55 protein-coding genes, 2 tRNA genes and 2 pseudogenes (1 of these 59 cut by a window edge) are annotated in these 55,575 nt (G+C 66.2%); 31 read left to right on the top strand and 28 right to left on the bottom strand.

From position 1 onward, the window contains the following. Window positions 1-37: 37 nt before the first annotated feature. On the bottom strand, window positions 38-580 hold the full coding sequence (locus FE263_RS16905; protein WP_138327190.1) for a metallophosphoesterase family protein: 543 nt from the start codon (window positions 578-580) through the stop codon (window positions 38-40). Window positions 581-669: 89 nt separating this feature from the next. Here FE263_RS16905 and FE263_RS16900 point away from each other — a divergent pair, with 89 nt between their 5' ends. The 3 genes and pseudogenes from FE263_RS16900 to FE263_RS16890 all read left to right on the top strand — a co-directional run bounded on the left by FE263_RS16900 (window position 670) and on the right by FE263_RS16890 (window position 3,029). After that, a complete protein-coding gene (locus FE263_RS16900) occupies window positions 670-918 on the top strand; it encodes a helix-turn-helix domain-containing protein (RefSeq protein WP_138327189.1) in 249 nt (82 codons plus the stop codon). Between the two features lie 10 nt (window positions 919-928). Beyond that, window positions 929-1,054 (top strand): annotated as a pseudogene (locus tag FE263_RS16895) (transposase); the annotation flags it as partial. 1,417 nt (window positions 1,055-2,471) lie between these two features. Then, the gene (locus FE263_RS16890; RefSeq protein ID WP_138327187.1) at window positions 2,472-3,029 is read left to right on the top strand and encodes a hypothetical protein; all 558 of its coding nucleotides are present in this window, start codon (window positions 2,472-2,474) and stop codon (window positions 3,027-3,029) included. Window positions 3,030-3,158: 129 nt separating this feature from the next. On the opposite strand, the gene FE263_RS16885 is transcribed toward FE263_RS16890, so the two are convergent. Beyond that, a complete protein-coding gene (locus tag FE263_RS16885) occupies window positions 3,159-3,515 on the bottom strand; it encodes a hypothetical protein (protein ID WP_138327186.1) in 357 nt (118 codons plus the stop codon). Window positions 3,516-3,624: 109 nt separating this feature from the next. Continuing rightward, window positions 3,625-4,173, bottom strand: coding sequence for a tetratricopeptide repeat protein (locus tag FE263_RS22960; RefSeq protein ID WP_138327185.1), 549 nt, complete (start codon window positions 4,171-4,173; stop codon window positions 3,625-3,627). A gap of 192 nt (window positions 4,174-4,365) precedes the next feature. On the opposite strand from FE263_RS22960, the gene FE263_RS16875 reads away from it, so the two are divergent. After that, window positions 4,366-5,061 (top strand): recombinase family protein, encoded by a 696-nt coding sequence (locus FE263_RS16875; RefSeq protein WP_338086738.1) that lies wholly within the window; start codon window positions 4,366-4,368, stop codon window positions 5,059-5,061. Between the two features lie 16 nt (window positions 5,062-5,077). Here FE263_RS16875 and FE263_RS16870 read toward each other — a convergent pair whose 3' ends face one another. Then, window positions 5,078-5,656 (bottom strand): hypothetical protein, encoded by a 579-nt coding sequence (locus tag FE263_RS16870; RefSeq protein WP_138327184.1) that lies wholly within the window; start codon window positions 5,654-5,656, stop codon window positions 5,078-5,080. 420 nt (window positions 5,657-6,076) lie between these two features. Between FE263_RS16870 and FE263_RS22605 the strand changes: the two genes are divergently transcribed. From FE263_RS22605 to FE263_RS22955, 4 genes and pseudogenes are all read left to right on the top strand, one after another. Continuing rightward, entirely contained in the window at window positions 6,077-6,343 is a 267-nt protein-coding gene (locus tag FE263_RS22605) for a helix-turn-helix domain-containing protein (protein ID WP_240759818.1), read from the top strand. A 57-nt stretch (window positions 6,344-6,400) separates the two neighbouring features. Next, window positions 6,401-7,294: an AbiTii domain-containing protein gene (locus FE263_RS16860; protein WP_138327183.1), complete on the top strand. Its 894-nt coding sequence runs from the start codon at window positions 6,401-6,403 to the stop codon at window positions 7,292-7,294. Window positions 7,295-7,434: 140 nt separating this feature from the next. Next, entirely contained in the window at window positions 7,435-7,911 is a 477-nt protein-coding gene (locus FE263_RS16855; protein WP_171034157.1) for a GNAT family N-acetyltransferase, read from the top strand. 284 nt (window positions 7,912-8,195) lie between these two features. Next, a pseudogene (locus FE263_RS22955) lies at window positions 8,196-8,603 on the top strand (TniQ family protein); the annotation flags it as partial. A 105-nt stretch (window positions 8,604-8,708) separates the two neighbouring features. On the opposite strand, the gene FE263_RS22600 reads toward FE263_RS22955, so the two are convergent. From FE263_RS22600 to FE263_RS16840, 3 genes are all read right to left on the bottom strand, one after another. Further along, the gene (locus FE263_RS22600) at window positions 8,709-8,954 is read right to left on the bottom strand and encodes a hypothetical protein (RefSeq protein ID WP_240759816.1); all 246 of its coding nucleotides are present in this window, start codon (window positions 8,952-8,954) and stop codon (window positions 8,709-8,711) included. Window positions 8,955-9,293: 339 nt separating this feature from the next. After that, window positions 9,294-10,268, bottom strand: a complete 975-nt coding sequence (locus FE263_RS16845; protein WP_138327180.1) for a quinone oxidoreductase family protein — start codon at window positions 10,266-10,268, stop codon at window positions 9,294-9,296. Next, on the bottom strand, window positions 10,268-10,711 hold the full coding sequence (locus FE263_RS16840; RefSeq protein WP_171034156.1) for a methylated-DNA--[protein]-cysteine S-methyltransferase: 444 nt from the start codon (window positions 10,709-10,711) through the stop codon (window positions 10,268-10,270). The genes FE263_RS16845 and FE263_RS16840 overlap by 1 nt, the downstream gene beginning before the upstream one ends. Window positions 10,712-10,825: 114 nt before the next feature. Between FE263_RS16840 and mnmE the strand changes: the two genes are divergently transcribed. The 6 genes from mnmE (at window position 10,826) to FE263_RS16810 (ending at window position 16,565) form a co-directional block, all read left to right on the top strand. Next, complete coding sequence (gene mnmE, locus FE263_RS16835) at window positions 10,826-12,121, top strand: tRNA uridine-5-carboxymethylaminomethyl(34) synthesis GTPase MnmE (RefSeq protein ID WP_138327178.1); 1,296 nt, start codon at window positions 10,826-10,828, stop codon at window positions 12,119-12,121. 18 nt (window positions 12,122-12,139) lie between these two features. After that, a complete protein-coding gene (mnmG, locus tag FE263_RS16830) occupies window positions 12,140-14,014 on the top strand; it encodes a tRNA uridine-5-carboxymethylaminomethyl(34) synthesis enzyme MnmG (protein ID WP_138327252.1) in 1,875 nt (624 codons plus the stop codon). Between the two features lie 18 nt (window positions 14,015-14,032). Continuing rightward, window positions 14,033-14,650: a 16S rRNA (guanine(527)-N(7))-methyltransferase RsmG gene (gene rsmG, locus FE263_RS16825; RefSeq protein ID WP_276611218.1), complete on the top strand. Its 618-nt coding sequence runs from the start codon at window positions 14,033-14,035 to the stop codon at window positions 14,648-14,650. Between the two features lie 13 nt (window positions 14,651-14,663). Next, the gene (locus FE263_RS16820) at window positions 14,664-15,464 is read left to right on the top strand and encodes a ParA family protein (RefSeq protein ID WP_138327177.1); all 801 of its coding nucleotides are present in this window, start codon (window positions 14,664-14,666) and stop codon (window positions 15,462-15,464) included. Then, the gene (locus FE263_RS16815) at window positions 15,461-16,357 is read left to right on the top strand and encodes a ParB/RepB/Spo0J family partition protein (protein WP_138327176.1); all 897 of its coding nucleotides are present in this window, start codon (window positions 15,461-15,463) and stop codon (window positions 16,355-16,357) included. Before FE263_RS16820 ends, FE263_RS16815 begins: the two co-directional genes overlap by 4 nt. Before the next feature lie 132 nt (window positions 16,358-16,489). Beyond that, window positions 16,490-16,565: transfer RNA gene (locus tag FE263_RS16810), tRNA-Lys, on the top strand. 40 nt (window positions 16,566-16,605) lie between these two features. Here FE263_RS16810 and hemJ read toward each other — a convergent pair. From hemJ to hemE, 3 genes are read right to left on the bottom strand one after another with little or no spacing between them, the layout of a single operon-like run. Then, window positions 16,606-17,055: a protoporphyrinogen oxidase HemJ gene (gene hemJ, locus FE263_RS16805; protein ID WP_138327175.1), complete on the bottom strand. Its 450-nt coding sequence runs from the start codon at window positions 17,053-17,055 to the stop codon at window positions 16,606-16,608. Then, window positions 17,052-17,753 (bottom strand): HAD family hydrolase, encoded by a 702-nt coding sequence (locus FE263_RS16800; RefSeq protein WP_240759808.1) that lies wholly within the window; start codon window positions 17,751-17,753, stop codon window positions 17,052-17,054. Before FE263_RS16800 ends, hemJ begins: the two co-directional genes overlap by 4 nt. Beyond that, window positions 17,746-18,801 carry a uroporphyrinogen decarboxylase gene (gene hemE, locus FE263_RS16795; RefSeq protein WP_138327173.1) on the bottom strand — a complete coding sequence of 352 codons (1,056 nt, stop codon included), beginning with the start codon at window positions 18,799-18,801 and terminating at the stop codon, window positions 17,746-17,748. The genes FE263_RS16800 and hemE overlap by 8 nt, the downstream gene beginning before the upstream one ends. A gap of 312 nt (window positions 18,802-19,113) precedes the next feature. Here hemE and FE263_RS16790 point away from each other — a divergent pair, with 312 nt between their 5' ends. From FE263_RS16790 to FE263_RS16770, 5 genes are all read left to right on the top strand, one after another. Next, window positions 19,114-19,764 (top strand): Maf family protein, encoded by a 651-nt coding sequence (locus tag FE263_RS16790; RefSeq protein ID WP_138327172.1) that lies wholly within the window; start codon window positions 19,114-19,116, stop codon window positions 19,762-19,764. Between the two features lie 81 nt (window positions 19,765-19,845). Beyond that, window positions 19,846-19,921: transfer RNA gene (locus tag FE263_RS16785), tRNA-Ala, on the top strand. Between the two features lie 121 nt (window positions 19,922-20,042). Beyond that, window positions 20,043-21,077 carry a hypothetical protein gene (locus tag FE263_RS16780; protein WP_138327171.1) on the top strand — a complete coding sequence of 345 codons (1,035 nt, stop codon included), beginning with the start codon at window positions 20,043-20,045 and terminating at the stop codon, window positions 21,075-21,077. Window positions 21,078-21,163: 86 nt separating this feature from the next. Continuing rightward, window positions 21,164-21,475 (top strand): putative quinol monooxygenase, encoded by a 312-nt coding sequence (locus FE263_RS16775; protein WP_240759806.1) that lies wholly within the window; start codon window positions 21,164-21,166, stop codon window positions 21,473-21,475. 15 nt (window positions 21,476-21,490) lie between these two features. Beyond that, window positions 21,491-21,832: a (2Fe-2S) ferredoxin domain-containing protein gene (locus FE263_RS16770; protein ID WP_138327170.1), complete on the top strand. Its 342-nt coding sequence runs from the start codon at window positions 21,491-21,493 to the stop codon at window positions 21,830-21,832. Here FE263_RS16770 and FE263_RS16765 read toward each other — a convergent pair. Beyond that, a complete protein-coding gene (locus tag FE263_RS16765) occupies window positions 21,810-23,771 on the bottom strand; it encodes a S9 family peptidase (RefSeq protein WP_138327169.1) in 1,962 nt (653 codons plus the stop codon). The genes FE263_RS16770 and FE263_RS16765 overlap by 23 nt on opposite strands. Window positions 23,772-23,887: 116 nt before the next feature. Between FE263_RS16765 and FE263_RS16760 the strand changes: the two genes are divergently transcribed. Together FE263_RS16760 and FE263_RS16755 are read left to right on the top strand one after the other, a co-directional pair. Further along, window positions 23,888-24,523: a DedA family protein gene (locus FE263_RS16760; protein ID WP_171034155.1), complete on the top strand. Its 636-nt coding sequence runs from the start codon at window positions 23,888-23,890 to the stop codon at window positions 24,521-24,523. 1 nt (window position 24,524) lies between these two features. Then, window positions 24,525-25,283, top strand: a complete 759-nt coding sequence (locus FE263_RS16755; protein WP_138327168.1) for a class I SAM-dependent methyltransferase — start codon at window positions 24,525-24,527, stop codon at window positions 25,281-25,283. Here FE263_RS16755 and FE263_RS16750 read toward each other — a convergent pair. From FE263_RS16750 to FE263_RS16735, 4 genes are all read right to left on the bottom strand, one after another. After that, the gene (locus tag FE263_RS16750; protein ID WP_138327167.1) at window positions 25,280-25,741 is read right to left on the bottom strand and encodes a hypothetical protein; all 462 of its coding nucleotides are present in this window, start codon (window positions 25,739-25,741) and stop codon (window positions 25,280-25,282) included. The two genes, FE263_RS16755 and FE263_RS16750, sit on opposite strands and share 4 nt — an antisense overlap. 108 nt (window positions 25,742-25,849) lie before the next feature. Then, window positions 25,850-26,791 carry an FAD-binding protein gene (locus FE263_RS16745; RefSeq protein WP_138327166.1) on the bottom strand — a complete coding sequence of 314 codons (942 nt, stop codon included), beginning with the start codon at window positions 26,789-26,791 and terminating at the stop codon, window positions 25,850-25,852. Between the two features lie 2 nt (window positions 26,792-26,793). Then, on the bottom strand, window positions 26,794-27,543 hold the full coding sequence (locus FE263_RS16740; protein ID WP_138327165.1) for an electron transfer flavoprotein subunit beta/FixA family protein: 750 nt from the start codon (window positions 27,541-27,543) through the stop codon (window positions 26,794-26,796). 26 nt (window positions 27,544-27,569) lie between these two features. Continuing rightward, window positions 27,570-29,198 (bottom strand): electron transfer flavoprotein-ubiquinone oxidoreductase, encoded by a 1,629-nt coding sequence (locus FE263_RS16735; protein WP_138327248.1) that lies wholly within the window; start codon window positions 29,196-29,198, stop codon window positions 27,570-27,572. A gap of 175 nt (window positions 29,199-29,373) precedes the next feature. Here FE263_RS16735 and FE263_RS16730 point away from each other — a divergent pair, with 175 nt between their 5' ends. Next, the gene (locus tag FE263_RS16730; protein ID WP_138327164.1) at window positions 29,374-29,697 is read left to right on the top strand and encodes a hypothetical protein; all 324 of its coding nucleotides are present in this window, start codon (window positions 29,374-29,376) and stop codon (window positions 29,695-29,697) included. 95 nt (window positions 29,698-29,792) lie between these two features. Here FE263_RS16730 and FE263_RS16725 read toward each other — a convergent pair whose 3' ends face one another. Further along, window positions 29,793-30,290, bottom strand: coding sequence for a nucleoside deaminase (locus FE263_RS16725; protein WP_138327163.1), 498 nt, complete (start codon window positions 30,288-30,290; stop codon window positions 29,793-29,795). A gap of 103 nt (window positions 30,291-30,393) precedes the next feature. Between FE263_RS16725 and FE263_RS16720 the strand changes: the two genes are divergently transcribed. After that, on the top strand, window positions 30,394-31,353 hold the full coding sequence (locus FE263_RS16720; RefSeq protein ID WP_338086737.1) for an oxidoreductase: 960 nt from the start codon (window positions 30,394-30,396) through the stop codon (window positions 31,351-31,353). Here FE263_RS16720 and FE263_RS16715 read toward each other — a convergent pair. The 8 genes from FE263_RS16715 to FE263_RS16680 form a co-directional block, all read right to left on the bottom strand. Next, the gene (locus FE263_RS16715; protein ID WP_138327162.1) at window positions 31,322-33,184 is read right to left on the bottom strand and encodes a cation:proton antiporter domain-containing protein; all 1,863 of its coding nucleotides are present in this window, start codon (window positions 33,182-33,184) and stop codon (window positions 31,322-31,324) included. The genes FE263_RS16720 and FE263_RS16715 overlap by 32 nt on opposite strands. A gap of 25 nt (window positions 33,185-33,209) precedes the next feature. Then, entirely contained in the window at window positions 33,210-33,935 is a 726-nt protein-coding gene (trmB, locus tag FE263_RS16710; RefSeq protein ID WP_138327161.1) for a tRNA (guanine(46)-N(7))-methyltransferase TrmB, read from the bottom strand. After that, window positions 33,932-35,116 (bottom strand): methionine adenosyltransferase, encoded by a 1,185-nt coding sequence (gene metK / locus FE263_RS16705; protein WP_138327160.1) that lies wholly within the window; start codon window positions 35,114-35,116, stop codon window positions 33,932-33,934. The genes trmB and metK overlap by 4 nt, the downstream gene beginning before the upstream one ends. A gap of 109 nt (window positions 35,117-35,225) precedes the next feature. Next, the gene (gene dapB, locus FE263_RS16700) at window positions 35,226-35,999 is read right to left on the bottom strand and encodes a 4-hydroxy-tetrahydrodipicolinate reductase (RefSeq protein ID WP_138327246.1); all 774 of its coding nucleotides are present in this window, start codon (window positions 35,997-35,999) and stop codon (window positions 35,226-35,228) included. A 239-nt stretch (window positions 36,000-36,238) separates the two neighbouring features. Next, complete coding sequence (dnaJ, locus tag FE263_RS16695; RefSeq protein WP_138327159.1) at window positions 36,239-37,375, bottom strand: molecular chaperone DnaJ; 1,137 nt, start codon at window positions 37,373-37,375, stop codon at window positions 36,239-36,241. A 155-nt stretch (window positions 37,376-37,530) separates the two neighbouring features. Further along, the gene (gene dnaK / locus FE263_RS16690; protein ID WP_138327158.1) at window positions 37,531-39,474 is read right to left on the bottom strand and encodes a molecular chaperone DnaK; all 1,944 of its coding nucleotides are present in this window, start codon (window positions 39,472-39,474) and stop codon (window positions 37,531-37,533) included. A gap of 153 nt (window positions 39,475-39,627) precedes the next feature. Continuing rightward, window positions 39,628-40,317: a nucleotide exchange factor GrpE gene (locus FE263_RS16685; protein ID WP_138327157.1), complete on the bottom strand. Its 690-nt coding sequence runs from the start codon at window positions 40,315-40,317 to the stop codon at window positions 39,628-39,630. Window positions 40,318-40,420: 103 nt separating this feature from the next. Continuing rightward, window positions 40,421-41,122, bottom strand: coding sequence for a HugZ family pyridoxamine 5'-phosphate oxidase (locus FE263_RS16680; protein WP_138327156.1), 702 nt, complete (start codon window positions 41,120-41,122; stop codon window positions 40,421-40,423). Window positions 41,123-41,209: 87 nt separating this feature from the next. Between FE263_RS16680 and FE263_RS16675 the strand changes: the two genes are divergently transcribed. The 5 genes from FE263_RS16675 to FE263_RS16655 all read left to right on the top strand — a co-directional run bounded on the left by FE263_RS16675 (window position 41,210) and on the right by FE263_RS16655 (window position 48,055). Next, window positions 41,210-41,911: a response regulator transcription factor gene (locus tag FE263_RS16675; protein WP_171034154.1), complete on the top strand. Its 702-nt coding sequence runs from the start codon at window positions 41,210-41,212 to the stop codon at window positions 41,909-41,911. Between the two features lie 4 nt (window positions 41,912-41,915). Further along, window positions 41,916-43,775, top strand: coding sequence for an ATP-binding protein (locus FE263_RS16670; protein ID WP_138327154.1), 1,860 nt, complete (start codon window positions 41,916-41,918; stop codon window positions 43,773-43,775). A gap of 184 nt (window positions 43,776-43,959) precedes the next feature. Then, window positions 43,960-45,141: an AI-2E family transporter gene (locus FE263_RS16665; RefSeq protein ID WP_138327245.1), complete on the top strand. Its 1,182-nt coding sequence runs from the start codon at window positions 43,960-43,962 to the stop codon at window positions 45,139-45,141. Continuing rightward, window positions 45,117-46,898, top strand: a complete 1,782-nt coding sequence (locus tag FE263_RS16660) for a hypothetical protein (RefSeq protein ID WP_138327153.1) — start codon at window positions 45,117-45,119, stop codon at window positions 46,896-46,898. Before FE263_RS16665 ends, FE263_RS16660 begins: the two co-directional genes overlap by 25 nt. Window positions 46,899-46,930: 32 nt before the next feature. Then, complete coding sequence (locus FE263_RS16655; protein ID WP_138327152.1) at window positions 46,931-48,055, top strand: Gfo/Idh/MocA family protein; 1,125 nt, start codon at window positions 46,931-46,933, stop codon at window positions 48,053-48,055. Window position 48,056: 1 nt separating this feature from the next. Here FE263_RS16655 and FE263_RS16650 read toward each other — a convergent pair whose 3' ends face one another. Beyond that, complete coding sequence (locus tag FE263_RS16650) at window positions 48,057-49,316, bottom strand: aminopeptidase (protein WP_138327151.1); 1,260 nt, start codon at window positions 49,314-49,316, stop codon at window positions 48,057-48,059. Window positions 49,317-49,452: 136 nt separating this feature from the next. Between FE263_RS16650 and FE263_RS16645 the strand changes: the two genes are divergently transcribed. Together FE263_RS16645 and FE263_RS16640 are read left to right on the top strand one after the other, a co-directional pair. After that, window positions 49,453-50,709: a pyridoxal-phosphate-dependent aminotransferase family protein gene (locus FE263_RS16645; protein ID WP_205880418.1), complete on the top strand. Its 1,257-nt coding sequence runs from the start codon at window positions 49,453-49,455 to the stop codon at window positions 50,707-50,709. Window positions 50,710-50,900: 191 nt separating this feature from the next. After that, window positions 50,901-51,158 carry a GlsB/YeaQ/YmgE family stress response membrane protein gene (locus FE263_RS16640; protein WP_138327150.1) on the top strand — a complete coding sequence of 86 codons (258 nt, stop codon included), beginning with the start codon at window positions 50,901-50,903 and terminating at the stop codon, window positions 51,156-51,158. 286 nt (window positions 51,159-51,444) lie between these two features. Here FE263_RS16640 and wrbA read toward each other — a convergent pair whose 3' ends face one another. Both wrbA and FE263_RS16630 read right to left on the bottom strand, forming a co-directional pair. Continuing rightward, a complete protein-coding gene (wrbA, locus tag FE263_RS16635; protein WP_138327149.1) occupies window positions 51,445-52,044 on the bottom strand; it encodes an NAD(P)H:quinone oxidoreductase in 600 nt (199 codons plus the stop codon). 96 nt (window positions 52,045-52,140) lie between these two features. Beyond that, window positions 52,141-53,118 (bottom strand): LysR family transcriptional regulator, encoded by a 978-nt coding sequence (locus tag FE263_RS16630; protein WP_205880417.1) that lies wholly within the window; start codon window positions 53,116-53,118, stop codon window positions 52,141-52,143. A gap of 29 nt (window positions 53,119-53,147) precedes the next feature. Here FE263_RS16630 and FE263_RS16625 point away from each other — a divergent pair, with 29 nt between their 5' ends. Next, on the top strand, window positions 53,148-53,402 hold the full coding sequence (locus FE263_RS16625; RefSeq protein ID WP_138327148.1) for a hypothetical protein: 255 nt from the start codon (window positions 53,148-53,150) through the stop codon (window positions 53,400-53,402). 52 nt (window positions 53,403-53,454) lie between these two features. Here the strand turns inward: FE263_RS16625 and FE263_RS16620 are convergent, their stop codons facing one another. Continuing rightward, window positions 53,455-55,575, bottom strand: the 3' portion of a protein-coding gene (locus FE263_RS16620; protein ID WP_171034153.1) for a putative bifunctional diguanylate cyclase/phosphodiesterase. It continues 294 nt past the right edge of the window; 2,121 of the gene's 2,415 nt are visible here — the last part of the coding sequence; its start codon lies off the right edge, out of view; its stop codon occupies window positions 53,455-53,457.

The following is a 55,575-nucleotide window of genomic DNA, read 5'->3' as shown; positions in this document are numbered from 1 at the left end:
GCAAGTACAACCTTCTGCAAGTAGTGAGCCGCAACGCCTACTGAAAAGCAGGCTGGTGGTGGTCGACGGACCCGCGGACTGGCAGCGTTTCGAGATACTGCTTGATCTGCGTGAGCTGCACCGGGCGCATCCCCCAGACATCGACCCCGACGTCGCAGCTTTGGCTGTCGCCAGGCAACGAACCGTGGCTGTGACCGTACAGGTGGATTGAGCCGTGGTGGGATTTCGGCCAGACGCGCATCCCGTAGTGCAGAAGCACGAGCCGGTAGCCCTCTACCGCAATCTCCGCCATAGGCTGGCTGCTCGCCCAGCCGCTCCAAGACCGGACCGTCTGGCTGTCGTGGTTACCGTGGATCAGGTGGATCCTGCCGCGTAGCTTCCGGGCGTAAGACTTGAAGTCACCGCGACACTTGTAAGCGAAGTCTCCAAGATGCCAGACGTCGTCATCCGGCTGCACGACTGCATTCCACTGTGCAACCAGGTCAGCATCCATCTCGTCGACGTCAGCATAGGGGCGCTGGCATAGGGACACGATCCGGCCATGCCCAAAATGCGTGTCGGCGGTGAACCAGGTCGTCATGTCGAACACACCAAGCGGTCAGTTTTCGGGTGCGGAGCACCCTGTAGACCCTATAATATAACCGTACGGTGTGTTTTGGGGAGGCTTAAATGGCTGGAATCGCGTCCGCAGCCGCGTTTGGTCCCCAGATCAGAGCCGCACGGAAGGCATACGGTCTCACGCAGGCTGAGGTGGCCATGACGACAAACTGCAGCGTCAAGTTCCTGATAGACCTCGAACGGGGCAAAGCTACGGCGCCCCTCAACAAGGTGCTGGCTGTCATCCATGCCCTCGGCGGCCGGGTAGAGATCAGGTTTCCGGATCCACCTAATGAGGACGGCAAGATCGACTGGGCTTAGGTTTAGCCACCGCAACGTGATCGAGCGCATGTTTTGTCGGCTGAAGGACTACCGCGGGATCGCCACCCGCTACGACAAGCTCGCCGCCAACTCCGCCAGCGCCGTCTACCTCACCGCTACCATCAGCTTCTGGTTATGTGTCCGAGCCCTGGGAGCCGTGTTCCAGCACAGGGCCATATTCCTGGCTGTTGACCCGTAGCCAATCATCAACATGCAGGAGGGCAGGCAGCACAGCCAGCCTATGGAGATAATCGCCGAAGAAGAGATCAGATAACCAGTTTGTCCGTTGGGGCACACTTGGCTCTGCTGGAACAGCAGCCGAAGAGGTTAGCTGGAGCCGTAACTCAGTCGCCGGGGAGGTTAGCTGGAGCCTTAATTGCATCATAGCTGCGTAGAATCGCAAGGCCGTGCAGGGCGGTCTGAAGCAGGACAGGGCAAGCTGATCGATGTAGAGGCGAAGAGTGGCAAGGCAAACAATTGTCTTGTCGGCGTCGGTGATCGGCATTGCGCAGATTGCTCGCCACCCGTCCTGAAGGGCCAGATAGTGGCTCAGGCGGCCAGCAGCCACGTAGTGGCTCAGGCGGCTGCCAGCATTTGAGTGTCTCATCGGGAGCAAGGTCATCGCGGCTGAGATTATCACCGGGGGCGGCTGATGATGACTGTACCGGCTCCTGTGCTAGCGCGCTAGCGCGAGCATGCTGGCGAATGACGATCGCCGCCTGAAGCGGAAGCTTCTTCTGAAGCCAGTTCCGGAACACGTCGTTCAGCGCTGTGTCAGCTCCCATAGCGCCAGTCCATCCCACGCGGCTTCATGCATACAGCCTGAATTTCCATCAACCTCTTTATGGTCGCTAGCAAGCTGGATGAAGGGGGATAGCAAGTTCTCTTCGACCGGCTTATCCAGAAACGCATGCTCAAGAACCTACACGGTTTGGCTTAGCGGAGAGCCGCGGATTGGGTAAGGGCCTGTAGGTGAGGACGCCGCTAGCCTGAGGGTTCATGACCAGAAGCACTTCTTCGTTCCGGCTCCAGGTAAGACTTGAAAAGAATGCTGCGAGACCCCGGTCATCAAGGTGGTTACAAGCTACACCGTAGGCTTCGATCTCTGGGGCTTTGTGTCCCCCAAAGTAGTCGTTCAGTCGCCTAAGTTCGCCGTGCTCATGATCTGAAAGCCACTTCTGGATCGCGTCCACGTTCTCCTGACTGGAGGGGCAGAAAAGCACGACCGTGGTAACGACGCTAATGAAACTCTCCATTTCGCCCGCGATGGCCTGAATGCCTGCTCTAGTCGATAGTGCTGATCAATTCGATACTAAGCGGCTGCATCACCACCCCCTAAGGGGGAGAGCCTTCTGTAGGCAACCGTCTGCAATACGCCGCGGTTGCCTTCGATCTGGAACCTTTTGCGACCGAGTGGAGGGCGTTCGATAGACTCGTTCACGGTGCAAAATCCAACAACGAGGTATATTACGGGAGAGGACCACTGTAATACCCCTGCCTTGGTAGCAGCAGGTTGAGATTTCATCATCTAGAGAGGCGCAGAGGAGCAAAACATGGCGCGGGCGTATATTGTGCATCTTGCAGCCATCCTGACCCTCTTCCCGAGTTCAGCGAGCCTCGCCGGAGAAGTCAGACGTTTAACGGGTTGGCAGAACATGCAGTTCGGCATGTCTGCAGAAGAGGTCCGAGCCGCGACCAAGCTGCCGCTCAAATGCGTAGCACCCCTACACCATCACCTTCATGAAGCAGTCATGCTCTACTCGGTTGCCACGACTATCGACGGTTACCCGGTTGAGCTTCAACTCAATTTCAGCAGCCTGACCAGGACGATACAGGGGTGTACAGGGGGGACGCTTTCGATAATACATATGAATTCTGGAGCCATTCGTGAGCCTTGCCTAATGATGAACGAGCTACGTCGCTACCTAAGCCAGACGTATGGGCAGCTTAATGTCATCGATAGCGGACAGAGTTCAAACGGAACCGGAACGTTTCCCACGGCATTCGGCAGATATTTCGGCAACTCTGCTAGGCTTTTCGTCGAAGCTATGGATAAAGAAGACGGGTGCAACTTCGAGATTACCTTCTCTGCCCCCAGCACCAATTACTAGCTACTCCCTCCACTTTGATGGCACCTCAGGACATAGGGCGGGTGATAGGCAGTGCTTCAGCAATGACCGTTCCACAGACGACCGTTTTCGTAACGCTTTCGGCAACTCTATAACCGATGCGATTAGCTCTCAATCGAACGTGTCAGGCTTGATGGCGCAGAACGCCTGGATCATCACCGTCATACGGCCGATACTCGCCAAGTATCTGATTCGCCCACGGTTGTCGCACCATTCACCGAGAGGCACACCGCTACAGGACTGACGGGCGGATGCCTCAAGCGCTTCATTCTGTGCCGCTGAAAGTCCATGTGCCGACATTTCCAGAGGCTGTTCATAGGCACCCATCGTGGCGTGCTGCCAGCGTTGTTCGGGACACCGCTGTGATAACGCTTGGTCAAGAGTAACCTCTGGCGTCTTGGCCATCGTCGCAGCACTGCCCAACGGCGTTGCCAGTAGAAAAGACAGGAAGGCTAGTCGCAGCTTCATCGTGCTCTGCTTCAAGATGACGTTGTGAAAAGATAATGCTGACCGCTTTGCGTTAGACCCTGCGTAGGCTGCTTATTCTTAAACCTGGGTAAATTAAGTTACCCTTGGGCTACTGGGGTGCAGCCTGCGTCTTCGACCTATGAAGCAGTCTACGAAAACCAAAGACACAGAGTAGGAACGCTGTCATGACTGCAACGACGAACGGTAGAATGATCATCAGCAGGATCATTCGTCGAACAGTCAGTGGAAGAGCTCGCATCCCGTTATAGATGCGGCTGTGGTAAAGCCAGGTCATAATCTTCGCTGCAAAGTCACCCTGACTGGCTGCTTTCTCCCATAGCTGCAACCCACTGGCCTCGTCCTTGGGCAACCCATCCCTGCCGTTCATATACATTATCGCTACGCGATCTTCGGCTGGCGTAAACCCCTGGTCCGAAGACCTTAAGTACCAGTGTAGAGCAGCTGGGTAGCTTTGTTGCAGACCTCGGCCTAGTCGATATCGCTGACCAAGTTGATACTCGGCGGCTGCATCACCACGTTGCGCAAAAGTAATTAGCTCCGGGACGGGTGTACTCGCGTTAGCATCGGCGAGGGCTGTCGTACTGGCGGAAGAGACCTCGAAGACGACTAGAACTACAACGAAAAGTCGTCGTCTCATAATTCAGACACTCTTTAGTCCGCAGCATTCACGACCCTATAAAGCCGTTACGGTACAGCACCATGACTGGCAAGTAATTTGAGGTCCGAAGATCTCACTATGGCACTCGCCCGTTCCAGAAACCTCCGTTTGCGGTACGATTCTCATAGCCAGGGTTTCCGGGGCCTGTAGCGTCCCGAAAACCCGTCCCGAATGAGAGTGCCTCCGATGCCCCGCAAACGCCTACCCACCAAGACCTTTAAGCCCGTCGTCCCGGCCGGGGCACCAGCACCCACCGATCCGCCGATGACATGGGGATACGCCCGCGTCAGCACGCTCGAACAGACCACCGCACCACAGGTCGATGCACTTGGATCCGCCGGAGTGCCCGCGGCGCATGTCATATCCGAGCAGATCTCCGGCGCCATACCAGGGGCGGCTCGACCGGGTCTGGCGGGGCTGCTGTCAGTGCTACGCCGTGGCGACACGCTAGCGGCTGCACGCCTTGATCGGCTGGGTCGGGATCCAGCCGACGTCCTCAGCCTGACCCGTAACCTGGATCGGGGTGGCATACGGCTCCGGCTGCTCGACCTCGGCGCTGACACCGGCACTCCTTCTGGCCGGGTGCTCCTGGCTGTTCTCGCCGCCGTGGCCGGTTGGGAGCGTGAGATCCTGATCGAGCGAACTCGGGACGGCCTGTCAGCGGCCAGGTCACGGGGCCAGGCTCTCGGGCGGCGCAGGTCGCTCTCGGCGCCTCAACGCCGACATGCGGTCGAGCTGGCTACCGCAGGACATAGCATCCGCGAGATCGGGCGGCGCCTCGGGTGCAGCGCCAGCATAGCGCATCGTGCGATCATGGAGGGACGAGGCGGAGTTCCGGGTGCCGTGTCAGAAGTCGTTCCGAGCTGAACACCGAAGCATCGCCCTATGGCAGGAGCTGCCGGTTCTGGCCTGCAGCCTGCTTGTACTGAGCGTGGAACTCGTCCAGATCAGCCTTGAGCTCCGGAAGGCTGGTAATCCACGCACGCTCCACACAAGGAAATGGAGGCGCGTAGCGTCTGCCGGGAGCCAGGCTATTGGTGGACTTCAACCGCGTCTGGAGGGACGAGGGCTGTCTTACAGTCGCCACTAGGAATGCGCCGCCGCTACCGCGCATATCGCTGGGTTCGATATCGAAGCTCTCGATGGTAGCCCAAGGAACGACACCCAGCTCCGGATATGAAAAGAAGGTCACGCCATCCCTGCTGGCAATATTCAGCATCGGACCATCCCCGCGCTTGAACCTAAGCAAGAACAGGATGACAAGAAGCAGGCTACCGCCAAACAGCACAAGGTAGACCGCGGTGGCCGGGGATTGCGCCTGCAGGGCGTGCAGGCTCTCAATTAGCATCCCAAGCGCAATAATAACAAAGACTACAAGTCCGCGGAGATTAGCTGCAAGTGTCACCCGGCGGCATATTCGGGAAATTCCAGCGCTATCCCGCTCCACCGTGATGTTGCTCATGCTCTAAGTCTCTTAGATCGCCGGAATCATGCGCGATGGTCGTCGTACCACCATTACGGTAACGATACCGAATGCTGACAATCTATTGCAAGGTATAGCGGCTGACAGCTAGCAGCGGTCGCTTTCGCCTAACAGGCAGTACCGAAGATAGCCCCGAGAACCCGACCAGCCGCTAGCCGACTGAGGGCTGTTCGGCTTAGGTCTAGACGTCCAAGCATAACCGTCCGGCAAGCAAGAAAGCGACCCTATTTAAACGGGTTCAGCATCTTCCGGCATGTGTCCGGCAAGGGACTACCCTATCCGGGCGCATCCAGCAGTCGTTCTAGTGGCCAGGCTGGCGTAGTGCATAGGTGCTCGCATCGGGGCAAATCGTTGAGTAGGTTTTCGACCGACTGTTGAAGTGATGACAATACCCGGGGAGTGAGGCCATATGTCGACGGACGGCATGCGGCCGAGGACGATGCCGTTCCAGCCGACGACCAGTGGTATCCGGAGCCTGGCAGCCTGCGTCGCCAGCTGGGCTTGAGCCAACCCGCCATGGCCGAGCTGCTGCATGTCCCGGTGGCCACGTGGCGCAACTGGGAGCAATCCCGTGTCAGGCTCGATCCGGCGGTCAAGACGCTGCTACGGGTCGTGCTGCGTGAGCCCGACGCCGTGCGTCGGGCGCTGGCGGGTCAGGCAGCCTGATCGCCGGGAACAAGGGGAATCACCCCGTCAAGTGAACGTTCGAGGGTCTACTTGTTCATGTCTGGAATTGTTGACGAAATCCAACGCGGCGCGCTGGACAGTTCGACCCCTCTTTCTGACCTCCTCCGCAAGGCAAAAGTCGTTGCATCGAAACTAGGCCAGCAGCAACCCTTAGACTGGGTTGAGTGTGAGTTGAACGGTTACGAGGGAGACGTCCCGGACTATCGGATCCTCCGCGGACTAGCGAAAGTCCGGAACCCCTACCATGGATGGCAGCCCTTCCTGATTGGAGACCTCAAGCTTCAGGAGCGGGTCTGCGGGCGGCATATGCTGAACCCGATCCGCGAACTCGAGCATCTCGTTTCCTCCAGGGGAGACATTCTTGTGCCCTTGCCCGACAGGCTTGCCGCAGATCTATGCGAGCTTGCTGGTACGTCGGCGCTTCCAATAGGCGTCTTTATCCCCAAGAACGGCGTGATCAAGGTTCTCGACATCGTTCGGACCAAGATCCTCGATTGGTCGTTGACCCTTCAGAACGCCGGAATTGAGGGGGAGGGCCTCTCGTTTTCCCCGGAGGAAAAGGCAGTGGCAAACAACCCGAACGTCACCTACCACATCGGCAGCATTGGAAGCTTTGCCGGGAACCTTGGAGGAACGGTTGGCCGCGATGTTCATGCGTCCTCCTCCCAGAAGGTAGCAGGCGAGCTTGAGAGGGTAGCCAAGCTCGTTCAAGAGATCCGTTCTTTGGACGGCAGGCTTGGACTGACCCCCTCCTCGGAACGGGAGATGAAGGCACACGTCTCAGCTCTCGAGGAAGAACTTGCGAAGCCAGCCCCGGCGACTGGCAAAATTTCAGGTATCATCAGGGCTATTGGCGCCATCGCGCAGAGCGTGGCCGGGACGGTTGTCAGCAACGGCATTCTTAGTTTGATAGATGGCGTCAGTCTGTAGCTGCGCAGAAATGCAGGCGACCATCGCAACGACGCGATAGCCGCTTGTGGTGGAAAGCGGAGCCCGAGCACGAGCTGTCAGCCATCCCCTGATAGCTGCGGGCGCTTATCGTGACGGCTACCCCTAGAAAGCTAGGTCGAGTGCAACCTTTGATTACTATCGAACGCGAAACACCGGATCAGCCGGAAGTGGCCTCTTTTCTAGAGGCGGCAGACAAACGCGCAGACACTCTCTACGCTTTGCAAAGCCGGTATGGCTCAGGCTTGCCAGCGCTGTTGTTGGCGGGTGTGCGCTACTTCGTAGCGCGCGAATGCGGTCAGGCCTTAGGCGGTGGTGGCTACGTGCGACTAGCCGAAGATAAAGCGGAGATGAAGCGCCTCTTCGTTGATCCCAATGCGCGCGGAAGAGGGATCGGAGGCTCCATTGTACACGCCATCGAGCGAGCTGCCGTGAAAGAAGGTGTGCAAACCCTATTTCTGGAGACCGGAATCAAATCAGCTGAGGCGCTGGCGCTGCACCGTAAGCTTGGTTTTCAGGAACGTCCCTCCTTCGGCAACTATGAGCACGATCCCCTAAGTGTCTTCATGATGAAGCAGCTTACGTTACCAAAAGGGTAGGATAACTCCGATATTGCCACTTAGCGGAGGTTTGCTTTGTGTCGAGAAGGGCGGCGAAGACGTCGCCCGCTGCCTAAAGTCGTAGGTGGTGGAAAGCCATGCTACAAGCGCCTCTTTGACAGGCTAGCAACGCCAGATGCCCGATTTCGTGGGCATAGGCTCGAATGGCGATGAGGCTTTGGGAGAGCGATCGTTGCGTTGAGACGGTGCTGGTGCTTGCACTTAAGTTTGTGCCGACCTAAAGCATATTCGCGATTCCTTGGCAGACCGCGACGCGAAAATAGATGCAGTACGAGGAATCAAGACCTCTCCGTCTTCCCTTGCGTTGCGCCCCGGAGACCGACGAAAGCCTGACTGGGTACATCCTTCGCCTCGCGCTTAGGAACCACCAGCTGAAATCAGCTTCCTTCGCCGCCGCTGCTGGAGTCCGCCAACTGCCGATTCTGTACCCCACCGCCGAACAGATCGATAGGCTTGCCGTTATGGCCGACGTCCCGGGGGACGTTTTGAGTAGCATGGGCGCCGAGCGAATACGAAGCTCGACAAGGAAAAAAGATGCCCGCCTACGAGGCTTTGCTATTCCCCGCGACTGGCTGTCTATACAGCGACGGGCTTGCCCTATCTGCCTCGAGGAATCCCCCTACCACCGGACTGTCTGGGATATCGCCCACGTCCGCGTCTGCGCCCGCCATTCCTGCAAGCTGATCGCCTCCTGTCCGGACTGTGGTCAGCGGTTTGGCTGGGGGAATTCTGACCTGCGACGATGCTCCTGCGGTACCGACATATCCCGGTGGAAGTCACCGTCTGGTGACCCTGCGGCAGCCCGCTGGATCGGCGGCGCCTTCTTTCGAAATGGATCGCCGCCTCCGAAACTTCTCGATGGAGTGCAGCTCGTCCCGGCCGTCACCGCCGTAGCGCTGCTTGAGGCCGCGTTTCGGAGCAGACTCGTGCGGGATCTGGCCGATCCTCTTGGTCTTCAGGACGATATAGGGCAGGCGTTCGCCTACCGGGCATTCGACAGCGATACGCGGCGGTTCCACCAAGCGTTGATGCATGTTGAGGACAAACCCTCCGGCAAACCGTTCCGCATCGCGAGAAACGGCCTAATACGGTTGTCCATTTTGTGCGCCAGGACCTCAGGGCTGGAGGGCGTCAGAAGCGTGGTCGATGCACATCTGAAGATACCCGTGCCGGGGCGGGGGATATCGGAGTAGGGCACAATCGTCTGTTTTAACGGGTCGCTCCAAAAAGCCGATGGTATTTATGAGTCGTGGTCGACCGCTTTTATCTGTCACGACCTTGATCAAGCCATTGTTTTGGATCGCAACTCTCCGACATGCTTATCTGTCGCGTGACAGGGAGTTGCCGCCTCCACGACGGGTTCAGCCCGGGATCAGCACCGTGCTGCCGGTGGTTGCACGGGATTCCATCGCGCGATGAGCCTCTGCTGCTTCCTGCAGGGCGAATTGCTGGCCGACCGTGATCTTGACCGCGCCGGTGCGCACCATCTCGAACAGCTCGGCGGCGGATGATTCCAGCGCCTGTCGCGTGGCGATGAAGCTCATCAGCGTAGGCCGGGTGACATAGAGGCTACCGCGCGACGAGAGCTGGCTCAGATTGACGCCGGTCACTTCACCCGACGCGTTGCCGAAGCTCACCATCAGCCCGCGGGGGGCAAGGCAATCCAGGCTGGCGATGAAGCTGTCCTTGCCGACGCTGTCATAGACGACCGGCACCATGGCGCCATCGGTGATGTGCTTCACCTGCGCTGCGAGATCGTGCAGCCCGACGATGGCAGCGACGGCGCCATTAGCGCGTGCGACCTCCGCCTTCTCCGGCGTCGACACCACGCCGATCACCCGGGCGCCAAGATGCGACGCCCACTGGCACATCAGCAGCCCGATACCACCCGCCGCCGCATGCACGAGGATGGTATCGCCCGCCTGCAACGGCCTGACCTGACGCAGCAGCGCCTGTACGGTGAGGCCGCGCAGCATCATCCCGGCTGCGGTCGTGAAGTCGATGCTGTCGGGCAGCTTCACGAGGCGGTCCACCGCGACCACGCGCCGTGTCGCATAGCTGCCGAAGCTCGAAGAGTAGGCAACACGGTCGCCCGGCGCGAGGCTGGTCACCCCCGGGCCGACCGCCTCGACAACACCGGCACCCTCCATGCCGAGCACTGCCGGAAAGCCCGGGACCTTGTAGACGCCGGTGCGGTAATAGATGTCGATATAGTTGAGGCCGACCGCGTGCTGCAGGATGAGCGCCTCGCCGGGACCTGGTTCCGGGGCCGGGACATCCTCCCATTGCAGGACCTCGGGACCACCATATTCGTGAATGCGGATAGCCTTGGACATTATGGGTTCCTCTCGAGGTCGATCAGGAAACGCGCGGTGTCGGCAGTGCCCTCGGGAATGAAGGCTCGAGGCCGTCGGGGCCCGACAAGGCGGTGGCTCGGGATCAGGATAGGCAGCGGGTTCAGCGAACGCGCCCTGCCAAGCGCCCGCGGGTCGATGCCGCAGCGTGATCCGAGCTCGAGGCAGGTGCAGGTCGATCCAAATGCAACGGATCCGAAGGCTCGCCACGCCGCGCGCTGGAACGCGCTGCCCTGTGGCGCGAGCGGAAGGTCGAATTCGCGCAACTCGCGATCGAAATAGGCGTGCAGCTGCTCCCTGGCACGGCGAAGGAGATCCGTCTGTTGTTGATCGCCACCCCAACCCCAATCGAGCGCCACCAAGCCTTCATCTTCCTCCGACACGGTCAGGCTACCAAAAGGCCCATGCAGTGAAAGTTGCGGCAAAAATCGTATCCCGGTGCTTGCTCTCGCTTATAGCGCATCGTGATCGGGGCAGGCGTCCGATCAGGGCAGACACGATATCGCCATGACGATCGCGCTTCACCTGGAACAGAACCGATGACGCACCAGCGCACCGTCTTCGCCCTGTCGACCGGGTCCGGGCGTGCCGCCATCGCGATCATGCGCCTGACCGGTCCAGACTGTGGGCGACTTCTTGACGTGCTGTGTCGCGGGCGGCGGCCGGCGCCAAGGCAGGCTTCGCTGCGCAACCTGGGTGCCGGCGAGCTTCTGGATCGCAGCCTGGTGCTGTGGTTCCCGGCCCCGAACAGCTACACCGGCGAGGACTGCGCCGAGCTGCATCTGCATGCCGGGCCGGCCGTGGTGGAAGCGGTGGCCGACAGCCTGATCGGCCTCGGCGCGAGCCCGGCGGAGCCCGGCGAGTTCACCCGGCGTGCCTTCGCGAATGGCCGACTCGATCTGCTGGAAGCCGAGGGCATCGCCGATCTCGTCGAGGCGGAGACACAGGCCCAGCGGCGGCAGGCCCTGCGCCAGAGTGGCGGGGCCCTGAGCGAACTATACGACGGCTGGGCACGGAGACTACGGCAGTTGCTGGCGCAGCAGGAGGCGCTGATCGATTTCCCGGACGAGGATTTGCCGCAGGAGGTCGAGGAAGCGCTGATAAATGGGGTGGTCGGCCTGCGGATCGAAATGCAGACGCATCTCGCCAGCGGCGATGCCGGCGAACGACTGCGCAGCGGGCTCGTTTTCGCGATCGTCGGCGCGCCCAATGTCGGCAAGTCGAGTCTGCTCAACCTCCTGGCGCGGCGGGAGGCCGCCATCGTGTCCGCCATTGCCGGCACCACCCGCGATGCGCTCGAGGTACGCGTGGTGCTTGGCAGTGTTCCGGTCACGCTGGTCGATACCGCAGGGCTGCGCGAGACCATCGATCCGGTGGAAGCCGAAGGGGTGCGCCGCGCACGACATCATGCCGGCCGGGCCGATGTCGTGGTGCATGTGGTCGAGGCGGGGACTGCGGAGCCCGTGCTACCGGCGACCGGTGAGGCTCGGGTCATCACGGTCTACAACAAGACCGACCGTTATCCCGCGCCCGAGGGGCGGATCGGGGTGAGCGCGACAACCGGGGACGGCATGGAGGCGCTGCAGAACACGCTTGTTGCCGCCGCCGCCGAGTTGACGAGCCTTACCGCCGGTGTTCCGCTCACACGCGCGCGGCACCGGGCCGGTATCACCGAGGCGGTGGCGCATCTGGAAGGCGCCGGGAGCGCCATCTGGCCGGAGCTACGTGGCGAGGAATTGAGACTTGCCATGCGCGCACTGGGACGTCTGACCGGAGCCGTCCATGTCGAGGATCTGCTAGACAGCATCTTCGGACAATTCTGCATCGGCAAGTAGGACCACGTTGTGAGCGATCTGGACCGGAAGTACGACGTGATCGTCGTGGGCGGCGGGCATGCCGGCTGCGAGGCAGCCGCTGCAGCGGCTCGGGCCGGAGCGCGGACGTTGCTGCTGACCCACCGCCTCGACACGGTCGGGACAATGTCATGCAACCCGGCAATCGGTGGTATCGGCAAGGGCCATCTGGTGCGCGAGATCGATGCGCTCGACGGCCTGATGGGACGGGCGGCGGACGCAGCCGGGATCCATTTCAAGTTGCTGAACCGCTCGAAGGGTCCTGCGGTGCAGGGACCGCGCGCGCAGGCCGATCGCTCGATCTACCGTAATGCGATCCAGTGCCTGCTGGTCGAGACCCCGGGCCTGGAGATGCGGCAGGGCGCGGTCGACGATCTGCGCTTCGACGCAGGTGGGCGGCTGTGCGGCGTGGTGTGTGCGGATGGTCGAGAGGTGCTGGCCGGAGCGGTGGTGCTGACAGCGGGCACCTTCCTGCGCGGCATGGTGCATTTCGGCCTGACCGCCAGTCCGGCGGGACGGATCGGCGAGGCGCCGGCCGCGAAGCTGGGTGCCAGGCTAGAGGAACTTGCATTGCCGATGGGGCGGCTCAAGACCGGCACGCCGCCGCGGCTCGCGCGTGACAGCATTGCCTGGGAGCGGCTGGCGGAGGATCCGGGCGATGTTCATCCCGAGCCGTTCAGTCGGATGACCGCCGCAATCACCGGGCCGCAGTTGAACTGCGGCGTCACCGCAACCAACCAGGCGACACACGACGTGATACGCGAGAACCTGCATCGTTCGGCGGTCTATGGAGGTGCGCTGGCCGGGCGTGGGCCGCGCTACTGCCCATCCATCGAGGACAAGGTGGTGCGCTTCAGCGAGCGCGCCAGCCACCAGATCTTCCTCGAGCCGGAAGCGCTTCCGGGCAATCCGGGATGCGATCTGGTGTATCCGAACGGCATCTCGACCAGCCTGCCGCTCGATGTGCAGGAGCGGCTGGTCGCCACCATAGCGGGTCTGGAGCAAGCCCGCATCGTCCAGGCCGGCTATGCGGTCGAGTATGACTTTGTCGACCCGCGGGCATTGTTGCCGAGCCTGGAGCTGAAGGCGATCCGCGGGTTGTTCCTGGCCGGACAGATCAACGGCACCACCGGATATGAGGAGGCCGCGGCGCAGGGACTTGTGGCCGGGATGAACGCGGCGCGCTTCGCCTCAGGCTTGGACGGAGTAACCATCGATCGCGGTTCGGCCTATATCGGCGTCATGATCGACGACCTCACGACGCAGGGGGTCAGTGAGCCGTACCGGATGTTCACCTCGCGGGCCGAGTATCGGCTGACGCTGCGGGCAGATAATGCGGACCTCCGGCTGACCGGGCCTGGAGTGGACTGGGGTGTCGTAGGCTCGGCCCGCGCCGCCCGATTTGCGGCAGACGAGTACCAGATTACCCAGGCGATGGAACGCGCTTCGAGTGAGACATACGACACCCGCGCATTGCGTGAAGCAGGGCTTGCGGCACCTGCCGACGGCAGGCGGAAGCGGTTGATCGAGTTGCTGGCGACAAGCGGGATCGATGAGGCCTCCGTAGCGTCGCTTGCACCGTGGTTTGTCGACATGCCCCAGCGTGTCCGTCGCCATGTCGAAGTCGAGGCGCGTTATAGCGGCTACCTCGGCCGCCAGTCGCGCGAGATCAGGCAGCTTGCGATGGAGACCGCGATCGGCCTGTCTCCGGATCTCGACTACAACGCAATCGGCGGGCTCAGCACGGAGATGCGCGAACGTCTCGCTTCAGCGAAGCCGGCCAGCTTCAGCGCCGCACAGCGCGTCCCGGGCGTCACACCCTCCGCCCTTGTGGCACTGCTTGGACATATCCAGCAGGCAGAACGTGTTTCCTGAGCCTGTGGATAGTTTCACGTGAAACAGCAGACTTCCCGGGATCCCGACAGCATTCCCGACGACATCAAGGTCAGGTTGAAGGCGTTCCAGGAGATCCTGATGCGTTGGAACAGCCGGATCAACCTGGTCGCGGCCCGGGATACCGCGCAAATCTGGGACCGGCATGTCCTGGACAGCCTGCAGCTCCATAGCCTCCTCTCCAGTCGGGAGACCATCATCGATCTTGGCAGCGGCGGCGGGTTTCCGGGCCTCATCCTGGCGATCTGCGGGAGCGAGGACGTCACGCTCGTGGAGTCCGACAGCCGCAAATGCAGCTTCTTGCGAGAGGCTGCGCGTGCTGCGGAGACGACGGTCAGGATCGTCAACGCCCGTATCGAAGACGTACGCCTTGCCCCTGCAGATGTCGTTACTGCCCGGGCCCTTGCGGCGCTCCCGCAACTGCTGGACTGGGCAGAGCCGTTGCTGCTGCCGCACGGGCGGTGCCTGTTCCTGAAAGGCCGGAAGGCCGACGAGGAATTGACCGCGGCGCGATCGCGGTGGCACATGATGATTACGCGGACACCGAGTCGCACCGATCCGGATGGCGTGATCCTGGGCCTGAGCCAGATCAAGCGCGTGTCGCCATTGAACTGCTAGCGGCGAGGCTCCCATTCCCCACATCATCGCGATTGCCAACCAGAAGGGCGGCGTCGGCAAGACCACCACGGCCATCAACCTGGCCACCTCTCTCGCCGCAACCGGGTTGCGCGTGCTCCTGATCGACCTCGACCCGCAAGGCAATGCATCCACCGGCTTAGGGCTTGAGCATGGCGCCCGCAGGACAGGCAGCTATGCCATGCTGGCAGACCATCAGCCTCTGCTGAGCCTGGTGCGCGAGACGATGGTGGAGCGGCTGTCCCTGCTGCCGGCGGACACCGAGCTGGCGGGTGCCGAGATCGAACTGGTCACCTACGACCGCCGCGAGTTCCTGTTGCGCGAGGCCCTCTCCGGCGACAAGTCCGATGGCCTGCCATACGACTTCATCCTGATCGATTGCCCGCCCAGCCTCGGCCTGCTCACCCTGAATGCCCTGGTAGCCGCCGACGCGGTGCTGGTGCCGCTCCAATGCGAGTTCTTCGCACTCGAAGGCGTCAGTCATCTGGTCCGCACCATCGAGCGCGTGCGCCGCGCCTTCAACCCGCAACTTCATCTCCAGGGGCTGGTGCTGACCATGTTCGACCGGCGCAACAATCTTTCCGAGCTGGTGGCGGAAGATGCACGCGGCTTCTTCGGCGCGCAGGTGTTCGAGACTCTGATCCCGCGCAACATCCGCATCTCCGAGGCGCAGAGCCACGGCAAACCGGCGTCGCTCTACGACCCCAAATCTGCAGGCTCCCTGGCCTACGCAAAGCTCGCCGACGAACTGGTGGGCCGGCTGCGTCCCGCGACAGGCAAGGGGACTGCTCAATGAGCCGGCGCAAGGAACCACCGCCGTCACGCCTTGGCCGCGGTCTCGCGGCACTGCTGGGCGATGCGCCGCCGGCGCTCAGCCAGGCTGCTACGGCTGAGTCGTCGATCCACCGTCTGCCGATCGAGGCGCTGCAGGCAGGACCTTTTCAGCCACGGCAATCCATGGCGCCGGAAGCGCTCGCCGAACTGGCGGACTCGATCCGCTCGCGTGGCATCCTGCAGCCGATCCTCGCACGTCCAGATCCGGCCCATGAGGGTGTCTACCAGATCATCGCCGGTGAGCGCCGTTGGCGGGCCGCCCAGTTGGCCGGGTTGCACGACGTGCCGGTTCACATCCGCGCGCTTGACGATAGCGATGCGATGGCAGCGGCCCTGGTCGAGAACCTGCAAAGACAGGACCTCAACCCGATCGAGGAGGCCGACGGGCTGCAGCGCCTGATCGGTGAATTCGGCCTGTCGCATGACGAGTTGGCCGGTGCCATCGGCAAGTCGCGCAGCCATGTCGCCAACACGGTGCGCCTGCTGCAACTGCCGCAGACGGTGCGCCGGGAAGTCGAGAATGGGGCGCTCTCCGCAGGCCATGCACGTGCCCTGCTTGGGCATCCGGATCCCGCCAGGGCCGCCCTGAAGGTCATCGCGCAGCGCCTCACCGTGCGGCAGACCGAAGCGCTGGCGCAGGGGGAGCACAACGCCCAGCGCTTTGCGCCGGGTCGTTCGACCGAGGCCGATGCGGCCCCGCGCAAGGACCCTGAGATCGCAGCGCTGGAACGCAGCCTGCGCGACAAGCTCGGGCTTCGCGTGCAGATCAGTTTCGACGGCAAGGGCGGCCAGCTGCGGATCAACTACGAGAATCTCGATCAACTGGACGGTGTGCTCGCCTTGCTGAACCAGTAGCGGTTTCACACCCCTGTATGGGTCGAGTGCCCCCACCGACCACGCGCATTACGCTCTTGCGCCGGACGCGACACTGCCCTACTTCCCCTGCCACCGGCGCGCTGCTAGAAGCACGCCTCCCGCCGGCATCGTGGGCGCATAGCTCAGTTGGTAGAGCAGCTGACTCTTAATCAGCGGGTCGTAGGTTCGAATCCTACTGCGCCCACCACGATGCAACCAAAAACTACAGGTTGATGGATTTGGCGCGCCTAGAATGGCTGCACGATCGCCATGATGACGATCACCAGCATCAGGATCGTCGGGACCTCATTCGCCACCCTGAAGAATTTCTCCGGCCTTGCGTTCCGATCGAGCGCGAAGTCTCGCCGCCATCCTGCGCAGGCGCCGTGGAAGCCTGCCATCAGCAAGGCGCTGATCAGCTTCACCCACCACCAGCCGGCATGCCAATCGACCGCCCCCGGCGTGAGCACCAGCAGGATCCCGAACCCGAAGGACGCGATCATCGCCGGGTTCATGATACCCCGCAGCAGGCGCCGCTCCATGGTCTTGAACAGCTCGCTCTGAGGCGATCCCGCCGGTGCCTGGCAGTGATAGACGAACAGCCGCGGCAGGTAGAACAGGCCTGCCATCCAGGCGATCACCGACACCACGTGCAGCGACTTCTCCCAGAGCAGGTATGGTCCAAGCGCCTCGATCATGCCGCATCCACCGCCATCGCCCGCATCAGCAACGGCTCCAGCTCATCCAGATGCACGATACGGCGAATTGCCGGCCCCGCGCCCGGCGCCGGTATCACCAATTCGCCATCCCGCCGGAGCACGACGCAGGCCATCCCGGCGGCGCTGGCTGCGGCGACACCGGTATCGGAATCCTCCACCACCAGACAGCTCGCCGGTTCGACGCCCTCGGCCGCCGCCGCCGCCAGGAACAGGTCCGGCGACGGCTTCGGCCGGCCGACATCATTGGCACTGTGCAGTCGACCCGCCAGGCGCTCGTAGAGGCCGGTGCGGCGGAACTTGATCGCCATCTCCTCATGCGACGAGTTCGACGCCACCCGCAGGAGCAGCCCTAGCCGCACCACCGCATCGAGCATCGCCCGTGCTCCCGGGATCAGGCTCGCCTCCCGCTCGAGCATGGCGAGCAGGGAGCGTTTCATCTGCTGCGGCCAGTCCTCAGGCAGCACGATCTTCTCCGTCTCGGTAACTTCGCGCGCAATCATGAACAGCGCCTTGCCGGCGTATCGATGCTGCACCGCCTGGTCGGAAAGGGTCGATCCCCTTGCCCTCAGATCCGCCGCGACCAGCCGGTTCGAAGGCGGTTCGCTGTCGATCAGAACCCCGTCGCAATCGAAGATGACCAGGCGCAACGGCGCGGCAGTCAGCCGGCCATCAGTCACGCCGCACCGCTTCCACCAGGGCTGCAACATGCTCGGGCGGTGTCTGCGGCAGCACCCCATGGCCAAGATTGAAGACATGCGGCCGGCCGCGGACGGCCGTACGGATCGACTGCACCGCGTCCGCCAGCGCCTCGCCGCCTGCCAGCAGCGCCAGCGGATCGAGGTTGCCCTGCGTTGTGAATGATGCAGGCAGCAGCCCTCTCGCCACATCCAGATCCACACCGGTATCGAGACCGATCCCCTGGATGCCGGTGAGGGACGCATAGCGGCCGATCGAGACGCCACCGAGGCGCGGGAAACCGACGATGGGCACCCCCGGGTGCCGGGCGCGCACCGAAGCCACGATCGCCCGCGCCGGCTCGATCACGTGACGGGCGAATTGTCCCGGCGGCAGCAGGCCGGACCAGCTGTCGAAAAGCATGACGGCCTCGGCGCCGGCCTCGATCTGTGCGCACAGCATGTCGGCGGTGGTTTCGGTCAACAACGCCATCAGGCGGTCGAACAGAAGTGGCGTGTCGTAGGCCATAAGCCGGGTATGCGCGAACTCGCGTGAGCCGCCGCCGTCGACCATGTAGCAGGCCACCGTGAAGGGTGCGCCGGCGAAACCGATGAGCGTGGTGGCGCCACCGGGGAAGCCAGCGATCCCGGCCGGGTCATCGAGCGCCGCCCGCAATCGCCGCAACGTCTCCATCACCGGCGCAGTCCGCTCGGGGATACGAGCCCGGTCGAGACGATCGAGGTCCGCTTCGGTGCGGATCGGCTCGAGCACCGGGCCGGCGCCGTCGACGAATTGCAAGCTCTGGCCCATTGCCCAGGGCAGGATCAGGATGTCGCTGAACAGGATGGCGCCATCCATGCCGAAGCGACGGATCGGCTGCAAGGTCAGTTCGGTGGCGATATCAGGCGTCATGCAGCGGGTGATGAAATCCGCCTGCGCTCGCATGGCGCGGAACTCCGGCAGGTAGCGTCCGGCCTGTCGCATCAGCCAGACCGGCGGCGGCCAGACGGCTTCACCGCCGAGCGCACGCAGCAATCGCTTGGTGGTCATAATCCGTCACTCGCCCCCACAACCATGTCTCTCCTCTAAACAGGAAAGAAGAAGAAAGAAATGGAGTGGTAGGTGTAGATCCCTGTGGAAGACGGGGTACCCGTGTTTCGTAAAACGTACCCCGTCTTTCCCACAGGGTGTACAGTTCGGCGACCCTTGCAGGGTCAGCAAAATCGCAGAGTATCCGGAAACTGTCGACAGCAGGCTGTGTACAACCCCCCGTACCGCCCCGACACCGTTTCATGAACACGACTCGGTACTAACGGTGGCGCGCTGCTTTTCATCCCCAAGTACCCCGATATGCTCGACTGCATGACGCAGCTCGATTCTTCGCCAGTACTTGCCGCCGACTCCCTGCAGAACGCTAGCCGGGGCCTGGTGCTGGCCAGCGGATCGGCGACACGTGCGGCGCTGTTGGAGCATGCCGGTATTGTCGCCGAGATCTTGGTGCCGGAGGTCGACGAGGCCAGCATCAAGCGAAGGTGCCGCGCCGACGGCTGCGCGCCTGAGGCGACCGCCCTCGCCCTCGCCAGCGCCAAGGCGATCGGCGTCGCGCCGCTGCGACCTGGCGCGCTGATCATCGGCGCCGACCAGATCATGATCTGTGGCGACCGCTGGTTCGACAAGCCGACCAATCGGGGCGATGCCCGCGCGCACCTGCAGGCGCTACGCGGGCGCGCCCATGTCCTGCACAGCGCCGTCTGCCTCGTCAGGGACGGCAAGCAGGTCTGGCAGCACGTGGTGCAGCCGGTGATGACGATGCGGAACTTCTCGGACCAGTTCCTCGAGGCCTACCTTGCCCTGGAGGGCGATCGGCTGCTGTCCAGCGTGGGCGCCTATCGCCTGGAAGGCCTCGGGATCAACCTGTTCGAGCGCATCGAGGGCGAGCACGAAGCCATCCTGGGCATGCCGATGCTCGCCCTGCTGGAATGCCTGCGCAGCCTCGGGCTGATGCTGTCCTGATGGGACTTGCCACCCGGCGAGGCGCGGACTATATCGCGCCACCCAGCCAACTTCCCCTGCGGAAGGCTGACCGGCACGATCGGGGCCATAGCTCAGCTGGGAGAGCGCCTGAATGGCATTCAGGAGGTCGGCGGTTCGATCCCGCCTGGCTCCACCATCGGCAAGCCGGCTGAGGTGCGCGGAAAACAGAGGCGATCGCGATCCCGTCATTCCGTGACACTTCCGTGATCTGCCGCTAAGATCGATGCGGCGGTGAAACGGGCCGGCCAGCGTGGGGAGTGATCGTCATCAAGGCGAACGGGGCTGCTCCAGCTGCATCGGTTGCGGCAGAGACGATGCTTCGGCGCTTCCGGCAGCGTCACCAGAGCAATGACCCATTGGCTGACTGGCAGCGCGCGGATCCCGCCGCACGACCGGCGGCGGCCTTTCTCGCAATCGCGCTTGGTCCCGCCGTGCTGGACATGCTCGACGTCAAGGCCGCCTTCGAAATGGCCAACGGTGCGGAGGCATACGGGTTGAAGCTGCAGGAGACCATTCCCGGCCGGGAGCAGTCCCCGGTCGGTGCAGCGATCTCGGTCGTACTTGCAACGCTGACCGACTGGTACATCAAGAACAAATCCCCCGCGGTCAGCTCCGAGCTGGGAGGCGCCCGCTCCACTGCGCCGGTTGTGGTAGCGGACATCTTTCGCGACAAGTGGAGCCGGGTGCGCGGCGGCTTTCCGCAATTCGATCCGGTCAGCGCGGCGCTCTGCATGCAATCCGTCAGCGATCTGGGAAAGGCCGGGTTGGAGCGTAGCGACGAGCCCGAGCTGCTGCTGGTCGGGGCATGCCGCTTCGTTGCCTGGAGCGTCTCGGCTCGCAAGATGACGATCAAGCCGGCTCCGCCGGAGCAGTCGGCACGGACGCTCATGCTGGCGCAGGACTGGTGGTGGCAGCGGCATCTGCTGGCGTTCGATGTCGGCTATACCGGCCCGCTTGGCGCGCCCTGGGCGCAGGCGCTGAGCGTCGCGCAGGATGCCGCCGCCTGCAGTCGCGTAGCGCTGGCACAACTCGATGCACGCACCCGGGACGGTATCGAACTCTGGGAACACGCCGCCATGCGGCACGCCTACGCCGCCGTTTCGCTGCGGCCGGATGCGCTCTCCGAACTGAGCGTCGATCTGGCCCGGGAAATCGCCCGACGCGTTATCACCTTTGCACTGGCTACTGAAACCGGTGCGGTCTGGGCCGTTCTGCCGCGGCTACCTCCGGGACTCGGCGAGAATCAGCCTCGTATGGTTGCCGCCGGCATGCAGCGCCTCGCACGAGCCTGAACCCGGGATGGGCAGGGTGGCCGGCCTCTCTGCCCTGCTGTAGAGGTCCCATCCTTGGAAAGAGCGATCTGGATGAAGGGTCCGTCATGAGCGGTAAGGGTCAGTCGTTTGTCGTAATCGCGATGCTCGAAGTGGCAGTCGAGCACAAAGCCGAGTTTCTCGAGATGTGCCGCCTCGACAGCGTCGGCTCAACCACCAGTGAGCCAGGCTGCCGCCAGTTCGACCTGCTGACGTCGGACGAAGCACCGGACGAAGTCGTCCTGTTCGAAGTCTATGACGACAAGTCGGCCTTCGATCATCACCTCACCACGCCGCACTACAAGACGTTCGCGGCGGCTGTGGAGAGGCTCGGGGTCAAGGAGCGCCGGGTTCGGTTCCTGAACCGCCACAACCTGTGAAGCCTGCCTGACCAGATGGCAAAGCACCGCGCGGCCGAAGCGGCGGAAATCATCACGCGGCCTTCACCCTGGCTCGACATGGTGGTGATCTGTCGCAAATGCAGCCGCAAGCTGAAGGGCGGCTATGGTGACAAGGGGCGTGACGAACTACGTCACGCATTGCAGGATGGGCTGCGTGCCGTCGGGCGTCGCCGTCAGACGCGGATCGTCGAGACCGGCTGCTTCGGGATCTGTCCAAAGGGAGCAGTCGTGGCGATCCGTGGTTCGGAGCCGCAGCGCATCCTGATCGTGCCGAAGCGCCAGCCGACCGAAGCGCTGCTGATGGCCCTCGGCTTCACGCAGTCGAAGCCGGGGTGAAGCCGAACAACTCGCCATAGAAGGCGAACTCGAGCGCAAGCAGGCGGCGCATGCTGTCGGCACGCCGAAAGCCGTGACCTTCACCCTCGAACTCGTGCAGGGCATGTGGAATACCACGTTCCCGCATCGCCTGGGCCATCATCCGGGCCTGGGCGATCGGCACCACCCTGTCCTCGGTGCCGTGGAAGAAGATCACCGGGCAGCCGAGCCGGTCCAGATGGTTGATCGGCGATCGGGCCTCGTAGGTCGCGGCTGCCTCCGGCAGTGGGCCGACGAGCCGGTCGAGATAGTGCGCCTCGAACTTGTGGGTGTCCCGGGCAAGGCTCGCAAGGTCGCCGATGCCGTAGATACAGGTGCCAGCGCCGAACCGCCGTGACTGCGTGAGGGCTGCCAGAACGGTGAAGCCGCCGGCACTGCTGCCGCGTATCGCGATACGCTCGGCATCGACGCGGCCGGCCGTCACCAATGCGTCGCAGGCGGCGACGCAGTCATCGACATCGGCCACCCCCCAGGCGCCATCCAGTGCCTCGCGATAGGCCCGACCGAACCCCGTCGAGCCGCAGTAGTTGACGTCGAGCACGGCGATGCCGCGGCTGGTCCACCATTGCACCCGCAACGAGAGCGCATCGCTGGTCATGCCGGTGGGGCCGCCATGGACGATCACCATCAGAGGCGGCCGCTCGTCATCCGGAACCCGGAAGCGGCTGTTCGCGGGCGGATAGAAGAAGGCGTGACCCGTCCCACCGCCTGCCCCCGGGTAATGCAGCACCTCCGCCACGGAGACATCGGCTTCGTCGACCGCCAGCTCATGGGCCTGCGCCAGGCTGTGTCCCGGCCCCACCATCGGGCCGCGCATCACCGCTGCCGGATCGGTCGCACCGGCACCGACCCAGCCTAGTGCGATGGCGCCGGATCCGGCGACCAGCACTGTCGGACACTCGACGACAGCCCCGATCGGCAGGGCGTCCGCAGTCCCGCCAGCCAGCCGGAACGCTCCACAGCGTCCATCCTCGATCACGGCGGCAATAAGGCTGCCGTCCGGCAGGAACCCGTAGGACCGCTGCCCGAAGATCCATGGTGGAACCCCGATCTCGCGTCGCATCGGACACACCGCGACCAGACCTTCGGCCTCGGCGCGGTAGATGTTCCACCAGCCAGTCCGGTCCGAGCAGGCATGCAGCACGCCGTCCGGAGAGAACAGCGGCTGCAGCAGCGCCTCGGCCCGGTCGGCACCGGCGACACAGTGCCGTTCGACCAGCGTCCTGACACCCGCGTCCCGGGCAAGCACCGCCGTTCGCAGTCGCGTCCGCTCCCAGGGCATGAAGGGGTGGTCCCACTCGATCCAGGCCAGACGCTGTCCATCCGGGGACAGGCGCGGGCTGGAGAGGAAATCCGGCCCCTCGACCAGGATTTCGCCCTCGGGCGCGGGGCAGCCGGCACGGTCGAGCGATAGCAGCACGATGGTGGCGAGCGGATGTCCGTCGCCGCCGCGATGATCCTCCCGAACGGCAACCAGGTCGTGCCCGTCCGGGGTGAATTGCAGGTCGGCGTAGCGCAGGCCGCTGGCCGCCACCAGGCATCGGGGTGGCTGGTCGGGCTCCAGCAGCCAGACCGCGCCATCGGTCCGCCGGCTGAAGGCAATCCGGCCGTCCTGCACGGCATAGGCGCCGCCGCCATACTCGTGCACCCTCGACCCGATGTCGAATTCGTCCGGCGTCACGTCCTGCGCCGCGACCTCGCCTGCCTCGCAACGGCACAGGACGGTGCGACCCTGGTCCGGACGGCTTTCCAGCCAGTACAGGGTGCTTTCATCGGCGCGCAGCGACGACAGGCCACGTAACGTTCCGGCGACGGTCTCGAGCCTGAACGGCGACGTCCAGCTTCCGCACGCCGCCGGCTGCCGGAGACCGGCCGTTGCGTCGATACCGGAATTGCTCATCGATCGTCTCCAGCCGCACCGGCGGCATCGGTCGCCACGCCGTGCTTGACATGCCGCCGCGCAGGCGTTTCCTGCAACAGCGCGACGGGTTGGCTGTCGTTCGTCGGGCGGGATCGATGTTTCTTCTCCACCATCTCGATCACCTGCTGCAGCATTACGGCTACGGCATCATCGGCCTGATCGTCATGCTGGAAAGCATGGGTGCGCCACTGCCGGGCGAAAGCCTGATCATCGGCACCGCGATCTACTGCGCCACCACGCACCGGCTGGACATCGTGTGGGTCGTCGTCACCGCGATTGTCGGCGCCATCATGGGCGATAATTTCGGCTACCTGATCGGGCACTCGCTGGGCTTCCGGGCGCTGGCCCGTTTCGGCAGGCATGTCGGCCTGACCGACCAGCGGCTGAAGCTCGGGCGCTACCTGTTCCGCGTCCATGGCGGCAAGGTGGTGTTCTTCGGCCGCTTCATCGCCATCCTGCGGACCTTCGCGGCCCTGCTCGCCGGCGCCAACCGGATGCCCTGGCACAGCTTCCTGATCTGGAACGCCCTCGGCGGCATCGGCTGGGCTGGCGGCTACGGCTTTGCCGCCTACTTCCTCGGCAAGGAGGCGGAACGCATCTCCGGACCTCTCGGCATCGCCGTGGGCGTCGTGGCCGCGATCGTCGTCGTCGGTGCGCTGGTCTTCCTCAAGCGCAACGAAGCCCGCCTGACCCATGATGCCGAGCAGGCGGCGAACGCCCAGGAAGCCTGACATGCAGCCGGAGGCCGGACGGCGCCCGCTGAGCGGCGCCGCCCTGCGCGAGGCAAATCTGCAGTTCTACGAAATCCTGTGGTCGGGGGCGCGGCTGGTCCCGCCCGAGCGCTTCAACTCCTGGCGGCTGGTGCGCGATCTCGCCGCCCGCCACGTCCGCCGTCTGGAGGTCGCTCCCGGTTTGCGGCCACGCCTGCCGATCCCCGGGACCAGCTTCGTCGATCTCAGCCTGGCGCCGCTTCGCCCCCTGCGCGCGGCCGGAGGCCTGGTGATACGCGGCCTGGTCACCGACCTGCCGCTGGCGACCGCTGCCTTCGACCTGGTATGCGCCCTCGACATCGTCGAGCACGTGGACGACGACATTGCCGCATTCTCGGAACTATCCCGCGTCAGCGCCCCGGGTGCGACCTTGCTGTTGTCCGTGCCGCTGCATCCCGAGGCCTGGACGGCGTTCGACGACATGGTCGGCCACCATCGGCGCTATGAACCGGCGCAACTGCTGGCCCGGCTCGCCGAGGCCGGCTTCCAGCTCCGGCGGAGCGCGATCTTCGGGATGCAGCCGCGCAACCAGCGGCTCGTCGATTTCGGCATGCGCTACCTGGAGCGCCATCGCTCGCGCGCGATGTGGTGGTACAACCGGGTCTTCATGCCGCTCGGACTGCGGTTCGCCCGGCCCTTGCAGGTTGTCGAGGGCCTGGTCGGCCTGGCCGGGGTCGATACCGTCCTGCTGGTCTGCGAGAAGCGGACCACCGCTCTCTAGTGTGACCGCAGACCCTCGACCGGCGACGCGTGCAGGCAGATCAGGCCATCCCGGCTCTGCAGGATCGGCATCTCGAAGCCGGCCTGTACGAGTTCGCGGCTGGCGCTGCCGATGAAGTCGCGCTCACCGCCAGGGTTTGCCATGACGATGCGGCCGTGCCGCTCCAGCGCCCGTGCTGCCTGCCGGGCAACCCGGCCCAGCGTGATCAGCGTCACATGCGGCACCAGCACCAGGTCGGCGCTGTTGATTTCGCAACTGGCATCCGGCAGCCGTGCCTCGGCCTTGCGGCACTCCGTATGCATCAGTGCGCAGAGGGTCTCCGAGGGCGCCGCGCCCAGGACGAGGACGCGGAGCCCATCCAGACCCGCATTCTCGCCGAGCAGGGCCGTCGAACTCGATTTCGATTCCAGGATCGCGCGCGCGTAACGCAGTCGACGATCACGTAAAGTCTCGCCCATCTTGTTTCTCCACCGCGGCTTCCATGTCCGCGACAGAGAAAAACTAGATCCTGGCACGATAAAGGATCGATGCGGAATTCGGACTACCGCGTAAAGGCCGGCTAAATCCTAGCTGGCCTTGGCAAGCTCCGCCTGCAGTTCCGGCAGCGCCGCGAAGAGATCCGCCACGAGCCCATAATCCGCAACCTGGAAGATCGGCGCCTCCGCATCCTTGTTGATGGCGACGATGACCTTGCTGTCCTTCATGCCGGCCAGATGCTGGATCGCGCCCGAGATGCCGATTGCCACATACAGGTCCGGCGCCACGATCTTGCCGGTCTGGCCGACCTGGTAGTCGTTCGGCACGTACCCTGCATCCACCGCCGCACGCGACGCCCCGATCGCGGCGCCCAGCGCATCCGCGATCGGCTCGATCAGCTTGAAGTTCTCACCATTCTGCATGCCACGGCCGCCGGAGATGACCACCCGTGCCGACGCCAGATCCGGCCGATCGGATGTCGACAACTCGGTCGACACGAAGCGGGAGACCGCAGGCGTCGCCTCGCCCGCCTCCACCTCCTCGATAGTGGCGCTGCCACCCTCTGCGGCGGCGGCGTCGAAATTCGCGGCGCGAACGGTGATCAGTTTTCTGGCGTCGGTCGAGCGCACCGTGGCCAGCGCGTTGCCGGCGTAGATCGGTCGCACGAAGGTCTCGGCATCGACCACAGCGACGATCTCGCTGATCGGCTGCACGTCGAGCAACGCCGCCGCGCGTGGAATCACGTTCTTGCCGGTGGCGGTCGCGGCCGCGAGGACATGGTCGTAGGCGGGTGCCAGACGCACGAGCAGGGCTGCAAGCGGCTCGGCCAGCGCCTTGTCGTAGATCTCCGCATCGGCGCGCAGTACCTTGGCGACACCAGCGATCCTCGTGGCGGCCTCCGCCACGGCGCCGATTGCGGCGCCGGTTACCAGCACATGCACCTCGCCCAGTGCGGCGGCGGCGGTGACGGCGGAACGTGCGGCCGGTGTGATGCGGCCATCCGCATGGTCGAGCAGGACGAGAGCGGTCATGGTCAGATCACCTTTGCTTCGGCGCGAAGCTTGGCCACCAACTCGGCGACCGATCCCACCTTGACGCCGGACTGGCGCACCGGCGGTTCTGCCACCCTCAGCGTGGTCAGGCGAGGTGTCACATCGACGCCGAGGTCCCCCGGCGCGATTGTCTCCAGGGGCTTCTTGCGCGCCTTCATGATGTTCGGAAGCGAGGCATAGCGCGGCTCGTTGAGGCGCAGATCGGCGGTGATGATGGCGGGTAGCGTGAGGGCCACCGTCTCGAGCCCGCCATCCACCTCGCGAGTGACGGTCGCCACACCGTCGGACAGCTCGACCTTGCTGGCGAACGTGCCTTGCGCCCAGCCGAGCAACCCCGCCAGCATCTGCCCGGTTGCATTCATGTCGTCGTCGATCGCCTGCTTGCCCATGATCACCATGCCGGGCTGCTCGCGATCAACCAATGCGCGCAGCAGCTTGGCAACCGCAAGCGGCTCCGGGCTTTCCTCGGTCAGCACCAGCACGGCGCGGTCGGCGCCCATCGCGAGCGCCGTGCGAAGCGTCTCCTGGCATTGCTGCACGCCGATCGAGACTGCCACTATCTCAGTGGCGGCACCCTTCTCCTTGAGACGCACCGCCTCCTCGACGGCAATCTCGTCGAACGGGTTCATCGACATCTTGACGCCCGCCGTCTCGACGCCGGAGCCGTCGGCTTTGACCCGCACCTTCACGTTGTAGTCGACGACGCGCTTGACGGGGACGAGGAGTTTCATGAGCTCGTATTCGCTTTCGGGTAAATCTACATGCCGCCAGGATAATTCGGACCGCCGCCGCCCTCCGGCGTGGCCCAGTCGATATTCTGCGTCGGGTCCTTGATGTCGCAGGTCTTGCAGTGCACGCAGTTCTGCGCGTTGATCTGCAGCCGCGGACCGTTCGCGTCGCCGGCTTCGGTATCCACCGCCTCATACACCGCAGCCGGGCAGTAGCGGCTCTCCGGCGAACGGTAGAGGTCCCAGTTCACGCTCCGCCAGCGCTGTGGATCGCGCAGCCGCAGATGCACCGGCTGGTTTTCCTCGTGGTTGGTATTGGAGAGATAGACCGAGGACAGCCGGTCGAAGGTGAGCTTGTTGTCCGGCCTCGGATACGCGATCGGCGGCGAGCCTGCTGCGCTGTCGAGCACTTCGTTGTCGGCATGCCGGTGCCGCATCGTCCAGGGCGCGCGGCCGCGCAGCACCATGGCGTCGAAACCCGAATAGAGCGCGCCGCCCAACGTGCCGAACTTTGCGAACGAAGGCCGTACGTTGCGGACGTCTCGCAGCTCGGTCCACAGCCACGACTGCCGCACGCGCCTGGTGTAGGAGCGCGGCTCGGCCGGACGGCCATTGGCGAGCGCGTCGGCCACCGCCTCGGCGGCCAGCATGCCGGATTTCATCGCGGTATGGGTGCCCTTGATCTTTGGCACGTTGAGGAAGCCGGCGCTGTCGCCGAGCAGCGCCCCACCCGGGAAGCTGAGCCGAGGCACTGATTGCAGGCCGCCCTCGGACAACGCGCGCGCGCCGTAGGAGAGCCGCTTGCCGCCCTCGAGATGCTGCCGCACCGACGGATGCGTCTTCAGGCGCTGCATCTCGTCGAACGGCGACAGCCAGGTGTTGGCGTAGTCGAGCCCGACCACGAAGCCATACGACACCAGGTTCTCGCCGAAATGATACAGCCAGGAGCCGCCATAGGTGGCGCGGTCCAGCGGCCAGCCGAAGCTGTGCTGCACCAGGCCGGGCCGGTGCTTCGACGCCGGGATCTCCCAGAGCTCCTTGATGCCAAGCCCATAGGTCTGCGGATCTACGCCCTGCCGCAGGTCGAACCGCGCCATCAGTTGCTTGGCGAGCGAGCCGCGGCAGCCTTCGCCGAACAGGGTGTAGGTGGCACGCAGCTCCATCCCCGGCGCGAAGTTCGGGCCACGCTCCCCCTCACGGGTGACGCCCATGTCGCCGGTGGCGACGCCGGCAATGCGGCCATCCTCGTCCAGCAATTCAGCGGCGGCGAAGCCGGGATAGATCTCGACGCCCAGCGCTTCGGCCTGTCCGCCCAGCCACCGGCAAACCTCGCCCAGGCTGACGATGTAGTTGCCGTGGTTGCTCATGTGCGGCATCACCGTGCCGAGCATCGGCACCCGATACGAGCGGGTCTCGGTGAGGAACAGCATGCGGTCCTCGGTCGCCGGCGTATTCAGAGGCGCGCCGCGCTTACGCCAGTCCGGGATCAGCTCGTCCAGCGCGCGGGTCTCGATCACCGCCCCGGACAGGATATGCGCGCCGACCTCCGAGCCCTTCTCCACCACGCAGACGGTGGCGTCCGGCGCCAGTTGTTTCAGGCGGATTGCAGCTGCAAGCCCGGCGGGACCGGCCCCCACCACCACGACATCGAACTCCATCGCCTCACGCTCGGACACAGCCGACATTCTCCCTCGCTGCGTCCCCGCCTGATACGGGCGCAGTCATGGTCATCGGTCCAGGGTATAGCCGGTTCCCGACCCGGCTCAAGTCGACTGCTTTCGGCATGCTTCCCTGGGGACAGGCTAGCCTTGCAGGCCTGGAGAGGGTGGGTGGATGGCAGGCGCGGACGAGAGCATTCCGTTCACGATGCAGGCCGCGCTTCGCCTGCTGACGGTGGACGAGGCGGCCGCGTCGGGAACGGCCGATCCGGCGGACGAGCCGGCCATGATACGCTTCCCGGTCACCGTCAACGTGATCGTCCCGACGCATCTGCTGTATCCGCCCGAACTGGCGACCCATCGTGACCGGGAGCACCAGCCCGCCGTGACAGATCCGCGGGCCAGGCGAAGGCACACACGGTTTCGCTCTCGTCCACGTGGCGCGGTGGGGGTCGCCGCGCACTTCCGCCTGACGGACGACCCGGAGCCGGCCGGCTAGTACGTCGCGTTCGGCAGGGCGGGCCGGAGGGCATGCAGGTGCGCGGGCCGCTACCTGTCTGCACGGCGTCTGGCGTCACGATCCTCGCATAGCGATCAGACATTGGCCTGTTCGTCAGACGGCGGCTCATCGTCAGGCTTGTAGTAGTAGGCCGCGCATTCGTCAGCGAGCACGCCGCCGGTTGCCGACATGTCGTCACGGAACGCGTCGTGCAGGATGTCCATGACGCCCAGATGGCGATCCTCGAAATACATCCGGTGCACGTCCTGCCGGCGCGCGCCGTAGACGATGTGGGTGATGCTGGTCCAGATGCTGGCCATGCTGCACATCCCGCACGGCTGCAACGTCGAATAGAGCGTAGCGCCCCGCAGGTTGTCTTGCCCGAGGCTTTCGCAGGCTCGTCGTATGGCGACCACCTCCGCGTGCGCCGTAGGGTCGTGGCGCAGGCCGACCTCGTTATGCGCCTCGCCGACGATCCGGCCATCGAGCACGATCACGCACCCGATCGGCGAACTGCCCGGCGCACCCTGTCCCGCTTCGGCAAGCGCCAGGGCGCGACGCATGTAGGCAATGCTGGTCTCGTCGTCGGTCATGGCGCCTCAGCGCCCGAGCGGTCCGGCGGTTCGGGCAACTGCCGGGTGGCCCCACTGTTTGTGAAGCAGGCTCAGGCGAACAGGCAGCGGGGAAAACAGGATCATGGCACGCATGAGGGATGGCTGGAGCCTGGGCGACGCACCCAGCCTCGATGGCAGGGTCGCCATCGTCACCGGCGCCACCGGCGGCATCGGCTACGAGACTGCGCTCGGTCTCGCCCGCAGGGGCGCCACCACCATCCTGGCGTCGCGCAACCAGGCCAAGGGCGACTCGGCGGTGGCGCGCATCCGTCGTGCGTTGCCCAAGGCCGATGCCCGCTTCGAGGCGCTCGACCTCAACAGCCTCGCCTCGGTGGCGCGCTTCGCGGACCGCATCCAGGCCGCGCATCCCGCGATCGCCATCCTGGTGAACAACGCCGGCGTGATGGGCTTTCCGCAGCGACTGCTGACCGAGGACGGCTTCGAGCGGCAGATCGGCGTCAACTACCTGGCGCATTTCGCCCTGACCGCGCGGCTCAGCCACGCGCTGCAGCAGGCCGAGGGCGGCGGTCGCGTGGTCGAGGTCGCAAGCCTGGCCCATCGTCGGGCGACCCTGGACCTTGGCGACCTGCAGTCGGAACGCGACTACAACCCGTTCCGCGCCTACGGCCAGAGCAAGCTGGCGATGCTGGTGTTCGCCATCGAGCTCGAGCGGCGGTCCCTTCAGCATGGCTGGAAGCTGTGCAGCGTCGCCGCCCACCCCGGCTGGTCGCGCACCGACATCGTCTTCAACGGTCCGGGTCAGGGTGCGCCCGGGTTGAAGGAGAAGGTGATGGCGTTCGGCTTCAATGCCCTGGCGCAGAGCGCCCGCGACGGAGCGTTGCCGTCGCTGTTCGCGGCCATGGCGGCAGAGGCCAAGGGCGGCGGCTATTACGGTCCCACCCTGCTGGCCGAGACCCGCGGACCGGTCGGCCCATCGGTGATCATGCCGCAGGCTGCCGATCCGGCCACCGCCAGCAGGCTCTGGACGCTGTCCGAGCAGCTCACCGGCGTCAGCTTCGGCCAGTCGTCGGAAGCGGGCTGACCGGCGGCCGGGACTGCTTGCGCGCATCGTCGCGCAGCAGCCCGGCCAGCTCGGCGGTGATCTGCTTGCTGTTCTGGATCAGCCGCTTCTCGTCGTCGGCATACGGCACGCTTTCGTAGAGCATCCGCTCGTCGACCTCCTGGAACCGCGCCACCAGCGTCCGGGACATCTCACGGTCGTAGCCAAGCGCGTCCAGCACCTGCTCGGTCATGCGGAGGCTGGAATGGAAGGTCTCGCGCACCAGCCCCTGCACGCCGAGCTTCAGCAGCAGATGGGCATGCCGCCGGTTGCGCGCCCGCGCCACGACACGCAGGTTCGGGAAGGTACGCCGGGCCATCTCGACCACGCGCACGCTCTCTTCCGGATCCGCCAGCGCCACCACCAGGAGCTTCGCGGTCTCGGCGCCGGCAGCCCTCAGCAGGTCGGGCCGCGACGGATCGCCGTAGTAGACCTTGGAGCCGAACCGCCGCAGCAGCTCGATCTGGTCCTGGTCCTGGTCCAGCGCGGTGAAGCGGATGCCCTGGGTACGCAGGATGCGGCCGACGATCTGACCCACCCGTCCGACGCCGCAGATGATGACCGGTGCGTCCTGCGCTTCGATCTCGTCGTATTCCGGCGCCGCCGCTCGTCCCAGGTGCGGGATCAGCAGCCGCTCCGACAGGCTGAACAGCACCGGAGTCGCGGCCATCGACAGCGCGATCACCAGCGTCGCGATCTCGGACTGCGCCGGCGCCAGGACGCCCGCCCCGATCGCGGCGGCGAACAGCACGAAGCTGAACTCGCTGCCCTGCGGCAGGGCGGTGGCGAACCGCACCGCCTCCTTGGTCGATTGTCCGGCCAGCCGCCCGAGCACGAACACGACCAGCGCCTTGGCGGCAATCAGCCCGAGCGTGCCGAGCAGGATGGTGACGGGCTGCGTGACCAGCAGGTCGAGCCGCGCGGACATGCCGACCGAGAGGAAGAAGAAGCCGAGCAGGACGCCCTCGAACGGCTCGATGTCGGCCTGGATCTCGTGCCGCCAGGTCGAGTTCGACAGCAGCACGCCGGCGAGGAAGGCGCCGAGCGACATCGACAGCCCGACCAGGCTGGCAATCCAGGCGGTGCCCAGCACGGTGAGCAGTGCCATGGCGGTGAACACGTCCGGCGAACGGGCGCCGCCGATCAGCCGGAACAACGCGGGCACCAGGTAGCGGCCGCCAACCAGGATGGCCACGATGGCGGCCGCACCGAGCGAGACGCTCTGCCAGGGGATCGCGTGGCGAAGCTCGCCGGAGAAGCCGTGCGCCAGCCCATGCGATATCGATGGCCCGCCACCGGCCAGCAGCGGCACCAGCGCGACGAGCGGGATGAACGCCACGTCCTGCAGCAGCAGCACCGCGAATGTGTCGCGGCCAGCCTCCCCGGAGAGCAGCTCGCGCTCGCCCAGCATCGGCAGCACGATGGCGGTCGAGGACAGGGCAAGCCCGACGCCCAGCACCGCCGGCCCGGCCCAGCCGGCGCCCTGCAGGCCAAGACCGGGCAGCTGCACCATCAGCACTGCCAGCACGAAGGCGGTGGCGACCACCTGGGCGGTGCCGAGGCCGAACACCGCGCGTCGCATCGTCCACAACCGCTGCGGACGCAGTTCCAGGCCGATCAGGAACAGCAGCATCACCACGCCGAGTTCCGAAACGCTCTCGATCTGTCCCGGGCTGCGGATCAGTCCAAGCCCGACCGGACCGATCACCGCGCCGCCGATGAGGTTTCCGAGCACTGCGCCGAAGCCGAGGCGGCGCGAGATCGGCACCATGACGACGCTGGCAAGCAGCAGGGCGACGAGAGTCTGCAGCATCGGGTGGCCTTTGCAGCGGGAGGGGTCAGCCGGTGCGGATGAAGCTCCAGTACAACGGGGTCCGCCCGGCGGCCAGCGCCTTGGCCTCGTAGCGGGTCGGCGGCCAGTCGTCCGGCCGTACCGTGGCAGGCTGGGCGGCTTCGAACAGCGACTGCGCGCCCATCACCTCCCGCACCCAGTCCTGGTAGGTAGGATCGTCGCTGGCGATGCGCCACTCCGCGCCCGGGCGCAGCTTGACGGCAACCAGCCCGATCGCCTGCGGGTGCACGAAACGGCGCTTGGCATGGCGTGATTTCGGCCAGGGATCCGGGAACAGCAGGAACATCCGGTCGAGGCAAGCATCCGGCAGCGCCTGGAGCAGCGTGCGGGCGTCATCGTCCCACAGGCGCAGCAGGTCCGGCAGCGGCGCGGTGGCTTCCTCGCCGTCCGGGACCAGCCGGGTCAGCAGCGAGCACAGACCGTTCTCGAACACCTCGCAGGCGATCAGCCCGATGGTGGGGTGAGCCGCGTGCTGTGCCAGAGTATGCTCGCCGCCGCCGAAACCGACCTCCAGCCAGAGCGCCGACGGCACGCGCCCGAAGGCTGTTGCGGGGTCGGCAGCCGCCTCGGCCGGAAAGCGCAGTCGTGGCAGCGTGTCGTCGAGCAGCTTCTGCTGCCGCGGCCGCAGCGGGTGACTGCGCTGGCGGCCGTAGAGACGGGCGGGTGGCGGCCTGACTTCGCGGCGGACCGGCAGCGGCCCGGGCTCGCTCAACGCCCGAAGGCGTTGGCCAGCGTCGCGGCGAGGTCGGTGCGTTCCCAGGTGAAGTCGTCGCGCGCGTCGTCCGGGGTGCGGCCGAAATGCCCGTATGCGGAGGTCGTGCCATAGATCGGCCGGTTCAGCCGCAGATGCTTGCGGATGCCGCGCGGGGTCAGGTCCATCACCTGGCGCAGCACCGCTTCGAGCTTCGCTTCCTCGACATCGCGCGCGGTGCCGTGCAGGTCGACATACACCGAGAGCGGGTGCGACACGCCGATCGCGTAGGAGATCTGCAGCGTGCAGCTGTCGGCAAGGCCGGCGGCCACGATGTTCTTGGCGAGGTAGCGGCAGGCATAGGCCGCCGAGCGATCCACCTTGGTCGGGTCCTTGCCGCTGAACGCGCCACCGCCATGCGGGGCCGCGCCGCCGTAGGTGTCGACGATGATCTTGCGACCGGTCAGGCCGGCATCGCCATCCGGGCCGCCGATCACGAAGATGCCGGTCGGGTTGGTGTAGAAGCCCTCATCCGGGCACATCCAGCCCTCGGGGAGCACGTCCTTCACGATGGCGGTCAGCTCCTCGCGGATCTCCGGCTGCGTGAGGTTCTCCTCGTGCTGGGTCGAGATCACCACGCTGGTGGCGCCGACCGGCTTGCCGTCGATGTAGCGCAGCGTGACCTGGCTCTTGGCGTCCGGCAGCAGCCCGCGCGCGCGGGCATCCCCGGCCTTCCGCAGCGTGTTGATGCGGTGGAGGATGCCATGCGCGTAGTGCAGCGGCGCCGGCATCAGCGACGGCGTCTCGCGGGTCGCGAAGCCGAACATGATGCCCTGGTCGCCGGCACCCTCGTCCTTGTTGCCGGCGCTGTCGACGCCGACCGCGATGTCGGCAGACTGCTCGTGCAGGTAGTTGTGGAACTCGGCGTGGCGCCAGGAGAAGCCCTTCTGGTCGTACCCGATGTCGCGCACCGCCTCGCGCACGGCATGCTCGAGGGTCTCGTTGACGCCCTCGGGGCCACGGACCTCGCCTGCCAGGATGATGCGGTTGGTCGTCACCATCGTTTCGCAGGCGACGCGCGCCTCGGGGTCCGCCGCGAGATAGGCGTCTAGCACCGTGTCGCTGATCCGGTCCGCCACCTTGTCCGGGTGGCCTTCGGAGACGCTCTCCGAAGTGAACAGGAACTCGCCCTTGTCGCGCATGGATATGCCTCTGGTCGCGTGTGGCCGCCGCGACGGCAGTTTCTTCCGGCGACGTTTGGAGCCGGACGTTTGGCGGAAACGTCTGGCCTGGTCAAGAAATAGCCGCCGGTCAGGTGAGGCCGAGAACGTCTCGCATGCCGTAGAGGCCCGGCGCCCTGCCGGCGGTCCAGTGTGCCGCCCGGATCGCGCCGGCGGCGAAGGTACGGCGGTCGAAGGCGCGATGCGACAGCACCACCTGCTCGTCGGCCGAGGTGAACAGCAGCGTATGCTCGCCGACGATCTGGCCGCCGCGCAGCGATGCGAAGCCGATGGCGCCATCGGCTCTCGCGCCGGTGACGCCGTCGCGCCCGCACTCGCGCACGTCCGACAACCGCACGCCGCGCGCGGTGGCGACCGCCTCGCCGATTGCCAGAGCGGTGCCGGATGGCGCATCGAGCTTCTGCCGGTGGTGCATCTCGACGATCTCGGCATCGTATTGATCGGCAGGCAGAGCGGCGGCGGCGCGGGCAGCGAGTTCCAGCACCAGGGCCACGCCGGCCGAGAAGTTTGCGGCCTGCACCACCGGTGCATGCCGCGCCGCTCGCGCCACCGCCTCCCGGGCAACGTCCGACAATCCGGTAGTGCCGAGGACCCAGGCAACGCGGTAGTGGGCGATTGCCTCGGCATGCGCAGGAACCGTGCCGGCAACGGTAAAGTCGACCACGACGTCGGACGCACTGGCCAGTGCCTCGATGGACGCCATCATGGTTACGTCCGGAGCCGGCGCGGCACGTCCGGCGCCGGGCCGGTCGAGACCGCCGGCGAGGGTGTCGCCACGAAGCCGGATTTCGTCGAGAAGCAGGCCACCCACCCGTCCGTTGATGCCGGCAACGCCGATCCGCATCACTCAGTGCTCCTGGAAAGCATGAGCGTACAAGAAAGCGGCGGCGCGGCCTCGGGGGCCGCACCGCCTGTATTCGCCCTCGGAACGGGTGGGGGGGGGGAACGTCACCGCGGGCAGCTCATTAACTACGAGGTCTCCCGCGTGGTTTCAACATCACAGTCAAGCGGCAACCGATTGTCACGCACTTGCTATATTCATGACGTCAGCGTCATGAGACCGATGCCGGCCTGACGGCCGGATCAGGGGCGGCCCTCGAAGAAGTCCCGCACCTTGGCGAAGAACCCTTCGCTCTCAGGACTGGACCGGGCATGCGCCGAAGCCTCGTTCTCCAACTCCTCGAGCAGTTCCCGCTGCCGCTTGTTGAGATGCTGCGGCGTCTCGACCGCGACCTGGATATACATGTCGCCGCGCGCTGCCGAGCGGAGCACCGAGAAGCCCTTGCCACGCAGCCGGAACTGCTCGCCGGTCTGGGTCCCGGGCGGGATCTTCACCCGGGTCCGGGAACCGTCGATCACCGGCACCTCGACTTCGGCGCCGAGTGCCGCCTGGGTCATGCGCAGCGGCACACGGCAGAAGATGTTGGCGCCGTCGCGCTGGAAGATCTCGTGCGGCCGCACGCCGACATGCACATAAAGGTCGCCCGCCGGGATGCCGGCGCCACCGGCCTCGCCCTCGCCGGCCAGCCTTATGCGGGTGCCGTCCTCGACGCCGGCCGGGACCTGCACGTTGAGGTTTCGCTCGCGCTCCACGGTGCCGGCGCCCTGGCAGACCTTGCAGGGATTGCGCACGACGCGTCCGTTGCCGCCGCAGGTAGGGCATGCCCGCTCGACCAGGAAGAAGCCTTGCTGGGCCCGTACCTTGCCGGCGCCGTGGCAGGTCGGGCAGGTCTCGGCGGCGCGATCCTTGCTCTCCGATCCGGTGCCGGCACAGGCCTCGCAGGCGATCCGTGTCGGCACCCGCAGCGGCACCTTGGTGCCGGTGAAGGCATCGGTCAGGCTGATCTCGACCTGGGCCCGAATGTCGGCGCCGGCCCGCTGCCGGCCACCGCCACGTCGGCCGCCCATCATGTCGCCGAACACCTGGTCGAAGATGTCGCCGAGGCCGCCGCCGCCAAAATCGAAGCCTCCCGCGCCAGCCCCGGGGCCGCCGCCCTCGAAGGCGGCATGGCCGAAGCGGTCGTAGGCGGCACGCTTCTGGTCGTCCTTGAGGACGTCGTAGGCCTCGTTCAACTCCTTGAAACGCGACTCCGCAGTCTTGTCGCCCGGGTTGCGGTCCGGGTGGTACTTCATGGCAAGCTTGCGGTAGGCCTTCTTCAGCGCGTCCGCCGAAGCGTCCCGGGGCACTTCCAGGGTCGCGTAGTAATCCTGCTTCGCCATCCTGTCCTCATCGGCGCAACACGCCTCCCCTGCGGGACCACGTGGTCGTCATAACAAAGAGGCGCCCGCCTTCTCACGAAGCACGGGCGCCTCCGCCTTGATCTCGCCCGAACCGCTAGGGAGCGGCCCAGGCAACTCGGTCTGTCAGATCAGGATCAGGCGGACTTCTTCTTGTCGTCGACATCCTCGAAGTCCGCATCGACGACCTTCTCGCCGCCCGGGCCTGCCGACGGCCCCGCTCCCGGGCCCGCACCCATGCCCGAGGCGCCCGGACCGGCAGCACCAGCGCTCGCCTGCTCCTGCTTGTAGAGCCCTTCGCCGATCTTCATGGCGACCTGGCTCAGCTTCTCGGACGCGGACTTCACCGCCGCCACGTCACTGCCGGCGATCGCCGCTTTCACTGCGGCGATTGCCGCCTCGGCCTCGCCGCGGTCGGACGCCGTCACCTTCTCGCCGCTCTCGGACAGCGTGCGCTCGGTCTGGTGCACCAGGCCCTCGGCCTGGTTGCGCGCCTCGACGCCCTCACGCTTCGCCTTGTCGGCCTCGGCGTTCGCCTCGGCCTCCCGGACCATGCGCTCGATATCACTGTCCGACAGGCCGCCAGAGGCCTGGATGCGGATCTGCTGCTCCTTGCCGGACGCCTTGTCCTTGGCCGACACCGACACGATGCCGTTGGCATCGATGTCGAACGTCACCTCGATCTGTGGTACGCCGCGCGGCGCCGGCGGGATGCCCATGAGGTCGAACTGGCCGAGCGTCTTGTTGTCGGCCGCCATCTCGCGCTCGCCCTGGCTGACCTTGATGGTCACGGCGTTCTGGTTGTCCTCGGCAGTCGAGAAGGTCTGGCTCTTCTTGGTCGGGATCGTGGTGTTGCGGTCGATCAGGCGGGTGAACACGCCGCCTAGCGTCTCGATGCCGAGCGACAGCGGCGTCACGTCGAGCAGCAGCACGTCCTTGACGTCGCCCTTCAGCACCGCGCCCTGGATCGCGGCGCCGATGGCGACCACCTCGTCCGGGTTCACGTTGCGGGCCGGCTCACGGCCGAAGAACTGCTTCACGATCTCGATGACCTTGGGCATGCGGGTCATGCCGCCGACCAGGATCACCTCCTCGATCTCGCCAGCCGAGACCGACGCATCCTTCAGCGCCGCGCGGCACGGGCCGAGCGTCCGCTGGATCAGGTCGTCGACCAGGCTCTCGAGCTTCGCCCGGCTCAGCTTCAGCACCAGGTGCTTCGGCCCGGTGGCGTCGGCGGTGATGAAGGGCAGGTTGATCTCGGTCTCCTTGGAGGAGGACAGCTCGATCTTGGCCTTCTCGGCGGCTTCCTTCAGACGCTGCAGGGCGAGCTTGTCGGTGCGCAGGTTGATGCCCTGCTCGCGCTTGAACTCGTCCGCCAGGTAATCGATGATCCGGGCGTCGAAGTCCTCGCCGCCGAGGAAGGTGTCGCCGTTGGTCGACTTCACCTCGATCACACCATCGCTGATCTCCAGCACCGACACGTCGAAGGTGCCGCCGCCGAGATCGTATACCGCCACCGTGCCGCCGTTCTTGCGGTCCATGCCGTAGGCGAGCGCCGCAGCGGTCGGCTCGTTGATGATGCGCAGCACCTCGAGACCGGCGATACGGCCGGCATCCTTGGTTGCCTGGCGCTGGGCGTCGTTGAAGTACGCAGGCACGGTGATCACGGCCTGCGTCACCGGCTCGCCGAGATAGGTCTCGGCGGTCTCCTTCATCTTGCCGAGCACGAAGGCGCTGATCTGGCTCGGTGCATACTTCTGGCCGCGCGCCTCGACCCAGGCATCGCCGTTCTCGCCCTTGACGATGTTGTACGGGACCAGCCCGCGATCCTTCTCGACGGTCGGATCCTCGAAGCGGCGCCCGATCAGGCGCTTCACGGCATAGAGGGTGTTGGTCGGGTTGGTGACCGCCTGACGCTTGGCGGACTGGCCGACCAGGCGCTCGTTGTTCTCGGTGAAGGCGACCATGGACGGCGTGGTGCGGGCACCCTCGCTGTTCTCGATCACCCGGTTGTCGTCGCCTTCGCGGATCGACACGCAGGAATTGGTGGTACCGAGGTCGATACCGATAACCTTGCTCATGGAACTCTCCTTTTCAGCAGCCGGACCCGGCCCGAAGCACCGGAAGCGGCCCAATGGATGTCACTGGATGTATTGAGGGCAACCAACAGGTGCAAGCCCCGGCGGTCGCCAGGATGCACCGATCGGCAGCAGCCGGCAGCCAACGTGACGAGGCTACACCGTCTTGTCGAGACTTTCCGCACCGGTAGCCTCTGCATGCGGCCTGGCGCCGTGATCGCCGCCATCCGGCGCCTTGGCGACCACCACCATCGCCGGCTTCAGCAGCCGTCCGTTCAGGGTCCAGGCAGAGGTCCAGGCCTGCATCACGGTGCCGGGCGGATGGTCGGCGCTGGGCTGCTCGGCCATCGCCTGGTGCAGGTTGGCGTCGAACAGCGCGCCGGTCGGGTCGGTGCCGGTGATGCCGTTGCGCTCCAGGATGCCGAGGAACGACCGCTCGACGCTCTCGAAGCCCTCGCGCAGCTTGCCCGCGAGCGGGAGGTCGCTATCGGAAGCCGGCGGCAGGCTGGCGAGACCGCGGCGCAGGTTCTCCGCCACCTCGACCACGTCGCGCGCGAACTTCTGCACCGCATACTGGCGGGCATCGTCGACCTCGCGACGCGAGCGGGTACGGACGTTCTGGATCTCCGCCTCGGATCGCACCCACTTGTCGCGCATCTCCTCGAGCCTGGCCTCGAGTTCGTGGATGCGCGTCGTGGCCGCCTGCATCACCGTCTCCGACCCCTCGGCCGCGGCTCCGCCCTCGTGCTCATCTCCCGGCGCGGCAGTCTGCGGTGCAGCGTCGTCGAAGGCTGCCTGATGGGCGCCGGTGTCGGTCGTGGGTTGGTCGGGTGCGTGTGCTGACATGGATCCCATCATCGTCGTGATGTGCGTGCAGGTAAGCGAGGCGTCGATCGTGGACAAGCGGTAAAGCCGCGCGGCTGCAGGGCTGCGGCAGGGGGGCCGGGCCTCAATCCGGCCTGGCTGTCGAGCCCTTCATCAGGATGGCCTCCAGCGCCGAAAGCGCCGCTGCCTGCGAGTGCACGGGCTCGGCGAAGCCCACCCGCCGGGTCACTTCGGTGCCGTCCGGGTCGGGGCCCGGCGACGGACCGGCGTCGTAGCCGTCTGCGTCGATGGCGACGATCGAGGCGTCCGGCCAGCGTGACCGCGCTGCCGCCAGCAACCCGGGCTCCTGTGCGGCGAGGTCGGCCTCCGGCTGCACCATGCCGCCGTTGAGGGAGTGCGTGCGCCCGAAGCCGGCTACCATGTGGATCGCCTGCGGGCGCAACCGCCACAGGGTGAAGTCGCCGAACCCGGCATACAGCGCGCCATAGGGATGGATGCGTACCCAGCGGTCGCGCAGTCCGGCGAGCTGCGGGTCATCCGCCTCGACCGCCTCGGCGGTGCCGGTGACGGTGATGCGGGGGATCGTCTGAGGGTTGGCGGCATCCGATGCGCCCTCCAGCAGGAAGGCGCAGCGCGGGTCGGCGCGCAGGTGCCTGGAATGCCGCGACAGGCTGCTGACCATCATCAGCAGGTCCATGCTGCAGGTCGTCGCCGGCGTGACGAGGCTTGCGAACGGGGCGCCGTCGGCGAGCGTTGCGAGACTGGCCGACCGCGCGCCGCGCAGGATGTCGCGGGCGAGCCTGACCGTTGCGGCATCCGATTTCATTTATTTCCCCTCGGGTAGTGGGTAAGCACGGCCACCTGGCTCGACCGGCCAGCAGCCCTTTTGGCAGGAGACGCACGATTGGACGCGATGAAGCAGACGATCGCCCTGGTCGATGATGATCGCAACATCCTGACCTCGGTGTCGATGACGCTGGAGGCCGAGGGCTACCAGGTGCGCACCTATACCGATGGCGAGAGCGCGTTGCAGGGGCTCACCGCCAAGCCGGTGGATCTCGCCGTGCTCGACATCAAGATGCCGCGCATGGACGGCATGGAGCTGCTGCAGCGCCTGCGTGCCAAGTCGCAGCTGCCGGTCATATTCCTGACCAGCAAGGACGAGGAGGTGGACCAGCTGATGGGCCTGCGCCTCGGCGCGGACGACTACATCACCAAGCCGTTCTCGCAGCGGCTGCTTCTGGAGCGCATCCGGGCGCTGCTCCGGCGCAACGACGCCAATCGCGCCGAGCCGACCGGGGTCGCCGCACCTGCCAGCGTGGTGCGCGGCGACCTGTCGCTGGACGAGACACGTCACCAGTGCCTGTGGCGCGGCGCCGACATCCAGCTCACCGTCACCGAGTTCCTGCTGGTCAAGGCGCTGGCGATGCGCCCCGGCCTGGTGAAGTCGCGCGACCAGCTGATCGACGCGGCGTACGGCGAGAACATCTATGTCGACGACCGCACCATCGACAGCCACATCAAGCGCGTCCGCAAGAAGTTCCGGCAGATCGACGACGGCTTCAACCAGATCGAGACCCTGTACGGCATCGGCTACCGCTACAAGGAAGACTAGCCCGATGCCGGATACCCTGCCGGCGCCCACTCCTGGCCAGGGCCTCCTGGCGGCAGCCCCTGCCACCCGCGGGTCGATCAAGGCGCGCCGATCGCGACGCCGGTGGGTATCGCCGCTCATGCGCCGCATCCTGCTGGTCAACGCGCTGCCGCTGGCGCTGCTGGTGGCGACCCTGCTCTACCTGAACCAGTTCCAGAACAGCTTGCTCGAGGCAGAGGTCACCGCTCTGCGCGAGCAGGCACGGATCTATGCCGGCGCCCTGGGCCAGAGCGCCGTCGGCCAGCGGGCGGCGGGCGCCGTCGCGGCGCCGCATCAGCATGCGCCAGGGCGTCCAAGACATTCCCGCGCCGGCACTGCCCCGCACCAGGCCGATGCAGCCACCACCGACACCGACGACAACACCGTCCTGGTATCGGACCTGGTGCGGCCATTGCTGCTGCGGCTGACAGAGCCGAGCCCGAGTGCCCAGGCGAAGCTGTTTGCGCCGGACGGCCAGGAGATCGCCGACAGCCGTGCCGATGCCGGAAGCGCCGGCGCACCGCGGGTCCGGACGCCGGAGCCGGGCTATGGCGGCACGATGGAGCGTGTCTATGACCGCCTGCTGAGCCTGCTGCCGGAGACGCGGCTGCGGGTTGCGGTGCTCGGCGCCAATGCCGATCCGGATGCGCAGCCTCCCGACACCGGCGCGTCCGACGATGCCGCCGGCGGCGATGCGCGGCAGCAGCTCCATATCGGCGACAGCGACAGCTCCGACACCCCGCCCTACATCCGGCGCACCGCCGACCACCGGCTGCTGGTGACGGTGGCCGAGCCGGTGATGCATGACGGACATACGGTAGGCATCATCCAGCTGACCCGCGAGGCGCGCGACGTCGACCGGTCGCTGTTCGCGGTGCGCTCGTCGATCCTGGTGCTTTTCTTCGTGGCGCTGGCACTCACCGTGCTGCTGTCATGGTACCTGTCGCTGACCATCGCCCGGCCGCTGCTGCTGCTGGCGGGATCGGCGCACGTCATGCGCGAGGGCATCGGCCGCAGCGGCAGCGTGCCCCGGCGACTGATCAACCGGCGCGACGAGATCGGCGAGCTGGCCAAGGCGCTGGACGAGAGCGCACGGGCGCTCTGGGCGCGCATGGATGCGATCGAACGCTTCGCCGCCGACGTGTCGCACGAGATCAAGAACCCACTCTCCTCGATCCGCTCGGCGATCGAGACCCTGCTGCGCATCGAGGACCTCAACCAGCAGCGCCGGCTGCTGGCGATCATCGGCGAAGACGTGCGCCGGCTGGACCGGCTTATCACCGACATCTCGGATGCAAGCCGTGTCGATGCCGAGTTGTCGCGCGCCCGCGCCGAGCCGGTCGACGTGCTGCCGATCCTGTCGGTGCTCGCCGAGATCCATCAGGCCACCCGGAACGAGAACGGCCCGCTGCTGGAAATCCAGCGCAACGAGCCACCGACAGCCGCAGGTGGCGAGGCGTCGCCGGCACCGGGCGGTGTCGTGGTGCTCGCGGTCGAGGACCGGCTGGTCCAGGTGCTGCGCAACCTGATCGGCAACGCGGTCAGTTTCTCGCCGCCGAACGGCCGCATCCTGCTCGCCACTGCCGACGCCGGAGCCATGGTGGAGCTGTCGGTCAGCGACGAGGGGCCGGGTATCCCGGAAGCCCGGCTCGACAGCGTATTCGACCGGTTCTACTCGGAGCGTCCGCCGGGCGAGAATTTCGGCCAGCATTCCGGGCTCGGACTGTCGATCAGCCGCCAGATCGTCGAGGCCCTGCGTGGCAGCATCTCGGCGGAAAACCGTCACGATGCATCCGGCCATGTCATCGGTGCACGCTTCGTGGTGCGGTTGCCGAAGGCTCCATGATAGGAGCAACAGGTCGGCACAACGCGGCGTTCGTCACGCGGCAAACGGGATGAACAGGATGTCGGATCGTATTGTCGCGGATGAGGCCGTCCCGATGCCCCCCGTTGCCGGCGAGGCGACCCTTGGCGAGGGCTTGGCCAGGACCGACCATGAACGCATCCAGGCGCATCTCGACGCGGAATTAATGCGCCAGTGGCTGGCCAAGGATGCTCAGGCCGGCACTGCCGTCGAGGCAGCGCGTGCCCGGGCACTCGGCACGCTGTCGGTCTGCCTGACGCTGCTGAGCGTGCTGGCGACCTTCTACACGCTGTATTTCGCCAGCGCGATCGTGCTGCCGTTCGTGCTGGCGGCCGTGTTCAACCTGCTGCTCAGCGGACCGATGCGCTTCCTCAACGGACGCCTGCGGGTGCCGAAGCCGCTCGCGGCACTGGTCCTGATCCTGCTGCTGTTCGGCATCGTCGGCGGTATCGGTGCCGCGATCTCGGTCCCCGCGAGCGGCTGGATCAGCAAGGCGCCGCAGAGCCTGCCGGCGCTGCAGGCCAAGCTCGCCTTCCTGAATGCGCCGATCCAGGCGGCGCAGGACGGCATGAAGAAGCTGGGCGACCTGATGGACCAGACCGGTGGTCCGCACGTCACCGGCGCCCAGGTCATCCAGGTGCAGTCCAGCAACACCAGCGGGCTGACCAGCGTCGGCTCCTCGCTGCTGCTCGGGACGCGTTTCTTCCTCGGCCAGGTCTTCACCGTGCTGCTGATGCTGTTCTTCTTCCTGTACGAGGGCGACAGCCTGCTGCGTCGGTTCGTCGAGATCATGCCGACCTGGGCCGACAAGCGCCGCACTGTCCAGATCGCCTCGGAGATCGAGAGCAACGTCTCGCTGTATCTCGCCACCATCACCGGCATGAACCTGCTGGTCGGCGCCGCCAACCTGGTGCAGTGCTGGCTGCTCGGGCTGCCCAACCCGTTGTTGTGGGGCGTGGTTGCGTTCCTGCTGAACTACATCCCGATCCTGGGGCCGCTGACCGGCGTGGTGATCTATTTCTTCGTCGGCCTGTTCGTGTTCCCGTCGGTGCTGCATGCACTGGTGCCGCCGGCGGTCTATCTCGGCATCCACTTCCTCGAGGGCGAGACCATCACGCCGATGCTGCTGGCGCGGCGCTTCACGCTGAACCCGGTGCTGGTGATGGCGTCGCTGATGTTCTGGGACTGGCTCTGGGGCATTCCCGGCGCGTTCCTGAGCGTGCCGCTGCTGGCGGTGTTCAAGATCATCTGCGACCATGTCGATAGCCTGACCGCGATCGGCCACATCGTCGGCGGCGCGCCCAGGGAACGCGGCGCCACCAGTTGGCGAACCCGACTGAAATCGTGACGACCCTGCAATCGACGCGCGGCGCCGTCGCTGGCGGGGATCCCGCCACGAGACGCTTCTTCCGCGACTTTCTCATTCTCGCGCTTGCGATCGGCGGCACCCTGCTGCTGTCGAAACGACAGGCGCTGACCGGCGACGAGCCGCGCTATTTCATGTTCGCCCGCTCGTTCATCGAGCACGGGCGCTTCGTCATGACGCTGCCGCAGTGGCAGCATCTTTATCGGGCAACCACCGGCCTGGAAGCTGCCAGCCTGCCGGTCGGCTACCACGATGTCGCGTTGCTGAACGGCGTCTATCTGCCGGCTGTGCTGGCACCGGTGTCGCTCGCCGGGCTGGCGGCGTTGCGGCTGGCGACACTGCTTGCAGGATTGCTGGGTCTCGCCTGCCTCCTGGGGTTGGCCCGGCGCACCGGCAGCGGCGGGGCGGCCTGGGTTGCCACCCTCGTCGCCGGCCTCTCCATCCCGCTGCTGCCCTACCTGCATATCTTCTACATGGAGACGTTCCTGTTCGCGCTGCTCTGCGCGGCCTGGTGGCGCCTGCAGACGCCCACGCGCAACACGCTGGGCGACGTGGTGACGGGCTGCCTGTTGCTGGCGCTACCCTTCGTTCACCTGCGCGCCGCGGTGGTCGCCGTCGTCCTTTATGGCCTGTTGCTGTGGCAGGTGTGCATGCGCGGGCAGTGGCTCCGCGCCGCTGCGCTGGTGGCGCTCGCGGCAGCAGCGCTCGCCGTCCTGGTCACCGCGAACCTCTCGATCTACGGCACCGTCACCGGACCGGTGAACACCGCCCGGCCGCCGCTGCCGTCCGAATGGTTCGGCGTGCTGTCGATGCAGCTTTTCAACGTCCGCCATGGCCTGCTGGCCTTCGCGCCGGTCTGGCTGCTGGGCTATGCCGGCCTCGTCGCCGGGGCGCTGCGCGGCTCCCGCCTTGCCCGGCAGGGGCTGGTGCTGGCGGCGATCGCCGCGGTGACAGGGGTCGGCGTCAATCCCGGAGAGTGCTGGCCAGCGCGGTTCTGGGTCCTCTCCATTCCGATGCTGGCGGTCGGGCTGTGCCTGTGGTGGCAGATGGCACGGACCAGGCTGCCCCGCATCCTCGCCCTGTCGCTGATCGCGTTCACCTTGCTGAACTCCTATGCCTTCCTGAAGCATCCCAACGATCTGCTGGAGAACCGCCAGAGCGGCACGACCTACCAGGCCTGGTTCGACAAGGTCGGGCATCTCGATTTCGGCCTGCCGCTTCCGGTGGAGACCGATGACCCGATCGACCGGACGGCGGCGACCACGCTGGCGATCGGCTCCCTCCTGTTCGTCGCGTTCGCGATCGCCGCTCCGGTCAGAGGTCCTGCCTGGACGACGGGCTGCTTCCTGCTGCTGCTCGCGGCACTTGATGCAGCGCATGTCCGGCTGGTGCCTCCCGCGCAGTATCGTGTCGAGGCCAGGCCGGACCGGCTGACGCTTGTCATGCAGCAGCCGATGGCCGCCGGATATGTCCAGCTTGGCCGACCTTGGTTGCCGCTGTTCGGCCCTCCGCAATGGCCACGCTTCGACGTCGAGGCAGACGGCGCGCTGGGGCAGTCGCGGCACTTCGAGGCCGCCCGCAACGTGGTTCCGGTTTCCTGCAAGGACGGCATCAGGTCCGTCACGATCGCGACCCGATCGGCGATCGACCTCGCGGACGCGGCGCATTACCGGATGAGGCTGTACCGGTCGCAATCGATGATCTGGCGCACCGTCGGCTGGTTGCGCGACCGCTGCTGATCCTGGCTTCTGACGACGGAACACGCACGACAATGCAGACACTCGGCATCGGCCTCATCGGCACCGGCTTCATGGGCCGCACCCACGCTCTCGCCTATCGCGCGGCGGCGGGGATCTTCCCGAACCTGCCGGCGCCGGTGCTGGAAATGGTGGCCGACATCGATGGCGCTGCTGCCGGGCGCGCCCGGCAGCAGTACGGCTTCGCCCGCGCGACCACCGACTGGCGGGCACTGGTCGCCGACGAGCGCGTGCAGGTGGTGTCGATCACCACGCCGAACGTGATGCACCGGGAGATGGCGCTGGCGGCGATCGCAGCCGGCAAGCACGTGCACTGCGAAAAGCCGCTGGCGCCGAGCGTCGCGGACGCCCGGGTCATGACCGAGGCGGCGGAGGCGGCCGGCGTGCGCACGCAGACCGGCTTCAACTACATCAAGAACCCGATCCTGAAGCTGGCGCGGGACATGATCGCGCAGGGCGAACTCGGCGAGATCACCGGCTTTCGCGGCATCCATGCCGAGGGCTTCATGTCGGACCCCGCGATCCCCTACAGCTGGCGGCTCGATCCGGCCGGCGGTGGCGGCGCCATCGCCGATATCGGCAGCCACATCATCGGCATGGCGCGCTACCTGCTCGGGCCGATCACCGAGGTGATGGCCGATCTCGACACCATGGTGAAGCAGCGCCCGGCCGCCTTCGGGTCGAGCGAGATGCGTGCGGTTGCGGTGGACGACGCGGCGCGCCTGCTGGTGCGCTTCGAGCGCGGCATGGCCGGCACCATCGAGGCGAACTGGTCGGCGACCGGGCGCGCGATGCAGCTCGGCTTCGAGATCAGCGGCAGCCGGGGCACGATCGCCTTCAACCAGGAGCGGCTGAACGAGCTGCAGTTCTTCAAGGCCGGCGGCGAGCCCAGCCGGTCCGGCTTCACCCGCATCGAGGCGGGACCGGCGCACACGCCGTATAGCCTGTTCTGCATCGCCGGCGGCCACCAGCTCGGCTTCAACGACCTCAAGACCATCGAGGTCGCGGAATTCCTCGCCGCGATCAGCAGCGGCGAGGCGAACGGCCCGGACTTCCGCGAGGCGCTGGAAGTCCAGAAGATCATCGAGGCCGCGATCCGCTCGTCCAGCGAGCGGCGCTGGCTCGCGATCGAGAGTTAGTTCAGCACCACTCCCCCGCGCGCATCAGAGGCTGCCGCTCGCCGCCCTGGGTGATGCCGTCGACGTCGATCTCGCCGGAGCCGATCATCCAGTCGATATGGATCAGGCTGCTGTTGGCGCCGCGTGCGCCGAGGGCGGCGGCGTCCAGGCCCTTGGAGCCGTGCATGCAGGTCGCGTAGGCCTGGCCGAGGGCGATGTGGCTGGCGGCGTTCTCGTCGAACAGGGTGTTCTGGAACAGCAGGCCGCTCCGTGAGATCGGCGAGGAGTGCGGCACCAGCGCCACTTCGCCGAGCCGCCTGGCGCCGTCGTCGGTGCCGAGGACGCGCTCGAGCACCGCCTCGCCCCGGTTGGCATGGGCATCGACGATCCGCCCGGCCTCGAAGCGGACCTCGATGCCGTCGATCAGCGTGCCCTGATACGAGAGCGGCTTGCTGCTGCGCACGTGGCCTTCGACGCGGTCCTTGTGCGGGGTGGTGAACACCTCCTCGGTGGGGATGTTCGGGATGCAGGTGATGCCGTTGGCGGCGACGCCCGAGCCGCCGAGCCAGGCATGGCCCTCGGCCAGCCCGACGGTGAGATCGGTACCGGGGCCGCGGAAGTGCAGGGCGCCGAAGTTGGCGTGGTTGAGCAGGGCGGCGCGGGCGTGCAGCGCCTGGTCGTGTTCGCGCCAGGCCGCCACCGGATCGGGGCCGTCGAGCCGGCTGGCTGCAAAGATCGCGTCCCACAGCCTGGCCACCGCGACAGGCTCGGGATCATTGGGGAACAAGGTCCGTGCCCAGGACGGCGTCGCGCAGGCGACGATGTTCCAGTTGACCGCGAAGTTGGTGATCAGGCCGAGCGCCGCCTGGTTGGCGCGCGCATTGGCCCGGTTGGCGCGGGCGACGCGGTCCGGATCCTGGCCGGCGAGCAGGGCAGGATCCTCGCCGGTGATCGCCAGCCGCGCCGCGCCGCCGCGGAAGGCGTTGGCGACGCCGTCCGCGAGCCAGGTGGCGGCGGTGTCGAAGGCGGCGTCCGGGGCATGCTGGAAGCGGGCCAGCCGGGTCACCTCGTCGGTGAAGAAGGTGGTGACCAGGGAGGCGCCGGCACGGTAGGCGTGTTCGGTGATCCGGCGCACCAGAGGCACCGCATCCAGCGGCGCGGTGATGACCAGTTCCTGGTTTTCGGCCAGGTTTAGGCCTGTCCGCACCGTGACCTCGCCCAGCCGATCGAGCATCGCATCGATACGGGCCGCATCGGGCGGGAGCTGCAAGTGACCGTCCATCGGGTTCTCCTGTTGCGTCTGCAGGCGGAGGTTGCCCCGGCCGGCATGTTGCTTGCTAATTCGCTATCGTTGTGGGCTGCCATGCCGGGCCCCGCAACTGTCGGGCCGGTGATTTCCGACGGCCCTGGGGACGCAGATGACAACGCTATCACCGCACGATTTCGCCGACATCGACCCGCCGACCCGCCTGCTGATGGGTCCCGGTCCGATCAATGCGCATCCGCGCGTGCTGCGAGCGATGTCGGCGGGACTGCTCGGACAGTACGATCCCGAGTTCACCGCCTACATGAACGAGACGATGGCGCTCTACCGCCATGTGTTCAAGACCACCAACCGCTGGACCTTCCTGATCGACGGCAGCGCGCGGGCGGCCATCGAGGCCGCCCTGGTGTCGCTGATCGAGCCCGGCGATCCGGTCGTGGTGGTCAATTTCGGCCGTTTCGGGCTGCTTCTGCGCGAGATCGCCGAGCGCTGCGGCGCTGCCGTCACCATGGTCGATGCCGAGTGGGGCACCGTGGTGGAGGCGGATGCGGTGCGCGACGCGGTGCGCCGGGTCAGGCCGCGCGTGGTGGCGACCGTGCATGGCGACACCTCCACCACCATGGCGCAACCGATCCACGAGATCGGCAGGATCTGCGTCGAGCACGACGCGCTGCTCTATGTCGATGCCACCGCGACCCTGAGCGGCATGGAGGTGCCGGTCGACGCCTGGAGGGCCGATATCGTGACGGCCGGGCTGCAGAAATGTCTTGCCGGGCCGCCGGGCACGGCACCCATCACCATCTCCGAGCGCGCCGCCGAGCGGATCTTTTCGCGCCGGCATGTGGAGCGCGGCATCGCCCAGGGCCCGGGGTCTCCGGCGGGCGCGACCGGCCGGCGCATCGCATCGAACTACTTCGACCTCGCGATGCTGATGGAATACTGGTCCGAGCGCCGGCTCAACCACCACACCGAGGCGACGACGATGCTCTATGGCGCGCGCGAATGCGCCCGGCTGGTGCTCGAGGAAGGTCTCGAGGCCCGCATCGCCCGACATGCGCTGGTCGGGCGGGCGATGGTGGCGGGGCTGCAGGCGATGGGCCTGCGGCTGTTCGGGGACCGCGCTCACAAGATGGCCAACGTGGTCGGCGTGATGATCCCCGACGGCATCGACGGCGAACGGGTGCGGACACGCATGCGCACGGGCTTCGAGATCGAGATCGGCACCGCGTTCGGGCCACTGGCGGGCAGGATCTGGCGTATCGGCACCATGGGCTACAACTGCCGCGGCCATGCGGCGCTGATCACCCTGGGTGCGCTGGAAGCCGTGCTGCGATCGGAAGGTGCCGAAGTGCGGCCGGGAGAAGCGGTGCAGGCCGCGATGCAACTGCTCGAAGCCCCCGCCGCCCGTTGATGCGACGGCAGGGCGGCGCCTGCTGCCTGGAAACCACGTTCCGGCGGTATAAGGGGCTCCGGTCGTAAGCCTTATGCAACCATCATAGTACTACTGCGTCGTGATGACGCACGGGGCTCTGGAGGCCGGCACCGCCCTGTGCACGGCGAAGGCTGACAGCCGGCCGCAACCGCCGCCACTGGAGCTTCGTCATGTCCATCCTCGCCTGGGTCATCCTCGGCCTCATCGCCGGCTTCATCGCCAGCAAGCTCGTCAACAAGTCCGGCGAGGGCCTGCTGCTCGACATCGTCCTCGGGATCGTCGGCGCGCTCGTCGGTGGCTTCGTCTTCAACGAATTCGGCGCTGTCGGGGTCACTGGCCTCAACATCTACAGCCTGATCGTTGCCGTTGTCGGCGCCGTCATCGTGCTGTTCCTGTATCACGCGATCGTCGGCCGCCGCACGATCTGATCCGACTGGTCCGCTCGACCGGATGCGCGCGACATGCGCGCATCCGGATCGTTCGTGGTCCTAGACAGCACACTTCGCGAATTTGCCCTTGGCGTCCCGACACGTCTTCGGAACCGGGGGGCACTTGACGAACTTTCCCTTGTCGTTCCGACAAGGAGCCGCTGCCAGGCTCGGCACTGTGGTGCTGCAGGCAAAACCGATGGCCAGCAAGGCAAGCAAGGTCCGACGCATGGAGCTCTCCGGCTGCAAAGCGACAGCCTAGCAGAGCTTGTTCAGGACACCAGCCTCAGCCGAACAGCTTGGCAGCAGTCTCTGCCACGTGACGACCCTGGAACCGGGCGCCCGCCAGTTCGTTCTCGGTCGGCTGCCGCGAGCCATCGCCGGCTGCGATGGTGGTCGCGCCGTAGGGGCTGCCACCGGTGACCTCGTCCAGCTTGAGCTGACCCTGGAAGCTGTAGGGCAGGCCAACCACCGTCATGCCGAGATGCAGCAGGTTGGTGATCAACGAGAATAGCGTCGTCTCCTGGCCGCCATGCTGCGAGGCGGTCGAGGTGAAGGCGGCGCCGACCTTGCCGTTCAGTGCACCGCGCGCCCACAGGCCGCCGGTCTGGTCCAGGAACGCCGCCAGCTGCGACGAGATGCGGCCATAACGGGTCGGTGTGCCAAGGACGATGGCATCATACTGCTCAAGCTCCGCGACGGTTGCGATGGCAGCCGGTTGCTGCAGCTTGAAGTGACCCTTCTGGGCGATTTCTTCCGGCACCGTCTCCGGGACGCGCCGGATGGCGACCTCGGCACCGGCCTCCCGGGCGCCAGCGGCGACAGCTTCCGCCATCTGCTCGATATGGCCGTAGGTGGAGTAGTACAGCACGAGAACCTTGGGCATCGTGATCTCCTGGTTTGGACGACCGCACCGTCCGCCACCTTGCCCGCCGTTTCCAGTCGAATAGTTCTGGCGAGACTGTTCGATGACCTTGGCATGTCAGCCGGCGGAAACGTCGTCCGACAGTCGTTGTATCAGCCAGCTTGCCGCTGGCCCGGGGGGCGTATCCACCCGATGTATGGCGCTGAAGCGGTAGCGGGTCGGCGGCGCGTCGGGGACCTGCAGCCTCACCAGCCGGCCGGCGCGCAGATCGTCCCGCACCATCGTGAGCGGCATGTTGCCCCAGCCGATACCTGCAAGCAGCAGGGCATGCTTGGAGCCCAGATCGGCCAGTCGCCAGGTGCGCGTGCCGATGACGCCGAAGTCCCGGCCCGCGGTCAGCGCGGAGCGGTCGGCGAGCACCAGCTGCACATGCAGGCGAGCGTCGCGGTGTTTGACAGGCGCCGCCGGCAGGTGGAGAGGCGCTGCCAGGGGATGGCCCGGAGCGGCAACCGGGATCAGCTCGATCTCGCCGACGGGCGTACTCTCGATGCCATGCATGCCCTGGTTGAGCGGGCCACTGACGCCGACGCCGGCGCGGCCATCCAGCACCATCTGCGCGACACCGCCGAGCGCTTCGACATGCAGGCGCAGGGTGACGGTGGGGAAGGCGTCCTGGAAGCCCTTCAGCGCATCGACCAGGCGGGGTGTCGGCAGCATGACGTCCACCGCCAGCCCGACCTCGGCTTCCAGACCGGTCTCCAGGCCGCGTGCCTTGGCGCGCAGTCCGTCGACGCTGTCCAGCACAAGCCGGGCGTCGGCCAGCAGCGAACGGCCGGCATCGGTCAGGATCGGCCGCCGGGTGCCGGCACGGGCAAACAGCCCGACGCCGAGCTGCGCCTCCAGGTTGGCGATCGTATAGCTCACCACCGACGTCGCGCGGTGCAGCGAGCGGGCCGCCTGGGCAAAGCTGCCGGCCTCGACCACGCTGACGAAGACCCGGAGCTGATCCAGGGTAGGTGTGCCGATCGTCATCCTGTCGTCCGCCTCCGGCCGCTGCCCGACGCTGTCGTGCGGCCGTGCGACCGTGCTAGACAAGAACCGGGCGACATCAGCGGAGAGAGACGATGGCCGATCCGGCGAGCACGATCACCCTGCTGCATGGCGAATATGCCCTGGTCGTCGGCCAGGATGGCAGCCGCATGTCGGTACGGGTGGAAGGCGAGCATCTCGACGACGAGGACGGGCTGCCGGTCTCGGTGGTTCTGGTGACGGCCCTGGCCCGCCGCCTCCTCGAGGACCCGGACTTCCACGACGAGATGCTCGAATGGTACGAGGAGCACGACGAGGAAGACGACGACGAGGTCGCCGGAACCGCCTGATCCCCCTCGCTACTTGATCCGTTCTCCAGCCTGACGCGCGCTTGCGTGTGCCTCAGGAGGTTTCGTCCAGGAGGGTCAGGTCGAACACATAGTCATCCGCCGGCGCATCCGGCTCGACCGATCCGCTGCGCCGCAGTTCCTCGAGCAGGTGGGGGATGCGTTCGCCCGGCATCGCCCGGCTGAACAGGTAGCCCTGGATCTCGGTGCAGCCCTGTCGGCGTAGCTGGTCGAGCTGCTCAAGCGTCTCGACCCCTTCGGCAGTCACCACGACGCCAAGGTCGGCGGCAAGCCCCACCACCGCATGCACCACGGCGGCGCTGCGCCGGTCGTGGATCATGTCGCGCACGAAGCTCATGTCCATCTTGATCTTGGAGAAGGCAAAGCCCCGCAGGAAGCCGAGCGAAGAAAAACCGCGGCCGAAATCGTCCAGCGCGATGCCGACCCCGAGATCGCGCAGGCCTTCAAGCACGCCGAAGCTCGAGGTGTCGGCATCCATGAAGATGCTTTCGGTGATCTCCACCTCCAGCCGGTGTGGCGCGAGCCCGGTGCGGCGCAGGGTCTCGGCGACGCGCTGGATGAAGCCGCGTCCGCCGAGCTGCCCGACCGAGATGTTCACCGCGACCTTCAGCATCTCCGGCCAGGTGGCCGCCTCCGCGCAGGCGTGGCCCAGGATCCAGTCGCCGAGCTCCTCGATCAGTCCGGCCTCCTCGGCCAGGCGGATGAAGCGGTCCGGCGAGACTGACCCGCCGTTCGGGCGGCGCCAGCGTGCCAGTGCCTCGAAGCCGCGTATGGCGAGGGTCTGCGCGTCCACGATCGGCTGGTAGGCCAGCACGATGTTCTTCTCGGCGATCGCCTCGCGCAGGTCGCGCAGCAGGGCGCGCTGCTCCTGGGCGATCTGCTTCAGGCCGGTATCGTAGAACCGGTAGCATCCGCCGCCATCGTGCTTGGCCTGATAGAGTGCGAGGTCCGCCGCCTCGAGCAGCGCCTCGCCGGTATCGCCGGCGAGGGGGGCCATCGACACCCCGATGGAGAGCCCGACCGAGGTGTCGCGCTCGTCGACCAGGAACGGGTGCTCGAACTGCCTGAGCATGCCCTCGGCCAGAACCTGCATGGCGGTCACCGTGGTGTTCCGCTGCAGCAGCATGAACTCGTCGCCACCGATGCGCGCGAGCAACGCGCCCGGGCCGATGCAGCCATCGAGGCGCTTGGCCGCCGCCTGCAGCAGCACGTCGCCGGCGGCGTGTCCCATGCTGTCGTTGACTGCCTTGAAGCCATCCAGGTCGATGCTCATCAGGGCGAACGCCTCGCTGCGCCGGCCGAGATCCTTCAGCGCCGCACGCAGGCCTTCGGTGAAGGCCTGGCGGTTCGGCAGGCCGGTGAGCAGGTCGTGGCGTGCCTGGTGGGACGCGCGGGCCTCGGCGCCGCGCGACTCGGTGACGTCGGCGCCGACGCCGCGATAGCCGATGAAGTGCTGGTTCTTGTCGAAGATCGGCCGGCCGGTGAGCGACCACCAGCGCAGCGTCCCCTGGCGCCGGACCGGGGCCACGATGCTGCGGAACACAACCCGGTCGCGCATGCACTGGGCCAGCTTGCTGGCGTCGGTGGTCTCGTCGTCCAGGCCATCGGGATGGTATCGCGGCGTCCGCACGATCTCGATCAGGCGCCTGCCCTCGACCCAGGATTGCGGCCGCTGCAACGCATCGGCGAGGCCCGGGGTGACGAAGCGCAGCCGGCCTTCGGCGTCGGTCTCCCACAGCCAGCGGTTGATGCGCTGGTCGACGTCGCCGAGCAGCAGCTGGATCATGTCCTGCTGGTCGCCCTGCTGCAGCCGGACCAGGGTGTAGCGCTCGAACAGCAGGCGCAGCGCGTTGCCGGCGAATATGACGAAGAAGGCGTAGATCGCGAGCAGCACGCCGAGCCACTGGAACAGCACGATCCCGGTCCGGTGCAGGGTCAGGAACGAGCCGATGATGAGCGGGATGGCGAATGCCTCCACCGCTGCGAACACCGGCGTCAGGGCCAGGCTGGTAGCGATCAGGCCGGCGCAGGTGCAGGCGATCATGACCCGCATGTCGGCGGTGGCCGGAATGAACAGCCGGTACGGCATCGTGCTCCAGGCGAGGCCGAGGGCAAGGCTCAGCCCGGTGAGCAGCCGGGTGTAGTTGTTGCGCTG

This window comes from Lichenicoccus roseus (assembly GCF_005844085.1).
Taxonomy (GTDB): Bacteria; Pseudomonadota; Alphaproteobacteria; order Acetobacterales; family Acetobacteraceae; genus Lichenicoccus; species Lichenicoccus roseus.
Note: the sequence above shows the minus strand (reverse complement) of the source record. Positions and strands in the feature narration are given on the sequence as shown.

Excerpts from the sequence above, each read along its gene's own strand:
- FE263_RS16905 (WP_138327190.1), bottom strand. The coding sequence starts at position 580 with ATGACGACCTGGTTCACCGCCGACACGCATTTTGGGCATGGCCGGATC.
- FE263_RS16900 (WP_138327189.1), top strand. The coding sequence starts at position 670 with ATGGCTGGAATCGCGTCCGCAGCCGCGTTTGGTCCCCAGATCAGAGCC.
- FE263_RS16890 (WP_138327187.1), top strand. The coding sequence starts at position 2,472 with ATGGCGCGGGCGTATATTGTGCATCTTGCAGCCATCCTGACCCTCTTC.
- FE263_RS16885 (WP_138327186.1), bottom strand. The coding sequence starts at position 3,515 with ATGAAGCTGCGACTAGCCTTCCTGTCTTTTCTACTGGCAACGCCGTTG.
- FE263_RS22960 (WP_138327185.1), bottom strand. The coding sequence starts at position 4,173 with ATGAGACGACGACTTTTCGTTGTAGTTCTAGTCGTCTTCGAGGTCTCT.
- FE263_RS16875 (WP_338086738.1), top strand. The coding sequence starts at position 4,366 with ATGAGAGTGCCTCCGATGCCCCGCAAACGCCTACCCACCAAGACCTTT.
- FE263_RS16870 (WP_138327184.1), bottom strand. The coding sequence starts at position 5,656 with ATGAGCAACATCACGGTGGAGCGGGATAGCGCTGGAATTTCCCGAATA.
- FE263_RS16860 (WP_138327183.1), top strand. The coding sequence starts at position 6,401 with ATGTCTGGAATTGTTGACGAAATCCAACGCGGCGCGCTGGACAGTTCG.
- FE263_RS16845 (WP_138327180.1), bottom strand. The coding sequence starts at position 10,268 with ATGTCCAAGGCTATCCGCATTCACGAATATGGTGGTCCCGAGGTCCTG.
- mnmE (WP_138327178.1), top strand. The coding sequence starts at position 10,826 with ATGACGCACCAGCGCACCGTCTTCGCCCTGTCGACCGGGTCCGGGCGT.
- FE263_RS16815 (WP_138327176.1), top strand. The coding sequence starts at position 15,461 with ATGAGCCGGCGCAAGGAACCACCGCCGTCACGCCTTGGCCGCGGTCTC.
- hemJ (WP_138327175.1), bottom strand. The coding sequence starts at position 17,055 with ATGATCGAGGCGCTTGGACCATACCTGCTCTGGGAGAAGTCGCTGCAC.
- hemE (WP_138327173.1), bottom strand. The coding sequence starts at position 18,801 with ATGACCACCAAGCGATTGCTGCGTGCGCTCGGCGGTGAAGCCGTCTGG.
- FE263_RS16790 (WP_138327172.1), top strand. The coding sequence starts at position 19,114 with ATGACGCAGCTCGATTCTTCGCCAGTACTTGCCGCCGACTCCCTGCAG.
- FE263_RS16775 (WP_240759806.1), top strand. The coding sequence starts at position 21,164 with ATGAGCGGTAAGGGTCAGTCGTTTGTCGTAATCGCGATGCTCGAAGTG.
- FE263_RS16770 (WP_138327170.1), top strand. The coding sequence starts at position 21,491 with ATGGCAAAGCACCGCGCGGCCGAAGCGGCGGAAATCATCACGCGGCCT.
- FE263_RS16765 (WP_138327169.1), bottom strand. The coding sequence starts at position 23,771 with ATGAGCAATTCCGGTATCGACGCAACGGCCGGTCTCCGGCAGCCGGCG.
- FE263_RS16760 (WP_171034155.1), top strand. The coding sequence starts at position 23,888 with ATGTTTCTTCTCCACCATCTCGATCACCTGCTGCAGCATTACGGCTAC.
- FE263_RS16755 (WP_138327168.1), top strand. The coding sequence starts at position 24,525 with ATGCAGCCGGAGGCCGGACGGCGCCCGCTGAGCGGCGCCGCCCTGCGC.
- FE263_RS16750 (WP_138327167.1), bottom strand. The coding sequence starts at position 25,741 with ATGGGCGAGACTTTACGTGATCGTCGACTGCGTTACGCGCGCGCGATC.
- FE263_RS16745 (WP_138327166.1), bottom strand. The coding sequence starts at position 26,791 with ATGACCGCTCTCGTCCTGCTCGACCATGCGGATGGCCGCATCACACCG.
- FE263_RS16740 (WP_138327165.1), bottom strand. The coding sequence starts at position 27,543 with ATGAAACTCCTCGTCCCCGTCAAGCGCGTCGTCGACTACAACGTGAAG.
- FE263_RS16735 (WP_138327248.1), bottom strand. The coding sequence starts at position 29,198 with ATGGAGTTCGATGTCGTGGTGGTGGGGGCCGGTCCCGCCGGGCTTGCA.
- FE263_RS16730 (WP_138327164.1), top strand. The coding sequence starts at position 29,374 with ATGGCAGGCGCGGACGAGAGCATTCCGTTCACGATGCAGGCCGCGCTT.
- FE263_RS16725 (WP_138327163.1), bottom strand. The coding sequence starts at position 30,290 with ATGACCGACGACGAGACCAGCATTGCCTACATGCGTCGCGCCCTGGCG.
- FE263_RS16720 (WP_338086737.1), top strand. The coding sequence starts at position 30,394 with ATGGCACGCATGAGGGATGGCTGGAGCCTGGGCGACGCACCCAGCCTC.
- FE263_RS16715 (WP_138327162.1), bottom strand. The coding sequence starts at position 33,184 with ATGCTGCAGACTCTCGTCGCCCTGCTGCTTGCCAGCGTCGTCATGGTG.
- metK (WP_138327160.1), bottom strand. The coding sequence starts at position 35,116 with ATGCGCGACAAGGGCGAGTTCCTGTTCACTTCGGAGAGCGTCTCCGAA.
- dapB (WP_138327246.1), bottom strand. The coding sequence starts at position 35,999 with ATGCGGATCGGCGTTGCCGGCATCAACGGACGGGTGGGTGGCCTGCTT.
- dnaJ (WP_138327159.1), bottom strand. The coding sequence starts at position 37,375 with ATGGCGAAGCAGGATTACTACGCGACCCTGGAAGTGCCCCGGGACGCT.
- dnaK (WP_138327158.1), bottom strand. The coding sequence starts at position 39,474 with ATGAGCAAGGTTATCGGTATCGACCTCGGTACCACCAATTCCTGCGTG.
- FE263_RS16685 (WP_138327157.1), bottom strand. The coding sequence starts at position 40,317 with ATGTCAGCACACGCACCCGACCAACCCACGACCGACACCGGCGCCCAT.
- FE263_RS16680 (WP_138327156.1), bottom strand. The coding sequence starts at position 41,122 with ATGAAATCGGATGCCGCAACGGTCAGGCTCGCCCGCGACATCCTGCGC.
- FE263_RS16675 (WP_171034154.1), top strand. The coding sequence starts at position 41,210 with ATGAAGCAGACGATCGCCCTGGTCGATGATGATCGCAACATCCTGACC.
- FE263_RS16670 (WP_138327154.1), top strand. The coding sequence starts at position 41,916 with ATGCCGGATACCCTGCCGGCGCCCACTCCTGGCCAGGGCCTCCTGGCG.
- FE263_RS16665 (WP_138327245.1), top strand. The coding sequence starts at position 43,960 with ATGCGCCAGTGGCTGGCCAAGGATGCTCAGGCCGGCACTGCCGTCGAG.
- FE263_RS16655 (WP_138327152.1), top strand. The coding sequence starts at position 46,931 with ATGCAGACACTCGGCATCGGCCTCATCGGCACCGGCTTCATGGGCCGC.
- FE263_RS16650 (WP_138327151.1), bottom strand. The coding sequence starts at position 49,316 with ATGGACGGTCACTTGCAGCTCCCGCCCGATGCGGCCCGTATCGATGCG.
- FE263_RS16645 (WP_205880418.1), top strand. The coding sequence starts at position 49,453 with ATGACAACGCTATCACCGCACGATTTCGCCGACATCGACCCGCCGACC.
- FE263_RS16640 (WP_138327150.1), top strand. The coding sequence starts at position 50,901 with ATGTCCATCCTCGCCTGGGTCATCCTCGGCCTCATCGCCGGCTTCATC.
- wrbA (WP_138327149.1), bottom strand. The coding sequence starts at position 52,044 with ATGCCCAAGGTTCTCGTGCTGTACTACTCCACCTACGGCCATATCGAG.
- FE263_RS16625 (WP_138327148.1), top strand. The coding sequence starts at position 53,148 with ATGGCCGATCCGGCGAGCACGATCACCCTGCTGCATGGCGAATATGCC.